This is a genomic window from Alteromonas sp. RW2A1 (genome assembly GCF_001886475.1).
GTDB classification, from domain to species: domain Bacteria; phylum Pseudomonadota; class Gammaproteobacteria; order Enterobacterales; family Alteromonadaceae; genus Alteromonas; species Alteromonas hispanica.
The window spans coordinates 3,637,501-3,695,171 of the sequence record NZ_CP018031.1 but is presented as its reverse complement, the minus strand read 5'-3'; the positions used below and the strand labels follow the sequence as shown (position 1 = coordinate 3,695,171).

Below are 57,671 nucleotides of genomic sequence, written 5' to 3'. Positions count from 1 at the left end.
GGTGAATCTACCTCTCCGCCCGTGAAGCGGCGGCGCCTTGCTTCAGCGTCGGTCTCGGTCACTCTTGTGCCCTCGGCAAATATACGGGCGGTAGTATTGTTAATTACACCGTTAATGCCTTCAATATTGCCAATCATATCGTTGTTCAGTACCGCTTTAATGCGCCAGCCATCTTCTTTGGCTTGGTTGGCCATGATGCGTCCGCCGAACAGCCCTTGCTCTTCGCCTGCTAACGCCGCATACACAATGGTGCCGTTGAACTTGTAATTAGATAGAACACGGGCCGCCTCTAATGTGCCCGCTACGCCAGATGCATTATCATTGGCGCCAGGAGAATCTGAGGTGAAATCCATTACGTCAGATACGCGAGAATCGATATCGCCAGACATAATGACGTAACGGTCTGGGTCGGTAGTACCGCGCTGCACAGCAATTACACTTACTACGTCTACGGGATCAGGAATGCGCTTTTCACCGCTAATGGTTTTCGATTGAAAGTACACCTCTAGACAACCGCCGCATTCTGCCGAAATTTTTTCAAACTCAGACTTTATCCAGCGGCGGGCCGCACCGATACCGCGAGTATCAGACTCTGTTTCAGATAAGGTATGGCGGGTTCCAAAATTTACCAGCGTAGTAATGTCATTTTCAATATTGGTGGCAGAAATGCTATTTGCAATATCGTGAAGCGCCTGCTTTTGTTCGCTTTGCGCTATAGCAGAGATGGGAAAGAGGCTGCTGATCGCTAGTGCCGAGGTAAATACGGTGAGGTTTTTTATTTTACTGGGGTAGTTTTTTATCATTATTTTCTCCAATGTTTATTTCTTAACCATAACGAATACGGTGGTGGGTCACAATTGGAGTAAACCTACTATGCGGTCGCTTATCGCAAAAGTTCACATCTGAGCAATGTTAAAACTAAAACAGTTAAAACTAAAACAGGTTTAAAAGGTGGGTGGGGAAAACAAAAAACGCCAATAAGTAATTATCGGCGCAAATTATTTGCGTTATGTAGATTTGCAAGCTGATTACTGCTTACTGTGACGAAGCGACTCTCAGAATGAATTTTCGGATATTAACCCTAAAGTTCAGATACAACGGCAAAGTTCAGATCCAACGGCATGGTATTCGCCTATCAGGTCAGCCTAAATAAACGCGAATGCATCGCCAAATAAATTCTCTTTCTTTAAACCGCGCTGCGTAAAATCGTCACGAACTACTTTTGCCATTTCGAATCGGCCTGCAACGTAAACTTGAACGCCAGAGAAGTCGGCATGATCAGCCATGGCTGCATGGTGAACCCATCCCGTTCTGCCAGTCCAGTCGTCGTTAGCAAACTCTACCACGGGCACAAACGTAAAATGTTCGTTAGCCGCCGCCAATTCACTCAATTCGTCGGCTAAGTAAAGGTCTTCCGCATGTTTACCACCCCAGTAAAGAGTGAGTGGCGTGGTGTCTCCGCTTTTTAGGTGCTCTTTTAAAATTGAGTAGGTGTACGAGAAACCGGTACCGCCTGCAATAAGTACCATTGGAAGCCCATTGCTTTGTAAGTACGCATCTCCATGGCCAAGGCTGAGCGTAATTTCACCATCGCTTTGCATACGGGCTAATACGTCACCTGCATAGCTATTGCCTGGCTCGGCGCCGATGTGCAACTCTATACGGTTATTGTCGTAAGCGGCATTGGCGATGGAAAACGGTCGCATGTCTTTTTCGCCCATGACAACCATGGCGTACTGGCCTGCTTTAAACGCTACTGCTTCTGGCAACGTGAGTTCAATTTTTTGTACTACATCGGTTAAAGGCGTAATGCTTGCAACCTTGCATTTAATTTGTGGCATGTAATTTTTCTTACCCTTTTTGGTTTAGCGTGTCGCCTCTGAAGCGTTATCTTTAATAACGCTCTATTTGGTTACTTCATAATACCAAGTTCATCCCAAATATCATCAATTCGCTTTTTAACGGCTTCGTCCATAACAATGGGTTCGCCCCATTCACGGTCGGTCTCGCCGGGCATTTTATTGGTCGCATCCATACCCATTTTTGAACCTAGACCAGATACCGGCGAGGCAAAATCCAAGTAATCGATAGGCGTGTTTTCTATCATTACGGTATCGCGGGCAGGGTCCATTCGCGTGGTAATAGCCCATATCACATCATTCCAGTCGCGAGCATTTACATCGTCGTCGCAAACAATAACGAACTTGGTGTACATGAATTGACGTAAAAATGACCATACTCCCATCATAACGCGCTTGGCGTGACCTGGGTATTGCTTCTTCATAGTAACAACTGCCATCCGGTAGGAACACCCTTCAGGCGGCAGATAGAAATCGACAATTTCCGGAAATTGCTTCTGCAAGATAGGTACAAACACTTCGTTAAGTGCTACGCCTAGTATGGCTGGTTCATCGGGTGGGCGACCAGTGTAGGTTGAATGGTAAATAGGATCTTTTCTATGAGTGATATGCGTTACGGTAAATACTGGAAATTCGTCAACTTCGTTATAGTAACCAGTATGATCGCCATAGGGGCCTTCCGGGGCCGTTTCGTCTTGCGCGATATAGCCTTCTAACACTATTTCGGCGCTTGCAGGCACTTGCAAATCGTTACTTATTGAGGAAACGACCTCAGTTTTGTCGCCGCGTAACAAGCCTGCAAAGGCATATTCCGACAATGTATCGGGAACAGGCGTTACTGCGCCTAATATCGTAGCCGGATCTGCGCCTAGCGCCACCGACACTGGATAAGGTTCGCCGGGGTGTGTCTGACACCATTCACGAAAATCCAGTGCTCCGCCGCGATGTGAAAGCCAGCGCATAATAAGCTTGTTTTTAGCAATAACCTGCTGACGGTAAATACCTAGGTTTTGACGCTTTTTGTGTGGTCCACGGGTAACGCTAAGTCCCCAAGTAACTAGCGGTGCTGCATCACCGGGCCAGCATCGCTGTACCGGAATTTTTGACAAGTCTACGTCATCGCCGGTTAACACTACTTCCTGACAGGGAGCCTTTTTGACAACTTTGGCCGGCATGTTCAAAACCTGCTTAAACACCGGTAGCTTTTGCCATAAATCTTTTAAGCCCTTTGGTGGTTCTGGCTCTTTCAAATAGGCTAAAAGCTTACCCACTTCTCTTAATGCTTCTACTGAGTCTTGCCCCATACCCATGGCCACACGCTGAGGCGTGCCAAATAAATTTGCTAACACTGGCATGGAGTGATTTTTAGGGTTCTCGAACAGTAGCGCCGGGCCGCCAGCACGTAATGTGCGATCGGCAATTTCGGTCATTTCAAGGTCGGTATCAATTGGCTGACTAATGCGAACCAATTCACCTTTACTCTCTAGCTGGCGAATAAAGTCGCGTAAATCTTTATACTTCATTAGGGCTGGTGCATCCACGAACTTATGTTATGGCAAGAGTATACTATTTCGAGATAAAGTCCGATCAGTTCACGGCATGAATTCGAAGATTAAAGGTTTAATTTCGAGAAAATGATCTGGACAGCGCAATTAATTGTGTGTGATATAGGAAATAGCGCTATAACTACTAAAGCGATAAAGCGCTATGACTTTCAATCCTTTGCCTAAGGTGGCTTCATGACAACATTCGATCAGGACATGCTCGACGAGTTAAATCTGTTACTTAAATTCCCAGACAATAGCCTGCTACAAGGTCTAAAAATTCACCACGACGCAAGTCAATCTATGGTTAACGCCGCTTCCAGATTATATTCAAAAGGTCTCATTACATTGCCAGACGGCGGGTATCTTACCGATTTAGGCATTGATGTAGCCGATCACGCTCGTCATATTCAGTCGGCCCTGTGTGCGCAGAAGGGCGGTCATTAGTTCTATCTCTAATGCGCAATTAAGGCGCACCTATGCAACTGCTTGTGGGTGTGCTCGTTGAACGACGTATTGCTCTTATCAAGATATTGTTAGTGAGATATTGTTAGTGAGATATTGTTAAGATATTTGGCCCACGGACGATAACGTAAATACGCTTGGTTTTGCATTGTTAGAATCTGTCACTATGAAACAACGTCTTTTTACTGCACTTATTTTCACCCTGTCTCTTCTAGGGTTATCTACTCACGCCTTCGCTTTAGAAGGCGAGACAATTGAGGAAATTCGCGCTGTTCAGCTTTACAGTCAAGATGCGCTGATAGACATGATAAATGCGAATACGCACCTAGATAAAGTTGTAGCCGACCGCTGCCAGCTAGTTCAAGATATCGAAGCTCGTGCTGATGTGCTAAAAGTGCCTGCTTATCAGTTTTTATGGGGTGACATGCTAGCGTGGGGAGTGTGTGTTGACGAGGCGCCTGTACGTGGCATTGGCTACATGGAAGATGCCGCCAATCAAGGCTTACCTGCTGCTTTAGAGCAACTTGGCCGATACTATAAAAATGGCACCCTTGTGCAAGAGGACAAAGAGCGCGCTGTTGTGTATTTGCGCGAAGCGGCAGCCCTTAAAAGTTTAAAAGCTCAAATTCAGCTGGTTGAGTTATTTTTGGCCGGATACGGTAGCCCGTATGACTATGAAGAGGCCTATCATTGGCTGCACAATGCGGTGACTAACGATAAAGCACAGCATCAGAAAATTGCTGCGTACCTCGATGAATTGGAAACATTGATGCATCCTAAAGCCGTGAGAGCGGCGAAACGTCCGTCAGACAGTTAAAGAGCTTTATCGAAGCTCACCGAGAAAACCCCGTGATCAGAACGAAGTGATGTCGCGGGGATGAATCGGTGTCACAACCCCTGCTCTTGAATATATTTTCGTATTGTCTCTGCACTTGCATTTCCTACAGAACACACAAAGTATCCATCAGACCAAAATGTTTTCTCTTTCCAAAACGAAGTTGGATTGTGGATCTGAGAAAAGAGAAGCAGCTTAGCTCAAAGCTAGACTGTAGAAGCCCAGTGATCAGAAGCGATGTCGCTGGGTAGTTCACTGTTTTAAGATTCTCTCGTATCAAGGTTGGTTTTGGTGTCTCTTGTTCACTACTTTATTAGCTATTCTTTTTAGCTACTTTGCGTTTTCCAACGAGCATGGGACGAAGTAATTGAACGCGGCCTTTGTACTGCACAAAAAATACTGCTGCTACATGAATTAGCACACAGGCGTATAACACATCAGCAAATGTGCCGTGGATCCACTCCAACGTACTGTTTCCGAAAAACGCGTCTACTTCCTCCATAGTAAAGCCTGTCACGCCCAACCCTAAAAACAAAATAATGACCGCAAAAATCATTAACCACCCAAAGGGATTATGACCGTGTTGCGCTGGCACATCACGTTGCTTTAAATGCTGAATATGTTGTTTGAATTCACGAATATGAAGGTTAACCGTGCGAAAGCTCGCATAGTTAGTTATTGGGCGAGTGAAGCCCCAAATAAGGCGCAGAAAAATAAACGACACAGCAGTATAACCCGCTATTTCGTGATAAAGGCGACCAGGCTCGACAATAAAGTAGTTGGTTACGAAACAGGCCACTAACATCCAGTGGCATAGCCGTACAATACGATCCCAGATGGTGATATCGTTGCTCTTGGTGTTGGGATGTTCGTTTTGGTCTGTCATGATCTGTTCTTTAAAACGTAAAAAGCGCCGCAATGCATCATTGTGGCGCTTTTGAAGGTGTCGTACAACGTATTTACGTTAGTGACTTTCTTCTTTCACAATGCTGCCATCGACTGGGTTAAAGTAAATTTCTACTTTGCTTTCGTCTTTGTTGAAACCATAAATTTCGTAGCAGTTGCCATCGGTAACTTTAAACTCATTAATTTTATAACCCTGGGCAACCAGCTGTGCTTGAAATGCCTCTTGATTTTGCCATTCAGACTGCGGTGCTGTGGTACACATAGTAGTGCCGTGCTCTGCACTACAAGCACTTAATAGGGTAGCCGCTCCAACGGCGGTAAGTAGCATAATTGCTTTTTTCATTGTCGTCTCCTTGAACATGGGTAAGGGTAAACTTGCTAACTACATATTTTCTATAGGAATGGCTGTTACGGCCAATCATTGAGAATAGTTCTTATTGCCAGACTAGCACGGTTTCTAGCACAGTAAAATAAATGGGGTCAGAACCACATTAAATTGACAGAGGGCACATGCACTCCAATATACTGAGCTCTGCGACTTAAAATGCCTTGCTATACGTTTACTGTACGTTTACTGAGCCATGCCGCTGTCTTCTAACTTGCGTTACAAGCGTAGTTATAATTCGAACGTCTTTTTATACACAGGCTGTATGACCCAAGCGTGTCACTAGTGTGCAATGTTTTTGTGGTAAATACTGTTATACTGTGCACCAAACGACCAAATGGTAAAGCAATTAGGCTAAGCCGTTTAATACAAATAAAAGGTAAATTACAAATACATGAGTGACGACCCGCATTATCAGCGCGAGAAAGAAAAGTACGAAAATCCGGTAGCAAGCCGGGAACATCTGATGAGCATTTTGAAGGAAGAAGACAAACCTATGTCATTCCTTGATATTTGCGCACAGGTAAACGCCGAAAGCGAAGATGCCCGAATTGGAATTCAGCGACGATTGCGCGCTATGGAGCGCGAGGGCCAAGTGCAGTTTACCCGTCAGAAAAAGTACATTCTTCAAAACCGTGATGAAATAATTAAAGGCCGGATTATAGGCCACCGCGACGGTTTTGGATTCTTGCGCCCAGAAGATAAGAGTGGCGACTTGTTCATTAGTGCAGGGCAAATGAATATGTTCTTGCACGACGACGTTGTAGAAGCTCGAATAAGCGGTACCGATCGCCGCGGTCGGAAAGAGGCGTTCATTACCCAAGTGATTGAGCCGAGAAGCGAGCCAATTGTGGGCCGCTATTTTCTTGAGCAAGGCTTTGGCATGGTGGTTCCAGACGATAGTCGTCTGCAACAAGAAATAGTTATACCTCCAGAGAGTACTAACGGCGCTCGAATGGGACAGGTAGTTGTAGTAGAACTATCGCAACGACCACGTCGAAAAATGAGCCCGGTCGGGAAAGTGGTAGAAGTACTTGGCGAGCATATGGCGCCGGGAATGGAAATTGAGATGGCGTTACGCACGTTCGATATTCCTCACCAATGGCCGAAAGGGGTAACTAAACAGGTTTCAAACCTTACCGACCAAGTGCCGGATGAAGCCAAAGCCGGTCGAGTCGATCTGCGACAATTGCCGTTAGTCACTATTGATGGTGAAGACGCTCGAGACTTTGACGATGCTGTATATTGCGAACCATTGGACGACGGTGGATGGCAGCTTTGGGTGGCTATTGCCGATGTTAGTCATTACGTTCGCACGGGCACAGCGCTAGACGATGAAGCCCAGCAGCGCGGAAACTCGGTCTATTTTCCTGACCAAGTTATTCCTATGTTGCCGGAAGTGCTTTCAAACGGACTGTGCTCACTTAACCCTGAGGTAGATCGCTTGTGCATGGTGTGCGAAATGACCATTAGCGCACAGGGCAAACTAGAAGAGTTTCAGTTTTACGAAGCAGTAATGAACTCCCATGCGCGACTGACCTACAATAAAGTGTGGAATATTCTTCAGGGTGATAAAGAGTTACACCAGCGCTACGAAGCTCATGTTCCGCATTTGCGTAATTTGCACGATTTGTACCGCAGCCTGAAAAAGTCTCGCGCCAAGCGCGGTGCCATAGAGTTTGAAACGCAAGAAGTGAAGTTTGTGTTTAACGCTCAGCGAAAAATTGAAGACATTGTTCCACTGGTTCGCAACGATGCACATAAGCTTATTGAAGAATGCATGATAATGGCCAACGTGAGTGCTGCGCTTATGCTTGAAAAGCACGAAGCGCCGGCTTTATTCCGAGTTCACGACAAGCCAGATGCCGACAGGCTTACAGCATTCACAAGTTACCTCAGCGAGATTGGTATTCCACACCGCATTGTTGATGATGCAGAGCCTTCTGCATTTACCGACGTGGTGTTAAAAACCAAAGGCCGCGTAGATGAAGAGTTGATTCAGACCATGCTTCTTCGCTCTATGAAACAAGCGGTGTACGACGGAGAGAATGTCGGTCACTTTGGTTTAGCATTAGAGGCCTACGCGCACTTTACCTCGCCCATACGTCGTTACCCTGATTTGGTTGTTCACAGAGCACTAAAAAGCATTATTGCAAAACAGCAGGGCAAAAAGTCGGTTAGCGGAAGCAAAACCTATACGGTTGACGAAATAGAGCAATTAGGCGAGCAGTGCTCAATGACCGAGCGCAGAGCAGACGATGCAACTCGCGATGTCGCTGATTGGCTGAAATGTGAGTTTATGCTCGACCACGTAGGCGATAAGTTTGAAGGTGTTGTAAGCTCGGTAACCAATTTTGGTTTATTCGTTCGCCTTACTGAATACCATATTGATGGTCTGGTGCATATTACGTCGCTAGATGATGACTACTATCATTTCGACGAAGTGAAAATGGCATTAGTTGGTGAGTCTGGTCACAATCAATTTAGATTGGGCGATACTGTAGAAGTGCAAGTTGCTGCTGTAAATTTAGATGAGAGAAAGATTGATTTATTACTCGATAAGTCTATGCTGCGCAGCCCCGGTGGTAAGAAGGTTAAGGTAAAAACTGCCAAAAAAGCCACTACCAGAGGGAAGCGCGGACCTAAACCTGCAGCCGGTAAAGGCGGCGCTAAACGCGGTGGAAAAGGGCCTGCACAAGCAGCTAAATCAGACAATACTAGTAAAAAAGGAAAGCGTTAAATGGCGCAGCAAGAGTGGTTATACGGCTTACACGCTATGCAATCGGTGTTAGAAAATGAACCCGAACGCGTTGTTGAAGTGATGGTGCTTAAGGGAAGAACCGATGAGCGTCTCGTCAATATTGTGAACCAGGCCCGCCGTTTTGGCATTTCCGTGCAGTTTTGTCAGCGCAAAGCATTAGATGACAAGGTAAACGGCGAGCAACACCAAGGTGTGGTGGCAAGAGCTAAGCCAGCTCGTGTGCTCGACGAGGCTGACCTCGATCGTATTTTAGAACGCGAGTCTCAACCTTTGTTACTTGTGTTAGACGGTATTACCGACCCACATAATCTTGGCGCTTGCTTGCGAACCGCAGACGGCGCAGGCGTTCACGCGGTTATTGTGCCTAAAGATAAATCTGCAAGTTTAAACGGTACTGTGCGCAAAGTAGCGTGCGGTGCAGCCGAGGTTATCCCGCTTATTCAAGTTACCAACCTTGCCAGGAGCTTAAAGCACCTTCAAGACAAAGGACTTTGGATTGTGGGTACAGCCGGCGAAACTGATAAAACCTTGTTTGATGTGAATCTTAAAGGCCCTACCGCTTTAGTGATGGGCGCTGAAGGAAAAGGCATGCGTAGGCTAACTAAAGAGACCTGCGATGAGCTTGTTAAGCTTCCTATGGCTGGCAGCGTTTCAAGTTTAAACGTATCGGTTGCCACTGGTATATGTTTATATGAGATTGTAAGGCAGCGCCTGAGTTAGAGATGTGAAAACTGATGAGGGCTGAACTCTGTGCACCACCAAAAGTGTGCACCACCAAAAGGGCAACTATATTGCCCTTTTTTTGTACCCAAAAAGTAACGACTAATGAGACAGGCATAAAAGAGCATTAAAATTAACCACTAATAACAAATGAGACAGGCATAAAACAATTTTAAAACTGTACTTCAATACACTTTCTTTAGGTGGTGTAGCACTCCAAACTGGTAGCAGCACAATTAAACGTCAGAATAGCTCGATGCCTAAAGCCCGAAAGTCTCAAATTAGCTTATCAGATACACCGTATTATCATTGTGTATCTCGCTGTGTTCGCCGCGCATTCTTATGTGGAACAGAGCACGGAAAAAGCTTCGAACACCGCCGCAAGTGGGTTGAAGACCGCATTCATGTATTAAGTGATGTATTTGCGATAGAAGTTTGTGCTTACGCGGTAATGAGTAACCATACCCATATCGTTCTGCATGTGAATAAAGAGAAAGCGATAGCGCTCTCGACAGAAGAGGTTATTGAGCGCTGGCATTCGCTGTACAGAGGAACCTTGTTAACGCAGCAATACGCCTCGCCCATGACACGAAAAGACCTCAGCGAGGCGCAGATAGATACCGTGGAAAATACGGCAGGCGTGTGGCGAGCACGACTTTATGATATCAGTTGGTTTATGCGCGCACTCAATGAATACATTGCTCGCGCGGCCAATAAAGAAGATGAATGTACAGGACATTTTTGGGAGGGAAGGTTTAAATCCCAGGCGCTATTGGATGAGTCTGCACTAGCTGCCTGTATGGCCTACGTCGATTTAAACCCGGTACGCGCTAATGTGGCGAAAACGCCTGAAACCTCTAACCATACCAGTATTCAATACCGAATTCGTGCTGCAAGGGTGGGTAAAACACCGAAACGACTCATGCCTTTTGCTGGCAACCCACAGCGAGATAGGCCCCATGGCTTACCTTTCACTCTTAGCGATTACCTTCAGCTTGTGGATACAACCAGTCGGTGTATTCATCCAACTAAACACGGCAAAGTAGAGAGCAATATGCCACACATTCTAGTGCGTCTTGGCATCGACGATGAAAAATGGCTGACGTTAACTACCCAGTTTGAACACTGTTTTAAACATGCTGCGGGAAAAGTGGTTCACCTCGAGCAGTACGCCCACAACCAACATCAACAGCGAGTGCATGGACGAAAAAGCGCTATGCGCTTACTTGGATAATTTCACCCCAAATCAATCGATGACATTCTGGCACAGCCAACCTGACTCTACATATCTTTTCCACAACGAAATCTAATTCCTCGACTGCGTCTAATTAACTCAACAATGTTTTGCTGACCTTAACTTTCTGTATCGGTAATCAGGTTAAGAGAAATAGCGACCTGTTTTCTAATATGCCTGTCTTAATAAGTAAACTGCCTGTCTAAATTTAATAAATCTACTCATTCCACCTAACTAACTCACCAAACCAAGTGCTCACTTATCTCCTCAGCTATCTCTAGTTAATGCCAATAATTCTCAAAAAGGTATAGGTCACATTTTGTTACATTTGCATTTGTAAAATAATTGTTAATTATTAAATTCTATTCCTAATATGAATTTGTCCAAAAGCTAGGGTTTACGTGGTTTGTCCTTTTAAATTGCATTTTGATTATTTTTAAAAGGTATGAAAAAAGCTCATCAAGTTTTGAGTAATATACTTAACATGTTGATTCTCTGGCTAATATGGGCTTTGTAGATGAAGTGCAACGCACGCTTATTTACGACAACTGACACGCGGGTAGGTCGTTACAACGCAGTTGCGTTGAAAGTCATGGATAGGCGTTTCGTATGAGGTAATGGTTGAACCTGTATGTCAAAACATAACTAAAGGTTTCAAAAGTACGAGATTAAAAGTGCTGAAACTAAAAAAAGACAGATAAACAGGAAATAAATTTTGAATTTAAAAAATAAGAAACACACATGTATGACGGCGGCTGCCATCGCAGTGTCCTTAGCCTTTGCTGGTCAAAGTGCAGTAGCTGAAGAAAATGCTCCGGTAAAAGTAGAAGCAAAGAAACAGTCTTTCTCATCAAAATTAAACAAGGGCCTAAACAAACGTTTCACAAAAATCGGTTTTGGCTCACTTGAAGAACCTGGCGATCGTTACATCGTAAAATTTAGAGACGAAATGACATCTGACGTCCTGATGGGCACTAACGATGAGTCTTTAAAAGGCAAAGGGGCGTTAAAATTCGGTCAGCAGAAAAAAGCGTTTAACGTTCAAGCTGCAAAAAATGATGTTGTGCGAGCAGGGGGATTAGTTAAAAAGACCTTGAAAAAGCAACGTTTAATGGCAGCGAAGTTAGATCGTAAAGCCTTGAATGAATTACGTAAAAACCCAAATGTTGAAAGCATTGAAATAGATGCAAAACGCAAACTTATGGCGCAAACCACGCCATACGGCTATACCATGGTTCAGGCTAATCAATTCGGCCAAGCCGATACCACTGCACGTAAAGTGTGTGTTATCGACACAGGTTACAACTTAGGCCATCCCGACTTACCGGATACCAATAACGGTGTTACAGGTAATGCGAATAACGTTGCGGTGGGCAATTGGTACAATGACGGAAACGGACATGGAACGCACGTTGCTGGCACTATCGCTGCTTATGATAATAACGAAGGTGTTGTAGGTGTATATCCTGGCGTCGATCTTCATATCGTAAAAATATTCAACGACAACGGCCAATGGACTTACGCATCAGATCTAATCGACGCTATTTCTCAATGTCAGAATGCAGGCTCTAACGTGGTTAACATGAGCCTAGGTGGCGGCAGTGCATCGGCAACAGAGCGCGATGCCATGCAAAGCTTCACTGATGCGGGTATGCTGTTAGTGGCAGCAGCGGGTAACGATGGCAATAGTGGCAAATCTTATCCTGCTTCTTACGATGCGGTAATGTCTGTAGCTGCGGTAGATTCAAATGAAAACCGCGCCAGCTACAGCCAGTACAACGACCAAGTAGAAATTGCGGCTCCTGGTAGCGCTGTACAGTCTACTTATCCAACAAACACCTACGCTGCGTTAAGCGGTACTTCAATGGCGACACCTCACGTAGCTGGTGGTGCAGCATTGATATGGAGTTACTTCCCGCAATGTACAAATAACCAAATTAGAAATGCGCTTAATGTAAGTGCTGAAGATAAAGGCAGTGCAGGTCGCGATAACTTTTACGGTTTCGGTCTCATGCAACTAGCCAATGCTTACAACCAACTAAATACCAACGGTTGTGACGGTAACGGCGGCGGTACAGACAACGGCGGTAGTCCAACGGTTGAGCCGGTATCTGGTCAAGTTCCGGGCCTATCTGCTCCACGTAACGACTGGAATCGCTATACCTGGACTATTCCTGAAGGCGTTAGCCAAATGTCGGTGAGTATTGCTGGTGGTTCGGGTGATGCAGACTTATACATGAAGTTTGGCTCACAACCTGAGACCGGTGATTTCGATTGTCGTCCGTATCGTAACGGTAACAACGAAGTGTGTACGTTTGACGCACCAGCTGCGGGTACTTGGCATATCGGCGTGCGTGCTTACTCCAGATACAGCAACGTTACGCTGTCTTACTCCTACGAGTAATTCTCTTGCGAGTAACTATTAGCGATTATCGTTAAACAAGCCTGAGAGGCAATTATCAATCTAAGCCTGCATTTTTTGCAGGCTTTTTTGTTTGCCCAGCGAAGCTGGCAAACCCGTCAGGTTGAAAGAAACCTGAATCACCCTGACTGAGGGGAAGATAATCCGAATGGCAAGGGCGCTGTTCACTTAGCAAGTGATATGAAGTATGCAGGAGCCGTATACGAGGCCCGTACGTACGGTTCTGTGAGAGGGATGAGGCGCAAGCCTCACCCTACTCGATAGTTATCAGAAGCCGCCTTGAAATAAATCCTCTCAAGAAAAACCTTCTAGGTTATAGCCCAAACAACCCTTCTTGCTATTTTCCCAATTCGTTTAGTTTTACGCCGTTTTCTTCAGTTAAATGTCAGTTTTGTAAAGAAAGAGTAAAGCTATGAACCTACGCCACATTTTTATGCCATAACGGCGTTCGGCGCATGTATTCCCGTCTGTGCTGCTATCTAATTTATCTATTTAAAAACAAATTTAAAGGAAACACCGTTTATGCAATTACTCTCTTCGCTTTATCGTGCCTGTCACTTTAGAAGCGGTGCCTGTCACATTAGTAATAGTGCCTGTCACTTTAGTAAAACTTTAGCGCTAGCCTTGGTTGCGCTGTTCGCCCTTTCGGCATGTGGTGGCTCAGATAGCGGCAGTTCAGATTTTGAATCTGCATATCTTCAGTTCTATAACGCATCACCAAACGGCGCAAACGTAGAAATGAGAGAAGTAGATGAGGACAGTTTTGGTTCAGCGCAATTTGGCGATGCTACGCCTATGTATTCAATGGAAAGCGGCGAGATTGTATTAGAGTTCATCCGTACGGATTCAGACGACCAAGAAATCTATATCGATGAGATAACGGTAAATCTAAGAGAAGGCGACAAAACAATAATCGTCATGAGTGGCGACTTCAATAACCCTACATTCACGGAATATAGTTATGAACGGGAGACGCTAGAAGACCATTTCCGATTATTAGCACTATCGGTGACAATGGAAGGTGATTCCTTCGATTTTTACATGAGTGATGCAGGAGATCCCTTTGAAGCAGCCAACTTTCTGGGAACAGTAACACCAAACGATTTAGGCGAATTAATCTATTGGGACGGTGATGACGACAGCGACGACTTCGATGAGGGCGAATACACAATATATCTAACAACACCCGGAAGCAACGAGGTGATCTTCGAGTCGCAAACTCTTTATTTTGTTTTCGAAACTGAATACGTAATGGCGCTTCGTGATGTAAGTGGCGCTATCCAAGAAGGATTAGTGGTCGATACCATTTTGAATTCATCTACTGTCTCAGCGCTAACCGATGTAGAGGCCGACGCTCAATATCGTATTTACAATTCAACAGACCTGACAACACCGCTTAACATTACCTTTGGTGGCAACACAGACGAAGAAGACATTGAATTTGCATTGTCTGCTGGAGAGCTTTCGGAGTTTTCTGCTATTCGTTACGGTGACTATCGGGTGAGCGTAACCGACTCAACAGATACATTAACGCCCTTAAGCAATAAGCTTGTAACGCTAAACCAAGGTGAAAGTAAGGCAATATTGATTTATCAAACAAACAATACGCTCAAAGCTTCTACCTTTGAAGAGAGCGGGCTGCCGCAGGCGTACGACAAAACTGTTAACTTCATCAATCTCGTTAGCGATTATGACGACGTTGAAGTTTACTTGGTACGCGTTGACGAAACCATAGACACAGCGGAATACAAAATTCGCAATCTGGAGTTTGGTGAAAGCAATAGTACGGTACTGCCGTCAGACTTTTATGAAGTCATCGCAGTCTACGAAGATGACAACGACGAACAAGTGCTACTAGACAGAACAGCACTGTTCGGCTTTACAGAAGAAGAAAACTATATTGTAACCATCGAGCCTGCAAACACACCTACAGGCTACCAAATCAATGTACTGTTTTAATCGTTCACAGAAAAGAGATGTGATAGGAAATACGAAGGTTTTCACTCAACAACTAGCCTAAAATTATTAGACTAAATGATGAGTGAAAAACCTACCATTTTCTGAATTCTCTATTACTTTTAAAGTATGCCCGAATGTCATCTCGTGGTGCTCATGTCGACGTTCAGGTATGGAAATAGTTCCTGCTTGATGACCTCCTCTGTGGTTATCTACCCCCCAGTTAGTCGCTGGGGGTTTTTTATTCGCCCCAGTCTAAAATTAATTCAATTTTCCGCTATCGCTTCGCCAATAATTCTGTTATAGTTTCGCGCCCTTTTTATGGGGGTATGTACATAAAAGCAGCGATATCCAGTTGCTTTTAGCAGCACAATAACGACTCGGGAGAGTCTTAATTTAGAGCGGAGCACTAACATGATCCAAATGCAAACTAACCTGGACGTTGCAGACAACAGCGGCGCTCGCAGGGTTCAGTGTATTAAGGTTCTTGGTGGCTCGCATCGCCGTTATGCAGGTATCGGTGACATCATCAAAGTTACTGTTAAGGAAGCAATTCCTCGCGGTAAAGTTAAAAAAGGTGACGTACTGAATGCAGTGGTGGTGCGTACTAGAAAAGGCGTTCGTCGTTCAGATGGTTCAACCATCCGTTTTGACGGTAACGCGGCTGTTTTGCTTAATGCAAACAAGCAACCAATTGGTACGCGTATCTTTGGCCCGGTAACCCGTGAGTTGAGAAGTTCAAACTTCATGAAAATCATCTCATTGGCCCCAGAGGTACTATAAGGAGTCACGATAATGGCTAATAAAATTCGTCGTGATGATGAAGTAGTCGTATTAGCGGGTAAAGACAAAGGCAAACAAGGCAAAGTCCTTAAAGTGCTTATGGCTGATGACCGTTTAATTGTAGAAGGCGTTAATCTCGTCAAGAAACACACTAAGCCTAACCCACAATTGGGTGTTGCTGGTGGTATTGTTGAGAAAGAAGCTTCTATTCACGTTTCTAATGTTGCGATTGTTAACCCGGCAACGGGCAAAGCAGATCGCGTTGGTTTCCGTTTTGAAGATGAGAAGAAAGTACGTTTCTTCAAGTCTAACGGCGAACTTGTTTAATTATATTGGAGAGTACGATGGCGAAACTGCATGATTTCTATAAAGAAACAGTAGTAGCTGAACTTGCTAAGCAGTTCGGGTACAAAAGCGTCATGCAAGTCCCTCGGATTGAAAAAATCACTCTAAACATGGGTTTAGGTGAAGCAGTTGCTGACAAGAAGGTGCTTGAAAATGCTCAAGCTGACATGACGGCTATCGCCGGTCAGAAGCCTGTTGTTACAGTTGCTAGAAAATCAGTAGCGGGCTTTAAAATCCGTGAAGGTTATCCGATTGGCTGTAAAGTAACCCTACGTGGCGAGCGTATGTGGGAATTCCTAGAGCGTTTGATTTCAATCGCTATCCCGCGTATCCGCGACTTCCGTGGTTTGAATCCTAAATCATTCGACGGACGTGGTAACTACAGCATGGGCGTGCGTGAGCAAATCATTTTCCCTGAAATCGATTTCGATAAAGTGGATAAGGTTCGCGGTATGGATATTACTATCACTACCAGTGCGAATACTAATGACGAAGCACGTGCTCTGCTGGACGCGTTTAACTTCCCATTCAAAAAGTAAGGGGTGTAGGGTTATGGCAAAAGAATCAATGAAAGCACGCGAAGCGAAGCGTACTAAGCTAGTAGCTAAGTATGCTGAAAAGCGCGCGGCACTTAAAGCGATTATCAGCGATGTTAACGCTTCTGAAGAAGAGCGTTGGGACGCTGTTCTGAAGCTACAACAACTACCACGTGACTCTAGTAAATCTCGTCAACGCAACCGTTGTCGTGTAACTGGTCGTCCACATGGTTACCTACGCAAATTCGGTCTTAGCCGTATTAAGCTTCGTGAAGCAGCGATGCGCGGTGAAGTCCCTGGCCTTAAGAAAGCCAGCTGGTAAGGAGTAGCTGATAATGAGTATGCAAGATCCTATCGCGGATATGTTTACCCGCATCCGTAACGGCCAGATGGCACAGAAAGTTTCTGTAACTATGCCGTCTTCTAAGCTTCGCGTTTCTATCTGCGAAGTGTTGAAGTCAGAAGGTTACATCGTAGACTTCGCTGCATCTGGTGACGTTAAGCCTGTTTTAGAAGTTACGCTTAAGTACTTCGAAGGCAAGCAAGTAATTGACACTATCGAGCGCGTAAGTCGCCCCGGTCTGCGCATCTATAAGAAAAAAGATGAGCTTCCAAAGGTTATGGGTGGCTTGGGTATCGCTATCGTGTCGACTTCAAAAGGTGTGATGACTGACCGTGCAGCGCGCAACGCTGGCATGGGCGGTGAGATCATCGGTTATGTAGCATAACGGAGGAGTTGAAATGTCACGTATAGCAAAAGCCCCAGTAGACTTGGTATCAGGCGTAGAAGTTTCTATCTCTGGTCAAGAAGTTACTGTAAAAGGTAGTAAAGGCACATTGAGCCGCGTTTTTAACGACGCTGTTGAAGTTGTACAAGAAGAGAACCAGTTGAAAGCACTTCCTCGTGAAGGTTTTGCAAACAACTGGGCACAGGCTGGTACTGTTCGCTCACTTCTTAACGCAATGGTTCAAGGTGTTTCACAAGGTTTTGAGAAAAAGCTTCAGCTAAATGGTGTTGGTTACCGTGCACAAGCACAAGGTAGCAAGCTTAACCTTACGCTAGGTTTCTCTCATCCTGTAGTATACGAAATGCCTCAAGGCATTACCGTTGAAACTCCTAGCCAAACTGAAATCGTCGTCAAAGGCGCCGATAAGCAGGTGGTAGGACAGGTTGCGGCGAACATTCGTGGTTACCGTCCACCAGAGCCTTACAAAGGCAAAGGTGTTCGTTATGCTGACGAAAACGTACGTCGTAAAGAAGCTAAGAAAAAGTAGGTGGGTGATACGATGGATAAGAAAACAGCTCGCATTCGTCGCGCTACTCGCGCACGAGCAAAAATTCGTGAACTGGCCGCGCATCGCTTGGTAATTAACCGTACACCTCGCCACATATACGCTCAGCTAATCGCTCCTTGCGGTTCTGAAGTATTAGCGGCGGCTTCAACTGTTGAGAAGGATCTTGCGAAAGATCTTAAGTCTACAGGTAACGCTGAAGCAGCGACGGTAGTCGGTAAAGCAATCGCAGAGCGCGCTATTGAGAAAGGCATTAAAGCAGTGGCTTTCGATCGTAGTGGCTTCCAATACCACGGTCGCGTTAAAGCATTAGCTGATGCAGCTCGCGAAGCTGGTCTTCAGTTCTAGGAGTTTATAATGGCTAAACAAGACGTTCAAAATGGTGAATTTCTAGAGAAATTGATTGCCGTAAACCGCGTATCTAAAGTGGTTAAAGGTGGTCGTATCTTTAGTTTCACTGCATTGACAGTAGTGGGTGACGGTAACGGTCGCGTAGGTTTTGGTTACGGTAAGGCACGTGAAGTTCCTGCTGCAATCCAGAAAGCTATGGAAAAGGCACGTCGCAACATGGTTGACGTAGACCTTAACGGCAATACGTTACAGCACCCTATTAAAGGTCGTCACTCTGGCTCTAAAGTTTACATGCAGCCTGCATCAGAAGGTACCGGTATCATCGCCGGCGGTGCAATGCGTGCAGTACTTGAAGTAGCTGGCGTACAAAACGTACTTTCAAAATGTTACGGCTCTACAAACCCAATCAACGTTGTTCGTGCAACAATCAACGCGCTGACAGAGATGAATTCTCCAGCGAAAGTTGCTGCGAAACGTGGATTGTCTGTAGATGAAATTTTGGGGTAATCAGACATGGCAACGATTAAAGTAAAGCAAACTAAAAGTGCTATCGGCAGACTGCCTAAGCACAAAGCTACGCTTAAAGGCTTAGGTCTTCGTAAGATCAACCATGTTCGTGAACTGGAAGATACCCCAGCCGTACGTGGCATGGTCCACCGTGTACATTACATGGTCGAGATAGTGGAGGAGTAAGAACATGCGTTTAAATACTATTGCTCCTGCACCAGGGGCTCATAAATCTGGTAAGCGTACTGGTCGAGGCATCGGCTCAGGTCTTGGTAAAACGAGTGGCGTAGGTCACAAAGGTCAAAAAAGCCGTTCAGGTGGCCGCGTTAAGCCAGGATTCGAAGGTGGTCAGATGCCTTTACAGCGTCGTCTTCCGAAGTTCGGTTTCACTTCACGCAAGAGCTTTGTTACTGATCAAGTAACGCTTGCAGAAATTGCGAAAGTTGACGGTGATACAGTGTCTCTTGAAACACTTAAAGCAGCAGGTCTTGTTAAGAAAGAAATGCAGTTTGTAAAAGTAGTTAAGAGCGGTGAAGTATCACGAGCTGTAACAGTAAGCGGTTTAAAGGTTACTAAAGGCGCTAAAGAAGCGATTGAAGCTGCTGGCGGTAAAGTAGAGGAATAAGCTAGATGGCTAAACCAGGATTGGATTCAGGCGCTAAAAGCGGCTTGAGTGAGCTTAAAGCAAGATTGTTGTTCGTACTAGGTGCGATTGTTGTTTTCAGACTAGGTTCTTATGTTCCTATCCCTGGCATCGATCCAGCTGTACTTGCTGACTTGTTCGAGCAACAGAAAGGCACCATTGTAGAAATGTTTAACATGTTCTCTGGTGGTGCGCTTGAGCGTGCATCCGTTCTGGCTTTGGGCATTATGCCATACATTACTGCATCCATTATTATGCAGTTGCTCTCGGTGGTTCATCCACCGATGGTAGAGCTTAAAAAAGAAGGTGAAGCAGGCCGTCGTAAAATCAGTCAGTACACGCGTTATTTAACGCTTGTACTAGCGATTTTCCAGTCAATTGGTATCTCGACTGGTCTGCCCAACCTAATTAATGGATTGGTATTGAACCCTGGCTTCGGATTCTACTTTACAGCGGTAGTGAGTCTAGTCACGGGAACTATGTTCCTAATGTGGTTAGGTGAGCAAATTACCGAAAGAGGTATCGGTAACGGTATTTCAATCTTGATTTTTGCTGGTATTGTTGCGGGTTTACCTACAGCAATAGGCCAAACGGCAGAGCAAGCAAGACAGGGCGACATTAACCTGTTGTTCCTATTGTTGATTGCTGTGATTGTTATTGCGCTCACATACCTAGTGGTATTTGTTGAGCGCGGACAGCGCAGAATTGTGGTAAACTACGCGAAGCGTCAGCAGGGCCGTCAGGTTTTTGCAGCGCAGAGCACGCATTTACCATTGAAGGTCAATATTGCTGGTGTAATTCCACCAATCTTTGCTTCCAGTATTATTCTGTTTCCAGGAACTATCGCAGGATGGTTCGGTCAGAATGAATCAACAGCTTGGTTGCAGGATGTAGCATTAATGCTATCTCCAGGTCAGCCGCTATATGTAATGCTTTATGCAGCAGCCATTATCTTCTTCTGCTTTTTTTACACGGCGTTGGTCTTCAACCCGCGTGATACAGCAGATAACTTGAAGAAGTCTGGTGCGTTCATTCCTGGTATTCGTCCGGGTGAACAAACATCGCGTTACATAGATAAGGTAATGACTCGCCTCACATTGGCTGGCGCACTGTACATAACCTTTATTTGTTTAGTGCCTGAATTTATGCTAATTGCCTGGAATGTGCCGTTCTACTTCGGTGGTACGTCGCTTCTCATAATTGTGGTGGTTATCATGGACTTTATGGCACAGGTGCAGACGCATTTGATGAGTAGTCAATATGAGTCTGTTCTGAAGAAAGCTAATCTTAAAGGCTACGGCCGTTAAGTTAGCCCCTTAATAGTAAAGATAGGGGAGTGATGTAATGAAAGTTCGTGCATCAGTTAAAAAGATTTGCCGTAACTGTAAAGTTATCAAGCGCAACGGCGTTGTGCGTGTAATTTGTACAGAGCCAAAGCACAAGCAAAGGCAAGGTTAATCTAAGCGGTAAAGAATACTTGCAAGGCTACTAAGCAGAATCCGAATTATACTTATCGGGTTCTGCTAGCTTTGTTTATGGGTATTTTGAACCTAAATTTGCAATTTGGTCGACGGATGAGTATCCTATCGGGCTTTTTAGGTCGTCGACAATTAAACAAGAGGAGTGCTGTTAATGGCCCGTATCGCTGGCATTAACATTCCTGAGCACAAGCATGCTGTTATCGCTATCCAAGCGATCTACGGCGTTGGCCCCACACGTGCGAAAAGCATTTGTGCGGGTGCTGGTGTTGCAGAAAATACAAAAATCAAAGAGCTAGACGAAGCTACTATCGATAAGCTTCGTGACGAAGTGGCGAAATTCACTGTTGAAGGTGATTTACGTCGTGAAGTCTCTATGAGCATCAAACGTTTGATGGACCTGGGTTGCTTCCGTGGTATTCGCCACCGTCGTAGCTTGCCTCTACGTGGTCAGCGCACTAAAACTAATGCGCGTACCCGTAAAGGTCCTCGTAAGCCAATTAAGAAGTAAGCGGGGAGTAAGTTATGGCAAAAGCACCAGCTCGTAGTACGCGTAAGCGCGCTAAACGTCAGGTTGCAGACGGTATGGCTCATATCCATGCGTCTTTCAACAACACAATTGTGACTATTACAGACCGTCAAGGCAATGCACTAGCATGGGCGACATCTGGTGGTTCAGGTTTCCGTGGTTCACGTAAATCTACCCCATTTGCTGCACAGGTTGCTGCTGAGCGTGCAGGTGTAGCTGCACAAGAATACGGTCTTAAGAACCTAGAAGTGTTCGTAAAAGGTCCAGGTCCAGGCCGTGAGTCTGCGATCCGTGCTCTTAACGCTACTGGTTATAAGATCACAAATATTACCGATGTGACACCTATTCCTCACAACGGTTGTCGTCCACCGAAAAAACGTCGCGTTTAATCGACGGACAGTTGGAGAAAGATCATGGCAAGATATTTGGGTCCAAAACTCAAACTTAGCCGTCGCGAAGGAACTGACTTGTTCCTTAAGAGCGGCGTTCGCGCAATCGATTCTAAATGTAAAATCGATACAGCGCCTGGTCAGCATGGTGCCCGTCGTGGCCGTTTGTCTGACTACGGTGTTCAGCTGCGTGAGAAACAAAAAGTTCGTCGTATGTTCGGCGTACTGGAAAAGCAATTCCGCAACTACTATAAAGAAGCTGCGCGTCTAAAAGGCAACACAGGTGAAAACTTGCTACAGCTTTTAGAGCAGCGTCTAGACAACGTGGTTTATCGTATGGGATTTGCTAGTACACGTGCTGAAGCACGTCAGCTAGTAAGCCACAAGGCGATCATGGTAAATGGTCAAGTTGTGAACATTCCATCGTTTAACGTTTCTGCCGAAGACGTGGTTTCTGTTCGTGAAAAAGCGAAAAAGCAAGCGCGTATCGTTGCTGCTTTAGAACTGGCTGACCAACGTGAGAAGCCAACCTGGATTGAAGTAGACAGCACTAAAATGGAAGGCACTTTCAAGCGCGTTCCAGAAAGAACTGATTTGTCTGCTGAAATTAACGAACAGTTGATCGTCGAACTTTACTCTAAGTAAAGCCAACTAAAGAGGAAGCATTGTGGGTTCTGTGACTGAATTCCTAAAACCGAGATTAGTAGAGATCGAAAACGTTTCTCCTACTCGTGCCAAAGTAACTTTGGAACCACTAGAGCGCGGCTTTGGCCATACTCTAGGTAACGCCCTACGTCGTATCTTACTGTCATCTATGCCAGGATGTGCAGTTACCGAGGTAGAAATTGATGGCGTTCTTCACGAGTACAGCACCAAAGAAGGTGTGCAAGAAGACGTGATCGAAATCTTGCTCAATCTTAAAGGTTTAGCGGTTCGCCTTGAAGGTAAAACTGAGGCAACCCTAACTCTAGTGAAATCTGGCGCTGGCCCTGTTGTTGCTGGTGATATTCAGCATGATGGCGACGTAGAAATTGTTAACCCTGACCATGTTATTTGTACTCTAACTGGCGAAGCTGAAATCAGCATGCGCGTTAAAGTAGAAATGGGTCGCGGTTATGTACCAGCTTCTACCCGTCGCTCCTCTGAAGAAGATGATCGTCCAATTGGTCGTTTGTTAGTTGATGCTTCATACAGCCCAGTAGAGCGCATTGCATACACTGTTGAGTCTGCTCGTGTTGAACAACGCACAGACTTAGACAAACTAATCATCGATATGGAAACAAACGGTACTTTAGATCCTGAAGAAGCGATCCGCCGTTCTGCAACCATTCTAGCTGAACAGCTTGATGCATTCGTAGACTTACGCGATGTATCTGAGCCAGAAGCGAAAGAAGAAAAACCGGAGTTCGATCCGATTCTACTTCGCCCAGTTGATGACTTAGAGTTAACAGTACGTTCTGCTAACTGCTTAAAAGCAGAAGCTATCCAGTACATTGGTGACCTGGTACAGCGCACTGAGGTTGAGCTACTTAAAACGCCTAACCTTGGTAAGAAATCGCTAACTGAAATCAAAGATGTTCTAGCATCTCGTGGTTTGTCTCTAGGCATGCGCCTAGAAAACTGGCCGCCAGAGAGCATCGCTGAAAAAGATTAATCAGGTTTTTATCAAACTGATTTGTAGAGAAGGATAAAACTATGCGCCATCGTAAGAGTGGTCGTCAGTTGAATCGCAACAGCAGCCATCGTCAAGCTATGTTCAAAAACATGGCAGGTTCTTTGGTCAAGCACGAAGTGATCAAAACTACGTTACCAAAAGCGAAAGAATTACGTCGCGTAATCGAGCCACTAATCACTATGGCGAAAGAAGACAGCGTTGCAAATCGCCGTCTAGCTTTTGCTCGCACAGGTGATAAAGAGGTCGTAGGTAAACTGTTTAACGAGCTTGGTCCTCGTTACGAAGCACGTCCAGGCGGTTACACTCGCATTCTTAAATGCGGTTTCCGTGCTGGCGACAATGCCCCAATGGCATATGTTGAGCTAGTTGACCGTCCAGTTGTTGAAGCTGAAGAAGAAGTAGTAGAAGCAACTGAAGAGTAATTAATACTCGAAAAGAAAAAGGGGTCAGAGCGAAAGCTCTGACCCCTTTTTTTATCCAAAACAAACGGGGTCAGATCAACATTGCCCTAATAACTGGTATCAAGATATCGCAACGCTGTTTGTCAAAATTTCGTTGTTACCCCCAGTCGCTATTGGCTACAAACACGACCTTTCCCATCCCGCTTCGCTTGATACAGTGCTTCGTCAGCAATACTCACTAACTCATCAATTGGGTTGACTCTATTGCACTGCGTTAGTCCTGCACTAAATGACACCGCGGTATCAACGGTTGACAGATTTTGTACAACGCTTAAAAGTTGGTTGATACACCCTCTGGCTTGAGACACATTCACATTTTTAAGCAGTAAAACAAACTCTTCGCCACCCCAGCGAGCAATAATATCACCTTCGCGAGTATGAGAGCGAAGTGCTTGTGCAAACTCCTTCAACACGGTATCACCTACATTATGGCCATATTTATCATTAATGAGTTTGAAGTCATCTAAATCTAAAATAACCAAACAATGGTTATTGGCATTGTTGCTTGCTAGAAGTGAGTCGACTAAGGAAAGAAATTTGGAACGATTGTAAACGCCGGTTAAATAGTCGGTTTCTGATAATCGCTTCGACTCTCGGTGTTCCGCTTTTAACTGATCAAACGCTTTCTGTCGGGTGCCTTCATAAAATCGAAACAAAAGTAATTGAACAAAGGCCGCCTCTATCACATTGAGCAGAGCGCCTTTTGATAGTGTGATGGGAACGCCACTCTTTACCTGTGCGTAAACTAAATAAATACACACACATAATGTAATTGAGGAAAGCAGTGTACCGCCGAGGCGACCGAGTAAGAAAAAAGTAAAAGGCAAAATAATGGTGGCCCATACTAGTGAGTAAGCACGCCCTTCAACACTTATCAAAAAAAGTAGCATGATAGTGGTAACGGTAAGTGAAATAAGCCATGCAGTTAGCGTAATGTTGCCGGTTTTTCTAAACCCGTAATATACCACGAGCGACAGCACCAACCCTGCACTGTCAATAAGCGCCAGCTGAGTATCATCAAAAGCAAAAACATTAATGAACGCTAAAATAGAGAAAAGCAAACACGCGAGAAGCAATGTGTGCTGAATCAGTCTTACGCGCCAGTAGTCTTCACTAAACTTGGTATAGGGAAACTCCTTATACCACCATGCCAAGCCATACGTCTTATGGTTCATAGTCGCGAGTGTTCACCGGTTAGTTTTAGGCCGAATTTGTGTTAATTCGATAGCTGACAATAGCAACATAACACATCTATGTTAAGCGGAAATAAATGAGGTCAGATCAACATTTCCCTCATAACTGGCAAATACTTTGCAAATCGTACCATTAAAATGACATTCACATAAAAGATTATTCGCTAAATAAGCGCACCGCTTTAAAGTGACAGGCATAATAAACTACCGGCATTACAACCATAGGAATAGGCAATGTTTACAATAAAAGAAGCCACGCTATGCAAGCGAATAATCAGTAAAAAATTAAAAAAATTGCGGAAAAAGCACGACGAAAAAACAGTGCAAATGAGCCGGAAAGCGACTCTGAACTCATGGTTCTAGTATCCATATATAACAAGTTGAACGATCATATTGAAAGTCAAAACGACTCAATTTCTACTCTAGTGGATACCAAGATATTGGTTGTTGAGGATATCCAAGAAATAAGAGACACCGTTACCGACATGCTTGCTAAAATGGGCTTCGAAAAAGTAGATGCTGCTAATAGCGCTGAAAAAGCATGGCGATTGCTTAACGATGCTGCAGATTCTGATAAACCGTATAAGCTAGTGCTCACCGATTCGGAGGTGAGTGGCAAGAGCGGTATAACGTTGTTAAAGGAAATCCGGCAAAGTGAAAAGCTGTCATCAGCCGATGTGTTTATAATGAGTGCAAACAGCGAACACGACGAAATAGTTAATGCTATGGAAGCTGGAGTAACCGGTTATATCCTCAAACCATTAAGCTTTAATACATTGCAAGAAAAGTTAGAGAAATACCTGCCTGGAGAAGAGTAGCATAGTAATAGCTTGGTTCAGCAATGATGAAAATACTACGCTCAAATAAATCATAATCGCACTTGTTATGAGTAGAAAATGTTTTTGATTAAAATATTTCCTTTAATTTAATCATATTGCGCCTTATTATGATTAAAATAGTGAGGTGGTAACTATGGGCATCAAATATAACTGGCAACATCCTAATTGGCCGAAGTTTACTTATCAGTCAGGTGGCTTGGATAAGATCATAAATGAGTACACTAAAATTTCTTCAAACCTTCAAGGCCAAATATCACAGTTAGATCAAAATAATCAGTCAGAAGCCCATATCTATCTAATGGTGGAAGAGGCAATCAATACTAGTGAAATAGAGGGCGAAAATTTAAACCGTGAAGAGGTTCGCTCGTCCGTCGCTCGCTATTTAGATCTCGATTTATCTCAACCGAAAGGCATATTTCATAAAGAAAATGGTATTGCTTCGTTACTCGTCGACGTGAGAAAAAATATTACCAGTAAGCTATCAAAAGAATTGATTTGCCTTTGGCACACATTGTTACTCACAGGTCAGGATGATTATTGTGAAAGGCGAGGTATCAAGATTGGAGAATATCGCTCAGGACCTGTTGATATAATTACAGGCTTTGGTGATTATGAAAAAGTGGTGTTTGAAGGTCCCCCAGGGGAGGCTGTCGAAGCCGAGATGAACTCATTTATTGAGTGGTATAACAGTACATCTCCACTTGTTGACGATAATTGTTTTATTCCCGGGCCCATTCGCTCAGCAATAGCCCACATGTGGTTTACTTCCATTCATCCGTTTGGTGATGGTAATGGACGTGTTGCGCGTGCCATATCTGAGCACGCATTATTTCAAGATTTTGATATACCACCACTATTCAGTATATCCACAGAAATTAATGAAAACAGAGGTGACTATTACGAGATGTTGGCAGAAAGCTCTCGTGTTTCGCCATCTGTTGATCTTACTAATTGGATTAAGTGGTTTGCCGAAACAGTGAGAAATGCGCAACTAGATGCTAAGAGCAAAATCAACTTTGTACTTAAAAAGTCTGTTTTTTGGGACCATCATAAAAATACTGAGCTAAATAAGCGACAGTACAAAACAATCAACAAATTTTTTGAGTTTGGTACAGGCGGCTTGATTAAAAATGGTATTAAATCTGAACTTTATCAATCAATTACAGGCTGCTCCTCTGCTACAGCAACCCGTGATCTAAAAGATATGGTTAAAAAAGGCATTTTAGTACCCTCTGAATCGGGAGGGCGAAGCCTTCGTTACTTTATCAACCTTATTGAAGAGAAAAACGTATTTAACGTAGCCCCCAGAGAGAGTAGCAAAAAACTGGCAGAAGTCCGTATGGATAACTTGCTAAATAGGATCCAGCGAAATATTAAGTTTTATATGGGGCCTAATGCTCAATTGAGTCAGCTAGTTGATGAGTACACAGTACTTGCTGATGGTGAGAAACCTTATTTAGATAAACTAAACGATTTATTATCACAGATAGGTTGTGATGATATTCCACATAGCAATATCACCTCCTAAATGGTTTAATATACAAGGGCGTAATCAACGTGAGAAGCGAGTTATGTAGCATGTCGCGCAGGATAAAAAGTTACGCCGTTAACTTACTCCCACCCGATAAAGGAATAGAGACCCAGCAATGGCCAACCCAATTACCTGTTTTAAAGCGTACGATATTCGTGGCGAACTTAACTCTCAATTAACCGAAGAAGTGGCTTACCGTATTGGTTATGCATTTGCAGAAGAACTCGATGCTAAAACCGTAGTAGTGGGCAGCGATGTACGTTTAACCTCTACGCCGCTAAAACTGGCACTCAGTGCAGGGCTAATTGATGCGGGCGCAAACGTTACCGATATTGGTATGGCAGGCACCGAAGAAATTTATTTTGCCACAAAACACCTTGGCGTAGATGGCGGTATAGAAGTAACAGCTAGTCATAACCCCATCAACTATAACGGCATGAAGTTAGTAAAAGCAGGCTCTATTCCTATTAGTGGCGATACCGGCCTTAATGCAATTAAAGAGCGTGCGGAAGCGTTGAGCGATAAATTTGTAAACGGGCGACTAGCGCATTACTTCAACAATGAAACCGTAGATGCCGATGCCTTTTTCAACGGCAAGGCCCACACGCAAGAAGACAAGCTAACTAGTACCGACCAGTACACAAAAAGCTCTTGCATGAACGACTACGTAAAGCACATGCTTTCTTACGTGAACTTGGATAACTTTACGCCTTTAAAGGTGGTAGTGAATGCGGGTAACGGCTCTGCAGGCCCAGCGTTAGATGCGATTGAAAAGGCCATGCTTGCTAACAGCGTACCTATCGAATTCATCAAAGTGCATCACAATGCAGATGGCACGTTTCCTAACGGTATACCTAACCCGCTGTTACCAGAAAATCGCGCAGACACTGCCGATGCAGTAAAAGCGTCAGGCGCCGATTTTGGTATAGCTTGGGATGGCGACTTCGACCGCTGCTTCTTATTCGATGCAGACGGTGAATTCATAGAAGGCTATTACATAGTAGGGCTACTTGCCGAAGCGTTTATCGAAAAAAACATCGACAGCAAAATCATTTACGACCCGCGCGTATACTGGAACACCGAAGATATTGTGGCCAACGCAGGCGGCACACCTATCAAATCGAAAACCGGTCACGCCTTCATTAAAGAGCGTATGCGCAAAGAAGATGCCGTATACGGCGGTGAAATGAGCGCTCACCATTATTTCCGCGACTTCGCCTACTGCGATTCGGGCATGATCCCCTGGCTTTTAATCTCCGAGCTTGTGTGTGTGAAAAAGCAAACGCTAGCCAGTATGGTAAAAGAGCGCATTAAAGCGTTTCCGTCATCAGGTGAAATTAACAGCAAACTAAAAGATGCCGATGCTGCACTAGAGCGTGTTACAAGCAAATACCAACCGCTGGCCAGCGTTGTAGATACTACCGACGGCCTTGGGCTAGAGTTCGGCACATGGCGCTTTAACTTACGCAAGTCGAACACCGAGCCGGTAATTCGCCTAAACGTAGAAAGTAAAGGCGATATTCCGTTAATGGAAGAAAAAACAAAAGAGGTGCTTGCGCTTATTCGTGCCGAGTAAAAAATGTTTGTGAGTATTAATGAAATTGTGTCACGGACGCTTACTTTCAGCGAGAATTATTAACGATATAAACACAGTTGTAACGGCGAAATGCGATGAGTGGCTACCGCTGTGTTTATACCGAGTTTTTCTCGCTTCATCCGTTTTAAATACCCCTATTCCACTCCACCGCGATAAGCAAGGCAACTGCTAATCTTGTCGACTTCAAAATACTACACTTACAAAACAAACCGCCCCCCAAAACAGATAAAGTGATTAAGCTATTGGACTTCAAAGAAAAAATATTCTGCGTTGACACTAAAAATTATGCAATGACGGTTTAAAAGAAGTACAAAACTGGTATATCATTACATTAACTAGTCGTTACATTGAGCTAAGGCTCGGTTGCTCTCAACCAACCCGGAAAATGTATAGACTAGCGTTTAAAGGGATTTAAAAGTGCGCATGCACTAAGGTCGAGAGCGTCTTTCAACCTTAAATAAGGAAATATCATGTCAAACAAATCAGGGACGATTGGAGTCTCTATTGTATTAAGAAACCTCTTGGTTTCAGCTTCATTACTTGTAGGCTTGACCGCCTGCGGGGGCTCTGACGGAGATGAAGACACCGCACCGTCATCCCAAAACCAACCCCCATCTGCAAACGCAGGTTCTGATCAGTCCGTCGATGAAAATACAGAGGTAACACTTACCGGTTCAGGTACTGATGCCGATGGCAGTATTGCAAGTTACAGCTGGTCTCAAACCAATGGAACATCAGTAACACTGGAAAATGCAGATAGCAGCACCGCCGCTTTCCAAGCGCCAGAAGTTATTACCGATGAGCAATTAGTGTTTGAACTAACGGTTACCGATGACGATGGTGAAACTGCAACTGATTCGGTTCAGATAACAATTTTGAACATAGAAGAAGCTAACCAGTCCCCCTCTGCGAATGCAGCAGCACCGCAAGAGGCGCTGGAGTCTACCGTTGTATCGTTAGACGGTTCTGCAAGTAACGATTCCGACGGTTCAATAAGCGCATACAATTGGGAGCAAATCAATAATGGCGCGCCTGTCGCTATCATAGATGATACTGAAGCGGCTAGCACAAGCGTTGAGCTGCCAGAATTAGCAGGCAATGTAGAATTTGCATTCAGATTAACTGTCACTGATGACAACGGTGGGGCGGGTCAAGACGACGTCGTTATTATTGGTAGGCCGACTCCAGGTATTTCGGTAAGCGACGTGTCTGGTAATACTGCAGCTTTAAACGCCGCAGCGGAATTCGCGGTCCGACTGACAAGTCAGCCATCCGCCAACGTGAGTATTTCAGTCTCATCCAGTGATGAAGCAGAGGGCGTACCAGACCAATCTGAATTAACGTTTACGCCTGAAAACTGGCAGCAAGACCAAATCGTCGTAGCGCGCGGCACAAATGAAAGTGTTCAAAACGGTGAGCAGGATTATCAAATCATACTTGGCTCAGCCATATCGTCTGACGAGTTCTACAGTGGGGTCGATGCCGATGATGTTGATTTGAAAGGGATTGAGTTATCTATATCTCAACCAGAAGCGTTAGCGCCATTTATTGCAGCGTCAGAAGCAACATTGCAGACCAAGGTTACCTATACGGGCAATAGTCAGTTGTCTTACTCGCTACTGGAATCTCCAGAAGGGATGAATATTGATTTAAGCACGGGTGTAATTACATGGATTCCTCAAACGTCTGATGAAGGGCAAAGTTACACCGTTGAAGTTTCGGCTAACGATGGTAATGCGTTTTCGACAACCAGTTTTCAAGTGTCGGTTGCGGCATCTCAAGCTGTTGTCACCGAGGTAGAGGGTGATACGCTTACCGTGGTAGATAGCTCTACAACACTGGATGGAATGACAATTACTCACATTGGGTCCGGCCAGTCTGAAGTAGCGTCAACAGCATCGCCAGGGGTAAACAACACGGCTGATTTATCTCAAGTTAACATCGAAAAACTCAACTTAGCAGATGCGCCAAGCATTCCAGCCAGCATTGCACCAGCGTCCGATGCGTTTGTTATTAAAACGCTCTTTACCGAAAAAGCTATCCTAGAGTTCCCCATAAGTGAGATACCAGCGGGTTACAGCATCAGAGATATCAATCTTTATCGACTTTCCACCTCTGAGGACATCGAGGGACAGTTTTGGTCTCCTGTTTTTCTCAAGTTTTCATTCGGCGGCACACAATCTGATCGTACGATAAAAATCGAGTTAGACGGCCTCAAGGGAGCGTACTTCTTTGGTTTTGATAGTGCGGTATCAGTTAGTCAAAACCAGTCTAACAATGTAACTGTACTGAACAATGCGCCAGACAGCGCTTCTTTCGTTTCTTCCAATAACGCCTCAATCACCTGTACACCCGATGAAGTACTTCCCGAAGATAACCCCGGCGACGAGTATAGGCTTCAGACGTGCGTAGACAGTAATACGCCAGGCTTAGCTGTTACAGTGAAAGACTTTGGTACGTCGGCTAATGCCACGAAATGGGGCGGCGCAGCAATTGAAGATCTTATCTCATGGCTAGTTGAATCACAGACACAGTTTGATTCGTTGGGGTTAAGCTACGATAACGAATTCAATGTCGCGTTTTTTAATACGGCACCTAACTCACGTGGACTTATTACTTTGGGATATGTCACTTCTGGTGACAACCGTAAAACCCTCTTCTTAAACGACTACAATGGTATACGTACTGCAAGTGCGCAGTCGACAGCAGCTCACGAATATTTTCACCACGCTCAATCTCGTTCTTCAATTGAAGGTTCAGCGCTACTTATAGACCAAGGTACAGCAAAGCGTTGGATGATTGAAGGCAGCGCAAGGTGGTTTGAAGACCGTGTTTACGACAACTTAAATACCTACAGAGGGACAGGAAATAGTCGCTTTCTCGAGCAAGGTTTAAATTCAAAAGATGGTGACCTAGAACCTTACCGAAGATTTGCGTTCATTAAGTTGATCGAAAGTAAATGCTCTCAGTTCGACAGCAGTTATATCAATATGATTAACATTGATAGCGCAGGCGATAGCAGTGGTATCGAAAAGTTTGCTAATGAACTTGCAAACGCAAACTGTTCTTTTGGCGAGCATATCGGTTCAGAGAATTCATCCTCACTTGAGGCTGCGCTACTCTACTATTCCTATGCCACCATGTTTAAAGGTGATATCACCCTGCTAGACAGTAATGAGTCCAGTAACTTTAGGTTTGCTCGTCCCGCTCACCAATTCAATCAAACATGGTTAAACACGTTAACACAGTGGCTGAATTTAACAGATGACACTGAGTACAAGTTAAACGGGGTATCAAATATTCCCGCAGTAGGCGCCTACTCATTCAAGGTGCCGGCCATTACCGGTGAGCTACCAGAGGGCAAAGTAGCTGATTTGGTGGTCGAGTCTAATCGAGAGGTACTAGTTTCGTTGACCAGCGAAGACAGCAATTTTGTCGGCACGAATACTATAGGAACAGACCCACATACCTGGTTTTCAACCGCTGATCAAACAAGCTATATCTACGATGCCAACGGTACCGTTCCTGAGTTATTTGTTACCGTGGTTAACCCCAGCTTAGACAACAGTGTAAATGTAGACGTGTATTTCAAGATACGTGATGAATTGAACGTAGAAACCATCATCACTAGCCATGACACTGGCGATGAAGTTTCTTCTCGCGTTGTCAGTATTGCGGGTAATATTCCGGCTGAAGCAAGAGAAGCGACCAGTAAAGTAACCGTAACGGCCAACGGTATCGCAACTGATACTGCGTTAAATTCTGATGGTTCGTTTGTTGCTGATGTTGTTGTTACGTTAGGTGAAAACATCATTAAAGCGCAGGGCTTTAATGGTTCTACACCGGTGACCAATGAAGAAGTCATCAGCATCCAAGGCGTGGAGAATAATTCAACTATGCGTAATGCTCTTATTTCTTCAAAGGTTGTGTTTATCTTGCGATGGGATACAAACTCAACAGATTTGGATATTTACAGCACAGATAAAAACGATGGCACAATTTGGTACTCCAATAGAACAGTAGGCCTTGGTAACCTTGATTACGACGATACTAATGGGTTTGGTCCTGAAGTTGTGTCTTACCGTTCTTCTGAAGATGATATTTATGTAAATGGAACCTTTGATGTAGACGTGCATTACTTTTCTGGTACACCTTCGACAAATTACACATTAGATGTTGTATTTAATGAAACAGACAGCCGCAATCGCCGTTCGTTGAGATTTGAGTCTATTACTCCTCACACGCAATCTACAAGCAGGCAAAATGGCCCAGATGGTGCGGGGGAGTCTAGGTTTAACGATATATTAAGGGTTTCATGCAGCGCTCAGCGTGTTTGTAGCTTGGCAGGCGTTGATACAAGTAAACTTGTTCAGGCTGGCAGTGCATCATCGCAAAGCCAACCTGTGACCGCGGTTAACGAATCAGTGAGCACTCCCAAAGTTAAGGCGGGTGAAATTACACCTATAAACAAAGCACACTCTGCCTATTCACACTGTATGGCAGAGTTTAAATCCTCTGTAAGCAAGACTGGCACTGCCCGTTGGTCATGCAATAACGATGGCACTAAACGCTGGCACTAAGCCCTTATATAAAGGCCATTAAAACGCGTTAATACGCTGCGCAAGGCTCTTGAGTGTACAAGCTCAAGGGCCTTTTTATTATCGCGCGTTTGTTTTCTCCTTCTTGTTTGACAAATTGTTTTACCCCAAACCCATCATTTCCGCTATTTGCCATTTAATAGCAATGTAAACCTTTGTATACTCCTTAAATACGTTCAAATTTCAGGAAGTGGGCATAACACTCACTCATCAAGGATATTACAATGAAACCAGTGGTATTAGCTGGCGGCTCTGGTAGCCGTTTATGGCCAAAGTCGCGTGCCGCACTTCCAAAGCAGTTTTTGTCGCTTACATCAGACAGCACTATGCTGCAAGAGACCATTACTCGCTTAAAGGGCACTAAAGTACAAAGCCCAATTTTCATTTGTAATGATGCACATCGCTTTTTGGTAGCAGAACAGCTGCGCCAAAAAGATATTCATCATGGCGGCATACTGCTAGAGCCTGTAGGCAGAAATACGGCCCCTGCAATTGCCTTAGCCGCGCTACATGCCACAATTAATGGTGAAGACCCTGTTTTGCTAGTGTTAGCGGCAGACCACTTAATTCAGGATAACCAAGCATTTCACGATGCGATTGGAAAGGCAGAGAAATTAGCCGAAGAAGGTAAGCTTGTTACTTTTGGTATTGTTCCAGATCAGCCCCACACCGGTTATGGTTATATTAAGGCAGGCAGCGAATTAGGTGATGGGTTCGAAGTCGCCGAGTTTGTTGAGAAGCCAGCGCTTGAAACAGCCAAAGAGTATGTAGATTCCGGAAGTTATTTTTGGAATAGCGGCATGTTTATGTTCAAGGCCAGCCGATACCTAGAGGAGCTTGCTAAATATAATCCCGAAATGCTAGATGTATGTAAGCGTGCCATCGATACCGAAACGCCAGATTTAGACTTTATCCGCGTAGATCACGATATATTTGCAACCTGCCCAGACGACTCTATCGACTACACCGTTATGGAAAAAACCGATAGTGCAGTTATGGTTCCATTAGACGCAGGTTGGAGCGACGTAGGCAGTTGGACATCCCTATGGGAAACGGCTGAAAAAGACGAAAACGGCAACGCGACAGTCGGCGACACTATTTTAGAAAACACCAAAAATAGCTACGTAAATGCAGAGCAGCGTTTGGTCTCTGTGATCGGGCTAGAAGACGTAATAGTTGTAGAAACGAAAGACGCCGTAATGGTGGCCCATAAAGACGATGCGCAAAGCATTAAAACGGTAGTAAACAAACTAAAAGCCGAAAAGCGCCCAGAGTTTGAATTCCATCGCGAAGTATTCCGCCCGTGGGGAAGCTACGACTCTATAGACAGCGGTTCACGCTTCCAGGTAAAACGCATCACGGTTAAGCCTGGTGAAAAGCTTTCAGTTCAAATGCATCACCACCGCGCCGAGCACTGGATTGTAGTGTCGGGCAGTGCCAATGTGACTATTGATGAAAAGACCACGTTGGTTACTGAAAATCAGTCAGTCTATATTCCGATAGGTGCAGTTCACGCACTTGAAAATCCGGGTAAGATACCACTAGAGCTTATTGAAGTGCAGTCTGGTGCTTACTTGGGTGAAGACGATATTGTCAGGTTTTCTGATAGGTATGGGCGTGTAGCCAAATAGCCATCGAGTAAACTCATTCAAATCTACTGTAAAGGTAAGCATAGTTATAAAGCCTATGCTTACCTTAATTTCTTCTTACAAAGCTTCCTACTCCACAAGTTGATTCGTAATCTAGAAAATTGTGATCCACTTGAATTTTAATTATTAACGGTTGGAAATTTCAGGTTTTAATAGGTAGAATGCGGCCTCCGAAAACATACGGTCGGCATACGGTCGATTTGCTCGGAAAGCTCGTTGTGGTAATTCCGCAAAAGAAAAAGGGATTAAATGTGAAAAAAGTGTGTTTACTCATTGCTTCATTAGTGTCAATGACCATGGCTTCGGCAGTTTCTGCGGCCAACCCCACTCCCGAACAAATCGAAATGTTTAGCAAGTTACCAAGGGCGCAACAAGAAGCGCTGGCTAAGCAATACGGCGTCGATTTATCATCACTTACTCAAGGTTCCGCAGGAAGCACTGTGGCACCGTCACCTACGCTTAACGAACTTGTAGGTGAAAGAGGTACTACTCGCAGGAGCGATGCAGAGTTAGATAACTCTATGATGACAACGCAAACCGACGCAGAAACCGAGAACAGAGACGCTCAGCCCAACGAAACTGAAGAAAGCACAAATAGCGAAAAAGTAACAAACGACTTCTTCAAGCAGCAAAAATCAGATGACCTTAAACCATTTGGCTACCAACTGTTTGCTGGAGAGCCAAGCACATTTGCCCCAGTTTCAGACGTGCCGGTACCCAGCGAATACGTTCTGGGCCCTGGCGATACGCTGCGCATTCAAATATACGGCAAAGAATCACAAGACTATTCACTTACGGTAAATCGCCAAGGCGATATTGAAATACCCAAATTAGGCCCTTACTCGGTAGTTGGCCATACGTTTGCAAACGTTCGTGAAGAGCTAAGCGCTGAAATAAGCAACCGTATTATTGGTGTTCGCAGTAACATAACAATGGGCGAATTGCGCTCTATACGCGTTTTTGTATTGGGTGAAGCTTATAAGCCCGCTTCTTATACAATTAGCTCTTTATCTACCGTTACCCAAGCTATTTTTGCGGCAGGTGGGGTGAACGATATTGGCTCGCTGCGCAATATAGAAGTGAAACGCAACGGCAACGTAGTAGCAAATCTTGACTTGTACGACCTGCTTCTTAAAGGCGATACCAGCGGTGATGTAAGCTTAATCGCAGGCGACGTAGTATTTATTCCTACAAAGGGTAAAAGTGTATCAGTAAAAGGTGCAGTGCCTCGCCCTGCTATTTACGAGTTAGATGGTGAGGAAACGGTACGCGATGTTGTAAAGCTTGCAGGCGGCCTGCTACCTAATGCATACAGCAGCATTGTTAAACTGCAGCGAATAACAGCAAAAGGCTTAAGCCAAGTTATTAACGTTAACCTTAACAATAACAAAGAAAATAAAATACAAAACGGTGATATTGTTGCCGTAAGTTCAACATTAGATGCATTAGAAAATAGCGTAACCCTGTTAGGGCACGTTGCTCGCCCTGGCGTTTACGGTTGGCAAGAGGGCATGCGTTTAAGCTCGTTACTGCGCGATATACACGATTTTAAAACACAGCCCGATTTAAATTACGTTCTTGTTACCCGTGAAGACCCTTTAACGGGTGCTATAACAGCCTACGATGTTAATTATTCACAATACCTCACGCAGCAAGATTCTTCGCAAGACTTAACGCTCAGTGCAAAAGACACTGTGTATGTATTCAGCCGCAAGCCGGAACGAGCTGAGCGCCTGCAGCCAGTTATAAGCCAGTTAAAAGAGCAGACTAGCTTAGCAGAGCCACCAAAAGTAGTTACAGTAAAAGGCGCAGTAAGAAACCCGGGTACTTACCCTTTAAGCGAAAACTCTACGGCAAGTAACGCACTTCGTGCAGCAATGGGTTACACCCAAGATGCAGAATTAAACTTTGTATTAGTGGCTCGACTTAATCAAGAAACGTTTAAAACCGAACTTAAATATATTGATATAAGCACTACTAACAGCGAAAAGCTGCATCCACTAGACCGCTTATATGTATTTGATAAAGATAATCCGCGTGATGAGTTAATTGAAGACCTAGTAGATGAACTTGCACAGCAGTCAGCTAAAGGCTTCACGCAGCAGTTAATTACAATTAGTGGCGATGTTCGCTTTCCTGGTATTTACCCCTTTGTTGAGGGTATGACCCAACAAACCCTCATAGCGCTTGCTGGCGGCCTTAACGATTCAAGTTATATGCTTGATGCAGAGCTAACGCGCTTTGAAACCAACGACACATCTACAGCTGCATTAACCCATCAGCGAGTATCGCTAAGCGATGAGGTTAAACTTCAGCCTTTAGACTCATTATTGATAAAGCGCATTCCAGAATGGAGGGAGCGCCGTACAATCAAACTAGCAGGTGAAGTCAAATTTCCTGGCACTTACGTGCTGCAAGAGGGCGAAACCCTGAGTTCGGTAATACATCGTGCCGGCGGGCTAACCGAACTTGCTTTTGCAGATGGTGCAATTTTTACTCGCGAATCACTTAAGATACGTGAACAAGAACAAATTGAACGTCTATCAAAAGAACTTGAAAACGAAATAGCTTCGCTAAGTGTTGATAAAAGCGATGATGTGCAAAGCCTCTCTGCCACTGAAGCAAATCGCTTAAAGGATAGATTAGCCACAACAGATGCTGTAGGCCGTTTGGTAATCGATCTCCCTGCATTAATAGCAGGCGAAGAATCGCTTGATCTAGCGCTAAATGCTGGCGACGCGCTTTATGTGCCCAAAATATCGCAAAGCGTGACTGTATTAGGTGAGGTACAGTACCCAACCTCTCACATATACGACCCGAATGTTGATATAAGTGACTATCTCTCTCGTTCTGGAGGCTTGAAGGCGCGTGCAGACGACTCTCGAGTTTATGTAGTACGAGCAAACGGTTCAGTATATCAGCCAAGCACTTTCAATTGGTATTCACTAGAAAGTCGATTAGCGCCTGGCGATACCATTGTTGTGCCGCTAGACACAGAGTATCGAGACAGCTTGAGCTTGTGGAGCACAGCTACGGGGATTCTTTATAATACTGCGATTGCTGTTGCAGCGCTTAATGGGATAAACACATTTTAACTTATATTGCCAACTCAGTTATAAAACTAACCATCGTTTAGGTGCGATGTAGGCTTGGTAATTACTTTATGAGACTTTATGGAACATAATAAAAGCAGCACGAATAAAACAAACGATATAGTGCAAACCAACGAGCCACTCCAATCTGTGAATACTACAGAGGATGAAATTGACCTGCGCGAGCTGGTTACCGTTATTTGGGCGGGTAAGCTCGTTATTATGTTAGTAACAGCACTATTTGCATTTGTTGCTGTAATTTACGCAATAAACCAACCTAACGTTTACAGGTCAGAAGCCTTGCTTGCACCTGCTGAACAAGAAGGGGCTGGAGGGCTTGCAAGTTTAGCTGGGCAGTTTGGCGGCTTGGCGAGTTTGGCCGGAGTCAATTTAGGTGGTGGGGTTAGCAACAAGTCCCAGCTGGCGATAGAAGTATTAAAGTCTCGCCAGTTTACCAGCTCGTTTATTCAAAAGCACAATATTCTGCCGAACCTTATGGCTGCGGAATCATGGAGCATGCAGGCAAATAGGGTGGTTTACGACGATGAGTTGTTTAACAGCGAAAATAATGAATGGATACGAGAAGTAAAAGCGCCTTTCAAACCGCAGCCATCCATGCAAGAGGCTTATAAAGCGTTTAGCAAAGCGATGAGCGCAAGTACTGACAAAGAAACAGGGATGGTTACGTTATCAGTGCAGCATGTTTCCCCTTATATTGCCCAGCAGTGGGTAAATTGGTTAGTTGAAGATATAAATCAAACGATGAAAGAAAGGGAAGTAGCAGAGGCAAAAAGGAGCACGGAATTTTTGCAGCAGCAATTACAACAGACGGAAATTGCAGACATACGCGAAGTGCTTTACAAGTTAATTGAAGAGCAAACTAAAACAATTATGTTCGCAAAAGTGCGTGATGAATATGTGTTTAAAACCATTGACGCTGCATTAGTACCGGAAGAAAAGTCTAAGCCTAAGCGGGCACTTATTGTCGTATTAGGCACAATGTTAGGTGGCATATTAAGTGTAGTTCTGGTGTTTATAAGGCATTTTATGCGGAAGCATAAAAATTACGTTTCACTTCTTGTAGAGTAAGCTCGGGTATGACAGCGCCGCTGCTGTTCTTGAGCATGAGCGCTAAATTCAAGGCGTGCTCCTGTTAGAGGCCGCTTACAAAAATCGGTAAGGGAATGAGCTATGACGGATAGCTTAACAAGTTTGGATTTTTAAACCGTTAAAAAATTAACTTGCGTTCAGGGCTGATCATTATTGGTTTTTCACTACTCGGCAAAAGAACAGCGTTTTGGAACATTCACCAAGTTAAAGGCTTTTTGTTTAAGCTTGGGTCAACGGCTCTAGAAATTAATACTGCGTTCTTGGATGTTAATATGCTAGGCGAATAAACAATAACCGGCGTGCAAAAAGTTTTGTTGGGATCAGTACAGCAGTTCGCTTTTTGAACAAAGTAAAAGCAAGAAGCTACCGCAAAGTAATCTTATTTTATAAAAAGTATGCAATAAAGTTACTGGTTCATTTTTTGAAATAAATTATATTCTTGGCTGTGCAAAGCCAGCTAGTCCAAAGATTATCTCCAAAAATATTGAGGCAAAGTTTGTGAAAATATTAGTAACTGGTGGCGCAGGCTTCATTGGAAGCGCTGTTATTCGTCACATACTGTCAAACACCGGGAATAGTGTTATAAATCTTGATGCGTTAACGTATGCGGGAAACTTAGAATCTCTCCCTAATGCTGAAAAGTCCGGCCGTTATTTTTTCGAACACGTTAACATCTGTAATCGGCATGAATTGGACCGCATCTTCGAATTACATGAGCCTAATGCTGTGATGCATTTAGCAGCCGAGAGCCATGTAGACCGCTCCATAACAGGCCCTGATGATTTTATTCAGACAAACATAGTAGGTACATATAACTTACTAGAAGCTTCTCGTGCTTACTGGGATGGTTTAGCTACATCATCAAAGGAATCATTTAGGTTTCACCATATTTCGACTGATGAAGTGTATGGAGATTTACCACATCCAGATGAGCAAGCGAAAAATCTACCTTTGTTTACCGAGCAAACATCTTATGCGCCAAGTAGTCCTTATTCAGCCAGTAAAGCATCTAGTGACCATTTAGTCCGAGCTTGGTCACGGACTTATGGATTACCTACAATTATCACTAATTGCTCAAATAATTATGGCCCTTACCACTTTCCTGAGAAGTTAATACCGCTTGTTATTTTAAATGCTATTGAAGGCAAGAACTTACCTATATATGGAAAAGGCGACCAGATTCGCGATTGGTTATATGTAGAAGATCACGCACGCGCACTTTACAAAGTAGTAACAGAAGGCATAGTAGGTGAGACGTATAATATTGGCGGTCACAATGAAAAGCAAAATATTGAAGTCGTTCGGAGTATTTGTAGTATTTTAGATATTTTAATGCCAAAGGAAACAAAATACGCGGATCAAATTACTTATGTGACAGACCGCCCCGGTCACGACAGACGCTACGCAATTGACTCTTCAAAAATTAAAAAAGAGCTTGGATGGACACCAGAAGAAACTTTCGAGACAGGGCTGCTTAAAACGGTTAAGTGGTATTTAGAGAATCTGAGTTGGTGTAAAAACGTTCAAAATGGTTCATATAAGCGCGAAAGCTTAGGTGATATTAAATCATAATTAAAGGGACATTTTATGAAAGGCATAATATTAGCTGGGGGAACTGGTACTCGGTTATACCCAATTACGATGGGCGTATCTAAGCAATTATTACCAATCTATGATAAGCCGATGGTTTATTATCCACTGTCAATATTGATGTTGGCAGGTATCAAAGAAATTTTAATTATTACAACTCCAGAAGATAGCAGCTCATTTAGACGCCTATTGGGTGATGGCTCACGTTTCGGTATTAAACTTAGTTATTCGGTACAGCAGAATCCTGATGGATTAGCGCAGGCGTTTATTTTAGGTGAAGAGTTTATAGGCGATGATAACGTGTGCCTGGTACTAGGCGATAATATATTTTATGGTCAAGGCTTTACACCTAAGCTAAAGCACGCTGTAGAAAATGCTAAAAAAGGGCACGGAGCTACCGTTTTTGGTTATCAAGTAAAAGACCCTGAACGTTTTGGCGTGGTCGAGTTTAACGAAGATTTAAAGGCGATTTCGATTGAGGAGAAACCTAAAGAGCCAAAGTCACACTTTGCTGTAACGGGTTTATATTTTTACGATAATTCTGTAGTCGAACTTGCAAAGAAAGTAGAGCCATCAAGCCGCGGAGAACTTGAAATTACCTCTCTAAACGAAATGTATCTAGAGCAAGGTAAGCTCAATGTAGAAATACTAGGTCGTGGTTTTGCTTGGCTAGACACCGGTACCCATGAAAGCTTATTAGAGGCCGCGCAGTTTGTCGAAACTATCGAAAAACGTCAGGGCTATAAGATAGCCTGCTTAGAAGAGATCTCATTTAATAATGCATGGTTAAATAAAGAACAAATTACTCATCTAGCAAAACCGTTTTTAAAAAATAGCTATGGTAAGTATTTGATGGATATAATTAAAGACTAAATTATGATAGCACTCAATAAACCGCTCGCTCCGGATCTAAAAAAATTAACCGAATATTTAGCGCAAGTAAACGAGAGTGGCTGGTATACAAACTTTGGTCCGCTACACCAGCTTCTGACGGAGCGTTTAGAGAAATATCTTGGTGTAAAAAATTTATTACTCGTTTCTAACGGGACATTGGCGATTCAAGTAGCATGTAGAACGTTGGACATAGAGTCGGCAATTACGACTCCCTTTAGTTTTGTCGCCACAACAAGCTCTCTTTTATGGCAAGGCGTGGATACCGCTTTTTGTGATATCAGTCCTAATAGTTTTAATATGTGTGTAACTGAACTTGATATGGCATTATCTAGAGATAATAAATACCATGGAATTGTTGCAACACATGTCTATGGGAATCCATGTAATGTTGAAGGTATTGAGAGTATCGCTAAAAAGTATAATAAAAAGATAATATACGATGCTTCGCATGCCTTTGGTGTAGATGTCGGTACCAAGTCAGTACTCAACTTTGGTCATGCGAGTACATTAAGTTTCCATGCTACAAAGGTGTTTCACACTATCGAAGGTGGCGCTATTATATTCAAGAATAAATCTGATTTTGATAAAGCAAAGCAATTGATTAATTTTGGAATTAAAGGGGATGGAACTCTTGGGAAACCAGGTATTAATGCGAAACTCAGCGAATATCAGTGTGCGGTGGGCCTCACGCTTCTTGATGAAATCGATGACATAATTTCACATCGTGCAGCATTATTTAACACTTACATTAAAAACTTGAAGGATATCGTTACACTTCCAAAATGGCATGAAAAGGCAACCTTAAATGGTTCATATATGCCTATATTCATCAGTAGTTTAAAAAAACAAGAGTGCGTCCTACAAGCCCTCAAAACTAACAATATTCAATATCGCCGGTATTTCACTCCATCTTTAGACTTGGCATTTCCAGAACTAAAGAGTTTTGGTTGCTTAAATAGCCAAGAGGTATCTGAAGGGATATTTTGCCTTCCACTCCACTATCACTTAACTCATGAAAATGTTTTAACTGTGTGTAATGTAATAAATAAGGCGATGTCAAAATGAAGCGCATATTAGTCATATCGGACAACTTTGAATTGGTCAAATTTATTAAACAGATGGAAACTACTTCTATAAAAGATAAATTCTTGATTGATTATTGCTATAGTGTAGTCAATAAAAATCCATCTAGTTTACAACGTCTAGATATGGAGCCAATTGATGTAAAAAAAGAGAATACAATTTCAAATATCATCAAATGTTACGATTTAGTGATTTCAGCCCATTGTAAACAAATTTTTCCTCGTTCATTAGTTGAAAACGTTCGTTGTATAAATGTGCACCCTGGTTTAAATCCCTACAATAGAGGATGGTATCCCCAAGTATTTTCAATAATAAATAAGCTACCAGTCGGCTGCACAATTCATGAAATGAATGAAAATATTGATGATGGTAATATAATTTATCAAAAAGAGGTTTTTATTGAAGAATCAGATACGAGTTTAGCTGTGTACAATAAAGTCCAACATGCAGAAAAAGAGTTGTTAGAAGAAAACTTCAGTAATATCGTCTTTAACAATTATCAGTCATTTCCTGCATCAAACAGTGGCAATTACAACGGTGTCAGTGATTTTAAGGAACTTTGTAGACTAAACAGAAATTCTGAGGGTACACTTCGCGAGCACATTGATCTGTTAAGAGCCTTGACACATGGAGAGCATAAAAACGCTTACTATTTAGATGATTTTGGCAAAAAAGTTTATGTCCAAATCATTCTCTCTAAGGATGAATCAGAGTGAAAAATGTTCATATTTTCAATTATACACCCCACCATTTTAGAGCACTAGTCACATTTTTTAAAAACATTGATAAAAATGCTGAATTCTATGTCTTCAAACATAATAGTATTTATTCCTTAAACTCCACTTCACTTCAGGTTGAAAACTTACCTCATAAACTCGATTTAAGTCATGGCGATATACGCTTCATTTTAGTGCATGGTCTGTGGGATGTAAGACTGTGGCTTTACATATTCCAAACGAAAATTTATCGGAATATCGTATGGGTCGCTTGGGGAGCTGATATTTATTTACAATCGAAAACTATTTCTAACAAACTTAAAAATCTGATTTTTAAGTTTTTTAAATTTATTTGTATAAAGCACTTTAGGGCTATAATAGCTTTAAATGCTGGTGATGCAAAAGTCATTTGGAAACTAACAAAACATAATGAAATTAAGGTTATTCCTTATCCACTTGATCCTAATGTAGAGTCATTAGCAGAAAACTCTCAAAGAAGGTCAAGTGGCAAAGACGCTAGCATAAAAATTTTGCTAGGTAATTCAGGTGCCGTTACAAATAACCATATTGGAATATTGAAAAAGTTAGCAAGATTTAATAACCAAAAGATTGAGATAATTTGTCCTCTCAGCTATGGAGGTGATGAGGGCTATGTACATGAAGTTGTGGCTTTAGGTAATAAAATATTCGGCGAAAAATTTAAACCGCTGCTTAAGGTTATGGACCAAAACGATTATTTTTCTTTGCTACAAGACATAGATATATTAATCTTCGACCACTCAAGGCAGCAAGGTTTATTTAATATCTATTATTTTCTTTTATCAAGAAAGAAGATCTATATAAATGAACACTCTTCAACATATACAGAGTTTAAAAGTAAGGGTATTGAATTAGGTAGAACCAGTGAATTAAGCGCCTCCTCCTTGGGGGAGCTAACTAAATACGATGAGGTCCAACTTCTAACTAATTACAACATTTTTAGAGCTAGCTATTCAGAGGCAATTTTAAGCGATTCTTGGAAAGATTTTTTAAATGAACTTGATTAAAAATCTTGGCTGGTCCGCAACAAATAGCCTTTTTACTTCAGTTATAATCCTGTTGCAGTTGTCTGTGACAACTAAATATCTAGATGCTAGTGATTTCGCAGTTTTTGCAGTAGTAACTATTTTTGTGGGATTTTGCCTTCAATTGGCTGAGGGCGGCGTTGGTAATGCAATCATAACTTTTGCTGACATGAGCAAAGATGATTTAAAACAGGTGATGTCGTTGGCTTTGTTAATTGCCATCTTTTTGATGTTTTTCCTAGTTATTGCGTCGTTTCCCATAGCTTCTTTTTATGATAACGATGATTTGGTACCTTTATTAATTGTTGTCTCATTATCAATACCATTTTTTACTATCGCAAGATGTTATAAGTCTATATTACAAACGGCTTTAAATATGAAGTCGGTTGCTCTAGTCGATATTACTGCTAGAAGCGTTTCTTTTATTTTCGTAGTTACGCTCGCGATAAATGGTTATGGTGTGTGGTCTCTTGCTATAGGTACTTTAGTTCTTTCAATCTCACTTTTTATTGGCTATATCAGTATCTCAACACCAGTAGCGTTTGTATTTCCTAACTTCAGTAATAAGAAGTTAAAAAAAATAACAAACTTCTCGTTTGTGCAGTCTATTGACTTACTAATTACTTACTTTACAAGGAACTTAGATGTTTTGATACTTGTTAAGTTAGTAGGCGATGATATAAGTGGTGCTTATTCAGTCATAAAGACATTCTTGATGCAAATTGTAGACACTATCTTTCTTACTCTAAACCGCTTTTACTATCCATATTTGGTTAAGAGTTTAAATGATGTGCAAACCCTCAGACGCAAGTATATACAATTTTATGGGCTATTTAATTTCTTGAATGTTTTTACTTTATTAATTTTTGTTTTTTATTATGAAATAATCATTACTACATTGTTTAGAAAGGATTTTATCGAGCTTGTTCCCATTTTATTAATAACGGTATGGCTGTTGATCAGATATACGTGTGCAAGTTTGAGTACACTATGGCTAATTCGTGCTAAACCGCATATTGGTATAATTTGGAATTTGATGAATATGGCTGGTGTCTTAATAGTATTGTTTTTCTTAGATTCGGAAATAAATGACATTATTGTCGGGTTTATTTTTATCTCAATTTTTATGGCATTAGTTTCCTGTGTGGTTACAGGGTCGCTTTTACTAATTGATGGAATTAAAGGTTATTTTCAGGTTGCCCTGCCTATCATTTTCCAGATATTAGTAATTTATTTTTTTTACATTGCTTTAAAAGCATATTAAGCTTTTCGTTGGCCCTTAATTTAAAGTTTGTAGGTATGAAAATGGATAAGAGTTTTGTAAGTATAGTAATGCCCATCTTTAATCGTGCATCGAGGGTAAAAACTAGTATTGACAGTGTGCTTTCACAGACATTTACAAGTTATGAGCTAATTATCGTTGACGATTTTTCCGACGACTTCGACGAGCTCTCAAATTTAGTTGATAGCTATGAAAGTGAGCATATTAAATTGCTGAGATTACCAAATAAAGGTAATGGCGCAATTGCTCGTAATTATGGGGTCCAACACTCTAAAGGCGATGTAATTTGTTTCATTGACTCAGATGACCAGTGGCTTCCTGATAAGCTCGAAAAACAGATCCAATATCTCGAACAGGATATCGTTATAACTTCATTATCAAAAATACAGACGATAAAAAATGGAAGAAAGCTTCATACTAAAATCATTAACGAAGAGTTACCTATCAGTGGAGAGGTTGAGATAGTTGATGATCCAATACTTGCATTATTTGGCGGCCTAACAAGTAAACTTGTATTTCAGACGTCTACCTTGATGATGAGTAAGGAGTTATTTCAAAAATCTGGAGGTTTTGATCCTGATTTATTACGTCATCAGGATTATCAGCTGTTAGTATGTCTAAAAAGCGCAAAAGCTAAATTCCGCAAAATAAATATATATACAAATATATATGTCAAAGATAGCCAAGATTCCATCAAAAACAAAGGTTGGACCATAGAGCGTTCCAAAACTTTCTTGAGAAAGTACCTTAAAAGCTACAAAAATGATGTACAGGCAAATTTTATAGTTGTTCAGTTATTTGGGCCTTCACTCAAAACACATTCTCTTCTAAAATGGCTCTGTTTAATATTTGAACTTAGGCTTAATCCTATCAAGGTTTGCTGTAAGGCCACGGTTTTTTTATACAAAAGGCTCAGGTAGATGCCGGAAAACGTTCTTTATTTGCTTTTCACTTTATCGGCTGTTTCATTATCTTTTCTTCTTGATAAGTCAGATAATAAGGTCGCTTTTTATGTATCTAGCCCTTTTTTTATTTTCTTGGCTTTTTTCCCTTTACATTTCAACACGGGGTTGGGAAATAATTGGTTTTATTTCGACGAGTTCAAGTTTACCTGGATCAGTTGGACATGGCTGCTAATTATAAGCGCTAGCTATCCCGCTGCTTTTTTAGTAAGTAGCATTGTAAAAAATAATTCATTAGACTTCAGAACTCCCCACATTTCGAGCTTATATGATACAAGAAAAATAAGCAGTTTTTTTTATTTGCTGAGTATGCTGTCACTTGTTGGGCTTTTTATTAATTTTAGTCATGTAGGTTTTTCTGTTTCACTATTGTTCGAGTCTCCTAGAGAGTACGAAAGAAAGTTTGGAATGCAGTGGTATATTAATTATTTATACTTTTTACATGTACCGGCCCTAATACTTTTAGTAATAAAAAAACATATAGGTAGCTTAAAGAGAATAGATATTCTGTTAGGAGTCACAGTTTTTTTCGGTTCTTTTTTACATGGAATTAAATACACAGTGTTTGACGCAATATTTTTTCCTCTTCTTTTTTATGTTTGCTTGGTTGGTTTTGATAAAGTTAGGTTCAAGTTTCTTACACTTTGCGTCTTCTTTATAATCTTTTTTTCTTTCTTTTCTTATTTTGTCAGAGGGGGACATGAAGATTTTGATCCTTTTGTTATCTTCACTTACGTGTTACCTAATTATTACAATTTATTTTATTCACTCGAGTTGCAACCTGTGCCAATTGTTTTTCCGTACAATGCTATATTCGGATTTTTGCCGGAAACCGATTTTGAAAACTTTTTAGTCGGCGGTTTTCTTTTAAATCCAAAATATAATATGAGCACGGGGTTGAAAGAGTTAATAGAGGTTTTTTCATTATATTGCGTGTTAGGTTTCTATGTTCCCTCTCTTATCTACCTGAAAGTATATAAAAGAAATTCACTCCTACATATATTCTTAGCAACCTATATCTTATTTTGTTTTTTAATGATGTTTTATAGCTATTATTTCGGGACAAAATTTAAGTATATTTATTTTCTGATTGTGTTTGTTTTTATTGATCTTTTTTCTAAAAGGAGGCGATGTGGCTGATTACTGTGTCATTCAAAATTCTCTCAAAACAACTTATGTTTTCCGCAGAAATTACTTAGTTGAATTAATTGCAAAAAAAAACAAAGTTACAGTGCTAGCTCCTAATGACTGCGAGGATTCAAAAATAAAACTCAGAGATTTAGGTGTTGTTATTCCTTATGTTCCCAGTAATAATTTCGCGTACACCTATCTGATTATGAATTTACGAATCTTATATTTGAGATTATTTAAAAATAATACATATATATGTCATTTTATCAGCACGTATGCACTTACCTTTATCACATTATTACCATTTAATAAAAAACTAGTCGTGTCTATTGAAGGGTTAGGTTCTTTTTTTACTGAACGACGTCTTGCGCGCAAAGTTATACGTTACTTAATTACAAGGAACAATGTCGTTAGAGTATTTTGTAATAATGATGAACGTCAGTCTTTGGGCAAGCCTAAAGATTTTGTTATGGGCGGTATAGGAGTTGAATTAGCTAGTTTTGAACAATCTGAAGGTCAGTCAAACAATTTAATTTATGTTGGGCGTCTTATAAAAGATAAAGGAATTTACGACGTTATAAGTGTATTTAGAAAACTAAGAGAACGCGGCGTTAAGCTTACCCTTACAGTTGTTGGTGATGTTTATAAAGATAATCCTAGTTCAATTAGTGCTGGTGATATAGAGAGTTTAAAAAGCGAGTTTTCAGATAGTATTTTATTCACGGGTTATGTGCCTGATGTGAGTAATCATTACAGCCACTCCGATTTGCTTCTGCTTCCTTCAAAAAGAGAGGGATTCCCAGTTTGTGTGATGGAGGCAAACGCATCCGGAATTCCAGCACTAGTTTATGATGTCCCTGGTTGTAGTGATGCTGTTCTGAATAATGTAAATGGTTATAGATTTGATAAGAATAATTTTTTGTCAATTGTTAGCAAGATTGAGTTTTTGTACGAAAATCCAATAATTTTAAAAGAGTTGAAGAGAACTAGTCGTGCCTATGCGTTGGAAAATTTCTCCATATCAAATAAGACTTTTTCATTCTTAAATGAAATCGAAACGAGGTTAAAAAAAGTGTGAGTGAATCGACCAGACTTCTCTAGACACTTAATTGCTTTATAATTATGTGTACTAAGGAGAAAAGATGTCTCAGCCATTTACAGAAGAATTTAAAATACAAGCCGTTAAACAAGTTACTGACCAAGGTTATTCGGTGGCGAGCGTGTCTGAGAGGCTGGGAGTTACTAGCAGTTCGCTGTATAACTGGATAAAAGCTTACGGCCCAGATAGTGAAGAACATAGGCAATCTCAAGAACAATCCGACCGAATTAAGCAGCTAGAAAAAGAGCTTAAACGCGTAATAATGGAACGCGACATCCTAAAGGAAGCCACCGTATTTTTCGCGGGCGAGTCAAAGAAAAATACGCGTTCATAAAGGCCAGGTTCAAGAATTTCCCAATAAAACTCATGTGTGAAGCACCCTCTATACAACGAAGTGGTTTTTATGCATGGGTGGATAAACCGAAATCAAAGCGACAGTTAGAAGACGAGTGTCCACTTCCCCTAAACTGAGACAGACTTAATTGGAGTTTTCTGCAATGATTAATGCAGGAGACGACTATGAAAAAATCACGATATACAGAATCTCAGATTATTGGGGTGTTAAAAGAAGTTGATGCAGGTATGAAGGTTGAGGAAGTCTGCCGTCAACACGGTATCAGCAGCGCAACCTATTACAATTGGAAGTCCAAGTACGGCGGCATGGAAGCGTCTGACGTCAAACGATTGAAAGAGCTTGAAGAAGAAAATGCCAAGCTTAAAAAGATGTTTGCAGATGTCAGCTTAGAAAATAATGCCATTAAGGAGCTTGTCGCAAAAAAGGGTTGGTGACAGCAGAGAAACGAGAGTGCGTCAGCATCCTAGTTGATGCGGGACTAAGTATCGTAAAGGCCTGTCTGTTTGTTGGTATTGGCCGTGCGACCTTTTATCTTCCAGAGAGAGACTGGCGCAAAGCGGATGCTGCTGTCATTGATGCCATCAATGCGGTTTTGGAGAAGTCGCCACGAGCGGGCTTCTGGAAGTGTTTTGGCCGAATGCGGTTCAAAGGCTTTCCCTTCAACCACAAGCGCGTCTATCGTGTTTACTGCCAAATGGGATTGAACCTGCGGCGCAGAACTAAACGGGTACTGCCCAAGCGAATAGCCCAGCCACTGGAAGTGCTGGATCAGGCTAATCATCAATGGGCGTTGGACTTTATGCATGACACGTTATATTGCGGCAAACGGTTCAGAACACTGAATGTGGTGGATGAAGGCACGAGGGAATGCCTTGCTATAGAGGTCGATACGTCTTTGCCCGCTGGCCGTGTCGTACGCGTGTTAGAACAACTTAAGGCTGAGCGAGGATTACCAACTCAGCTGCGTATGGATAATGGCCCAGAGCTAATTTCGGCGACGCTAACAGATTGGTGTGAAACCAATAATATTGAACTGGTATATATCCAGCCAGGTAAACCACAGCAAAATGGCTTTGTTGAACGCTTTAACGGTTCATTCCGCAGAGAGTTTCTGGATGCTTACTTGTTTGAAAATCTCAATCAAGTAAGAGAAATGGCCTGGTTCTGGCGACTGGATTATAACGAAGGAAGAACACATGAAAGTCTCGGTAACCTGCCTCCGGCAGCTGTAACCGTTCAGCAGGTAACCGTTCAGCAGGGCCCTATTGACAGCTAAATATATTTATTTTCAGTGATCTCTTGGATCCTATTGATTGATCCCCCCAGTCTGTCAAAGTGACTAAAATGAAAGTCTTCGAGCTATCGAAGTTGGATTGTGGATCTGAGAAAAGAGAAGCAGCTTAGCTCAAAGCTAGACTGTGGAAGCCCAGTGATCAGAAGCGATGTCGCTGGGTAGTTCACCAGCAGGCCGTTGTAGGCAATGTTATCGGCCAACATACAAATTGTGATAGCGCGATACCCAAGTTCAAAGGCTGTTATACGGTGAATAGGATATTATTTGTTTATGATTTAAAAAGCCGGTTTGAAGAGCAGGATAACTTCAATGATAGTAGAACAAATGGTGGAAGGTGGGTGTTTCGAGGCTGTTGAGGCACTTGCTGAGCATGCGTATATTGGGCGTGGGCGTTTCGACTGGGCAAAAGTAAGGGACGAAGCGCACAAATCACTCGATGACCGCTATGGTGAAGCGCAAGTTGAGCTCTGTATTGAAAAGTGCAAAGGCTAAAAGCTAGATTCGGCGGCCTAAAACAGCGTGCTTAAGTAAACCACATTAGCGTGTGAACAGGCCTCTTGCCGTTTCTACAATATGCTCGCTTAGTGTGTACTCTGCTCGGCTTTTGCCTGTTATCGCATAGTAACGCTCGCTCAAACTATCTGCTTTACCAATGCAGTGTACGTTGTATTGCGCTTCTACATGATCGGCTATTGCTGAAGGCGCACAAAATACACCAAAATTTTCACTGCCAAATAGCTTTAATAGTGCACTATCATCGAATTCGGCCACAATTTTTGGATAAAGTTGCTCTGCTTCAAGCCAGCTGGTTAGCGCATGCCTTATACCTGAGGTGTTACCTTGCATTAATAGCGGCATGTGGTTTAAGCATTCTGGGAAACGCTGATCATTACCAAGTGGCTGTTTAGCAAAAAAGCTTAACGAACTTTCTCCAAGGAAATAGCTGTTTGCATTTACCTGTGTTCCCGGCGCTATACCTCTATCCGCCATTATAAAATCTACCGCATTAATCGCTAATTCTTTTAATAATACATCAAAGCTATCTTCTTTTATGACATACTTTACATTCGCAAACTGGCGCATGGTATGGTGTACAAAGTCAAAAAAGAGCACCTTTGGTACGCCATTAGTAATACCTATGACGAACTCTTTCGTATTGACTTCGTCGTTTGTATTGAGAATTTCAGCGAGTTGGTTGCCTTTGTGAAATATTTCACTGGCATACTGATAGCTCAATTTTCCCTTGGCGTTCAGATACAGGCGCTTGTTTATTCTATCGAATAGGGAATAGCCTAACTGGTTTTCGAACGTACTTAGCTGCCCACTTACTGTTTGAGGGGTGACATGGAGAAGTTTTGCTGCTTTCGCAATACTGCCTTCCCGCGCGACTAGATAGAAATAGTAAAGATGATGATAATTTAAATGGTGCATATAAACCGCTTTTTGGGAACGCTAAGCGTTAGTTGTAATAATTAGTTATACAACTAAGGTTTTGTCGATGAAGTTAGAAGAATATAACAGATTTAATCTTATTAAATATTAAATTACACTGTAAAAAATGAGCTTGCGGGTATATTGAAGATACTATTATGGGAAAAGTAATTAATCTGCGTCAAACGCGTAAAACGCTGTTTTCGTTGTTAAAGCCTGAAGCTAGCTTCTTTTCTGTGGCTATTGCCTACGGCATTGCAATTGGTTTGTTAACACTAGCAGTACCTATTGCGGTCCAAACATTAATAAACAGCATCGCAAACATTGGCTCTACGCGAGCCGTGGTTATATTGGCCATAGTATTGTTTCTCACCTTATTTACCTCTGGGGTGTTCAGTGCCTTGCGCACCCGAATAATGGAATACTATGAGCGAAAAGTGTATGCCCGCTTAACCTCAGATTTAGGCCTTCGCACAATAATGGCGCCGCATAGCTATTTCGAAGGCCGTCAAAATATCAGCATTACGCAGCGTTATTTCGACATCATGATTCTGCAGAAAAACATTCCCTCACTCATGGTCGATGGTTTTGCGCTAGTGCTACAAATGCTGGTGGGCTTTACGCTGGTCTCGTTTTATCATCCTACCTTATTAGCGTTTAACGTTATTCTTATCCTTGTCATGTATGCGGTGTGGAAAATTTGGGGGCGCGGAGCAAAGCGCACGGCTATCGAACTTTCTACAGCCAAATATAACTCTGCAAAATGGCTGCACGATATCGCCAGTGCTCACGAGTTTTTCAAGTCGGCAGATCATGTCGAATATGCTGGCAAGAGCACCGAAGCCTTGATCAGCAACTATATTCAAAAGCATAAAAATCACTTTCATTACACCTTTTCTCAAGTGGTGATGTTTTTACTACTTTATGCAGTAGCGAGTGCGTCTTTACTAGGTATTGGCGGCGTGTTGGTTGTGCAAGGGCAGTTGTCCATTGGCCAGCTGGTGGCTGCAGAGTTAGTTATGTCGTCGGTTTTCTTAGGGCTATCTCGTTTCACTCAATATCTGAAGTTGTATTACGAGCTATACGGTGCGGCTGAAAAGCTGGGCAATGCTTTGTCTATTCCCCAAGAGTCGATGCATTCAGATGCGGAACATATTCCAGAGTCTTCGAAGCTGGTGTTTAACAAGCTCCAACTCAAATATGGTAATGATCATTGCAATATAGACGTTACTTTGGAGCCTGGCTCACAATACTTTGTTACTACAGACAAAAGCTGGGTGCAGCGAGAGCTTCTTGGTTTATTAAAGCGCTACGAACCAGTGCGCACGGGTGAGATTACAATAGATAACCTGAGTTTGAATGATTACGATATTCACGAGCTTAGACAGGCCGTCACTATTCTCGATCGCTCGCTTATTATTGAAGTTTCGATTGAGCGTTACTTGAAACTCGCTCAGCCAAAAGCAACTCAAGCTGATATTCGCAAGGCTTTAGAAGAGGTTGAGTTAGTCTCGATAATTGATGCATTGCCAGAGGGCTTACAAACCCAAGTGTCTGTGCTTGGTGCGCCGCTGCAACCACTAGAGTTTTTATTATTAAAGCTAGCTGCCGCTATTATTGCCAAACCTCAAATTCTTATTTTGAACCAGCACTTTGATGCCATTCCGCCAGATTTGAGAATACGTTTGCTCGAAAGACTGAAAAGCCACGATTTTACGGTACTGTATTTTACTAATACGCCTTTGTCTCAGTGCGCAACAGGTTTGCTGCACCTACATGATGATGTAGAGGTAACAATGTACGAGCAGAGCGACCAAGGCGCTGCAGATAGTCAGATGTCGGAAAGTAAAGACAAGGAGGGCAGCTAAATGAACAATACTGAAAGCCGTTTTTTAGACAACATGAAGTCGCTGCCCGCTATGCGTGTACCTAAGCTACACAAAGTGGTGTGCGGTATTATAGGCTTTTTGATCATTGCTTCTTGTTTTATTTTGTACTTTACGCCTTGGATCCAAACGGCGTATGGCACTGGAATGGTAGACTCTCTCGACCCCGAAGATCGCATGCAGCCTATTAATGCCTTGGTTGATGGCCAAGTTAAAAAATGGCACGTGAGAGAAGGGCAGCAGGTAAAAGCTGGCGAGCCTATTGTGACGCTTATCGACATAGACGCTCAGCGCTTAGAAAAATTAGAGTCGCAATTAGCCGCCGCAAACTTGAAAAATCAAGCGAATGAGACTGCGGTTAGAAATGCAGAAAATAACTTAAGACGGCAAATCAGTCTTGAAAAGCAGGGGCTGGTATCTCGAAAAGAGGTAGAGAACGCGCAGATAAAAGTGGAAGAGCTTAGAGCAAAAGCAGCGGCATCGATAACAGAAATCAACGATGTAAGTATGACCTTATCAAGACAGTCAACGCAGACAAAAGTGGCTCCGGTTGATGGTACGGTTGTTAGGCTGTTGTCAGGTGGGGTTTCTACCTTTGTAAAGTCGGGCGACATTTTAGGGCAGTTTATTCCCGCAGATGCCAAGCGAAGTGTGCGTGTCACGGTAAGAGGGCTAGATGCTCCCTTAGTAACGCCCGGGGCTAAAGCGCGTATTCAATTTGATGGCTGGCCGGTCTTTCAGTTTAGTGGCTGGCCGGGTGCAGCTATAGGCACCTTCGGTGGTGAAGTTGTTTACGTAGAGCCAGTAGCGAGCACAACCGGCGATTTTCAGGTATGGATAAAGCCCGATGAGGATGATATTGCTTGGCCTGCCGAAAGCTCAGCCCGCTTGGGGAGTCAGGTAAGAGCATGGATTTTATTAGAAGAAGTGCGATTGGGTTATGAACTGTGGCGTCAGCTCAATAATTTCCCTCCTAAGCCCACAACGCAGCCAAAAACTACCGCAAGTGATAAAGGAAGCGGTCGGTTATGATAAATACGAAAAGGTTTTTTGTGAAAAAGGTGGTTAAAGCTGCCGTTTACGCATTCATGTTTAGCGGTATAGCTAGTACATGCGCAAATGCAATGGAGAATAGCTCGAGTAAAGTGCCCGCGCCCAGCATCAATGACTTCATTGAAAGCATGACCCGCTATCATCCTTATGTACTTGCTATTAATGAAGGGAATTATCAGGCTGCGGCAGAGCTAGAGATTGCGCGCAGCAACTTCGATCCCTTCATTGAGCAAAAAACCAAAAGCAGAGTAAGCGGTTATTACGACGGCACAAATTTAACGCAGCGCTTTACCAATCCGGTTGAAGATTATAACGCCAATGTGTTTACAGAATACCGTATTGCCGGTGGCGACTTTCCGGCCTATGAAGGTGATTACGATACATTGTCTGCCGGCGAAGCTAGTATTGGCGTTGCCATGTCGTTGTTGCAAAACCGCGAAATAGATAAGCGCAGAACAGAGCTTCGCAACGCGGGGTTAGCCACTGCACAGTGGGAAGCTCAAGCTACGAGTATGATCAACAGTTTTATTTATAAAGGCGTGAACGAGTACATATCGTGGTATGAAAGCGCGTTGCAAATAAAAGCGGTACAAAACTTACTTGCTACAGCGCAGCAGCGTGAGAAAGCATTAAGTACGCGGGTGGAAAAGGGCGACTTAGCAGATATTGTATTGGTAGAGTTTCAGGCAAACCTGATGCAGCAGCGATTGCTGCTTGCTGAGCTCACTCAAAAGCGAGACTCTCACGCACAAATGCTGTCTTTTTACTGGCGCTCACCGCAAGGCGACATGCTGTCGTTCAATGCTGATACTCCTCCGAATAACATTGAATGGCCATTTTGGGTAGGCGATGCACAGCTTATTGCATTGCGAAAGGCATTAAAGCAACACCCCGAGCTCGATGTATTACAGTTAGAGCAGCGGGTGGTACAAAATAAAACTGCATTGGCAAATAATGCGTTACTGCCAAAGTTAGATTTGCAGGCGTCTATTGCTCGTGATGTGGGGGCAGGTTCAGAAACGCTAGAGGGAACAGAAACGAAACTTGGCCTTTCTTTTTCCTACCCATTGGGTAACAGAAAGGCTAAGGCGGAACGTTCTCAATTGCTATCAAAACAAAGAGAGCTGGGACACAAGTTTACCTCAATACAGCAGTCGATAACCCAACGCTTTGAGCAAGCCTATGTATTTTGGACACAGGCGAAAGACATTGCAGAGCTGCAAAGTCAAAATGCGTCGCTGGCTAGACGTTTATCACAGGTAGAGAGAACCCGCTTTGATGCCGGAGACAGCGACATGTTTGTATTGAATGCGCGGGTACAAAATGAAATAAAAGCTCAAATTAAAGAGATTAAAGCAAAGGTAGATTTATTGAAGGCAGAGTTAATGCTTTATAAAGAAGCCGCTATGCTTTATGACATGCAATGATTGATGTTGAAGTAATACCTTACGACCTACAACTAAAAAAGCCTAGTAAAAATCTTCTACTAGGCTTTTCGGTTTTCTTGAGCACTAACTTCTCTCACTAATTGAGTTAGTCCACACCATCATCTAATCAGTTAATCATCTTACTACTTAACCGCACTCGCGAAGTCACTCTCGCTTAATCCCGCAGATTGGGCATACTCTTTAAGCTTTATTTTCGAGACACCAGAATTGTTCGCTGTATTTAAAATACGCATAACGTGCTCACGTTGCTGCGAAGACTCGCGAACTGCAGTTTCTACTACTTTTTCTGCTTTATTGGGGAACACCGCTAATAACGCGTCTACTACATATTCGCCAACGAATGGTACAGCATTGAGTGCACTTGTCATTATTTCAACAATTTTGTTTGGGTGCTCTTGAGATAGTGTTTGTACAATACTATCGGCAGAATCTGGTTGGGTTAGCACTGCTACCCGTACTATTTCATCGAGTTCCTCTGGCGTTGCCATTGCAGCAGCGTGTACTACAAAATCCACATACGTGGGTTCTGCGGTAATAGCTAACTTAACAATGTTAGGGCAGCTGCTTACCTCTTTCTCAATCGCCAATTTAACAATCTCTTCTGTGGATGATGGCTGTGCTGAGATAGCGGCAAAGATAATTTCGCGGTATTTTTCAGGGTAGGTGTCTAGTGCAATATCCACTACAGATACTGCGT

General features: G+C 42.9%; 53 protein-coding genes and 1 pseudogene (2 of these 54 only partly in view). 45 read left to right on the top strand and 9 right to left on the bottom strand.

From position 1 onward, the window contains the following. The 3 genes from BM528_RS16305 to ubiD form a co-directional block, all read right to left on the bottom strand. Positions 1 to 803: the 5' portion of a M28 family metallopeptidase gene (locus BM528_RS16305; protein WP_083595322.1), read on the bottom strand. The gene continues 592 nt to the left of window position 1, outside the view; 803 of the gene's 1,395 nt are visible here — the first part of the coding sequence; the start codon lies at positions 801 to 803; its stop codon lies off the left edge, out of view. A gap of 342 nt (positions 804 to 1,145) precedes the next feature. Beyond that, entirely contained in the window at positions 1,146 to 1,841 is a 696-nt protein-coding gene (gene fre, locus BM528_RS16300) for an NAD(P)H-flavin reductase (RefSeq protein ID WP_071980737.1), read from the bottom strand. A gap of 71 nt (positions 1,842 to 1,912) precedes the next feature. Further along, entirely contained in the window at positions 1,913 to 3,382 is a 1,470-nt protein-coding gene (gene ubiD / locus BM528_RS16295) for a 4-hydroxy-3-polyprenylbenzoate decarboxylase (RefSeq protein ID WP_071980736.1), read from the bottom strand. Between the two features lie 216 nt (positions 3,383 to 3,598). On the opposite strand from ubiD, the gene BM528_RS16290 reads away from it, so the two are divergent. Together BM528_RS16290 and BM528_RS16285 are read left to right on the top strand one after the other, a co-directional pair. Then, positions 3,599 to 3,850 carry a TIGR02647 family protein gene (locus BM528_RS16290; RefSeq protein WP_071980735.1) on the top strand — a complete coding sequence of 84 codons (252 nt, stop codon included), beginning with the start codon at positions 3,599 to 3,601 and terminating at the stop codon, positions 3,848 to 3,850. A gap of 184 nt (positions 3,851 to 4,034) precedes the next feature. After that, entirely contained in the window at positions 4,035 to 4,685 is a 651-nt protein-coding gene (locus BM528_RS16285) for a tetratricopeptide repeat protein (RefSeq protein WP_071980734.1), read from the top strand. Positions 4,686 to 4,756: 71 nt separating this feature from the next. Here the strand turns inward: BM528_RS16285 and BM528_RS16280 are convergent. The 3 genes and pseudogenes from BM528_RS16280 to BM528_RS16270 all read right to left on the bottom strand — a co-directional run. Beyond that, positions 4,757 to 4,861: pseudogene (locus BM528_RS16280) on the bottom strand (transposase); the annotation flags it as partial. 155 nt (positions 4,862 to 5,016) lie between these two features. Further along, positions 5,017 to 5,589, bottom strand: a complete 573-nt coding sequence (locus BM528_RS16275) for a cytochrome b/b6 domain-containing protein (RefSeq protein WP_083595321.1) — start codon at positions 5,587 to 5,589, stop codon at positions 5,017 to 5,019. Positions 5,590 to 5,667: 78 nt separating this feature from the next. Next, positions 5,668 to 5,952 (bottom strand): PepSY domain-containing protein, encoded by a 285-nt coding sequence (locus BM528_RS16270; protein ID WP_071980733.1) that lies wholly within the window; start codon positions 5,950 to 5,952, stop codon positions 5,668 to 5,670. A 436-nt stretch (positions 5,953 to 6,388) separates the two neighbouring features. On the opposite strand from BM528_RS16270, the gene rnr reads away from it, so the two are divergent. The 22 genes from rnr to rplQ all read left to right on the top strand — a co-directional run bounded on the left by rnr (position 6,389) and on the right by rplQ (position 24,038). Beyond that, positions 6,389 to 8,734, top strand: a complete 2,346-nt coding sequence (gene rnr / locus BM528_RS16265; protein ID WP_071980732.1) for a ribonuclease R — start codon at positions 6,389 to 6,391, stop codon at positions 8,732 to 8,734. After that, positions 8,735 to 9,475, top strand: a complete 741-nt coding sequence (gene rlmB / locus BM528_RS16260; protein WP_071980731.1) for a 23S rRNA (guanosine(2251)-2'-O)-methyltransferase RlmB — start codon at positions 8,735 to 8,737, stop codon at positions 9,473 to 9,475. Positions 9,476 to 9,731: 256 nt separating this feature from the next. Then, positions 9,732 to 10,709 carry a transposase gene (locus BM528_RS16255; RefSeq protein WP_071980730.1) on the top strand — a complete coding sequence of 326 codons (978 nt, stop codon included), beginning with the start codon at positions 9,732 to 9,734 and terminating at the stop codon, positions 10,707 to 10,709. 715 nt (positions 10,710 to 11,424) lie between these two features. Next, positions 11,425 to 13,113, top strand: a complete 1,689-nt coding sequence (locus tag BM528_RS16250; RefSeq protein ID WP_071980729.1) for a S8 family serine peptidase — start codon at positions 11,425 to 11,427, stop codon at positions 13,111 to 13,113. A gap of 540 nt (positions 13,114 to 13,653) precedes the next feature. Then, positions 13,654 to 15,090, top strand: a complete 1,437-nt coding sequence (locus BM528_RS16245) for a DUF4397 domain-containing protein (RefSeq protein ID WP_232230515.1) — start codon at positions 13,654 to 13,656, stop codon at positions 15,088 to 15,090. 411 nt (positions 15,091 to 15,501) lie between these two features. Then, positions 15,502 to 15,870, top strand: coding sequence for a 50S ribosomal protein L14 (gene rplN / locus BM528_RS16240; protein ID WP_071980728.1), 369 nt, complete (start codon positions 15,502 to 15,504; stop codon positions 15,868 to 15,870). A gap of 12 nt (positions 15,871 to 15,882) precedes the next feature. Beyond that, positions 15,883 to 16,197, top strand: coding sequence for a 50S ribosomal protein L24 (rplX, locus tag BM528_RS16235; protein ID WP_071980727.1), 315 nt, complete (start codon positions 15,883 to 15,885; stop codon positions 16,195 to 16,197). 17 nt (positions 16,198 to 16,214) lie between these two features. Next, complete coding sequence (gene rplE / locus BM528_RS16230) at positions 16,215 to 16,754, top strand: 50S ribosomal protein L5 (RefSeq protein WP_071980726.1); 540 nt, start codon at positions 16,215 to 16,217, stop codon at positions 16,752 to 16,754. 13 nt (positions 16,755 to 16,767) lie between these two features. Further along, complete coding sequence (gene rpsN, locus BM528_RS16225; RefSeq protein ID WP_071980725.1) at positions 16,768 to 17,073, top strand: 30S ribosomal protein S14; 306 nt, start codon at positions 16,768 to 16,770, stop codon at positions 17,071 to 17,073. A gap of 13 nt (positions 17,074 to 17,086) precedes the next feature. After that, positions 17,087 to 17,479, top strand: coding sequence for a 30S ribosomal protein S8 (rpsH, locus tag BM528_RS16220; RefSeq protein ID WP_071980724.1), 393 nt, complete (start codon positions 17,087 to 17,089; stop codon positions 17,477 to 17,479). A gap of 13 nt (positions 17,480 to 17,492) precedes the next feature. Continuing rightward, positions 17,493 to 18,026, top strand: a complete 534-nt coding sequence (rplF, locus tag BM528_RS18405) for a 50S ribosomal protein L6 (RefSeq protein WP_083595320.1) — start codon at positions 17,493 to 17,495, stop codon at positions 18,024 to 18,026. 12 nt (positions 18,027 to 18,038) lie between these two features. Further along, positions 18,039 to 18,392, top strand: a complete 354-nt coding sequence (gene rplR / locus BM528_RS18400; protein ID WP_032094986.1) for a 50S ribosomal protein L18 — start codon at positions 18,039 to 18,041, stop codon at positions 18,390 to 18,392. Positions 18,393 to 18,401: 9 nt separating this feature from the next. After that, positions 18,402 to 18,902 carry a 30S ribosomal protein S5 gene (rpsE, locus tag BM528_RS16210; RefSeq protein WP_071980723.1) on the top strand — a complete coding sequence of 167 codons (501 nt, stop codon included), beginning with the start codon at positions 18,402 to 18,404 and terminating at the stop codon, positions 18,900 to 18,902. A gap of 6 nt (positions 18,903 to 18,908) precedes the next feature. After that, positions 18,909 to 19,088: a 50S ribosomal protein L30 gene (gene rpmD / locus BM528_RS16205; RefSeq protein ID WP_032094888.1), complete on the top strand. Its 180-nt coding sequence runs from the start codon at positions 18,909 to 18,911 to the stop codon at positions 19,086 to 19,088. A 4-nt stretch (positions 19,089 to 19,092) separates the two neighbouring features. Next, a complete protein-coding gene (gene rplO, locus BM528_RS16200; RefSeq protein WP_071980722.1) occupies positions 19,093 to 19,527 on the top strand; it encodes a 50S ribosomal protein L15 in 435 nt (144 codons plus the stop codon). A gap of 5 nt (positions 19,528 to 19,532) precedes the next feature. Beyond that, positions 19,533 to 20,852: a preprotein translocase subunit SecY gene (gene secY / locus BM528_RS16195; RefSeq protein ID WP_032094886.1), complete on the top strand. Its 1,320-nt coding sequence runs from the start codon at positions 19,533 to 19,535 to the stop codon at positions 20,850 to 20,852. A 37-nt stretch (positions 20,853 to 20,889) separates the two neighbouring features. Further along, positions 20,890 to 21,003 (top strand): 50S ribosomal protein L36, encoded by a 114-nt coding sequence (rpmJ, locus tag BM528_RS16190; protein WP_013786217.1) that lies wholly within the window; start codon positions 20,890 to 20,892, stop codon positions 21,001 to 21,003. 174 nt (positions 21,004 to 21,177) lie between these two features. Then, a complete protein-coding gene (gene rpsM / locus BM528_RS16185; protein WP_012519216.1) occupies positions 21,178 to 21,534 on the top strand; it encodes a 30S ribosomal protein S13 in 357 nt (118 codons plus the stop codon). 14 nt (positions 21,535 to 21,548) lie between these two features. Next, the gene (gene rpsK / locus BM528_RS16180) at positions 21,549 to 21,941 is read left to right on the top strand and encodes a 30S ribosomal protein S11 (protein ID WP_013786215.1); all 393 of its coding nucleotides are present in this window, start codon (positions 21,549 to 21,551) and stop codon (positions 21,939 to 21,941) included. Positions 21,942 to 21,965: 24 nt separating this feature from the next. Beyond that, positions 21,966 to 22,586, top strand: a complete 621-nt coding sequence (gene rpsD / locus BM528_RS16175) for a 30S ribosomal protein S4 (protein ID WP_032094884.1) — start codon at positions 21,966 to 21,968, stop codon at positions 22,584 to 22,586. A 19-nt stretch (positions 22,587 to 22,605) separates the two neighbouring features. Further along, positions 22,606 to 23,595, top strand: coding sequence for a DNA-directed RNA polymerase subunit alpha (locus tag BM528_RS16170; RefSeq protein WP_071980721.1), 990 nt, complete (start codon positions 22,606 to 22,608; stop codon positions 23,593 to 23,595). 41 nt (positions 23,596 to 23,636) lie between these two features. Further along, positions 23,637 to 24,038 (top strand): 50S ribosomal protein L17, encoded by a 402-nt coding sequence (gene rplQ / locus BM528_RS16165; protein ID WP_032094882.1) that lies wholly within the window; start codon positions 23,637 to 23,639, stop codon positions 24,036 to 24,038. A 149-nt stretch (positions 24,039 to 24,187) separates the two neighbouring features. Here rplQ and BM528_RS16160 read toward each other — a convergent pair whose 3' ends face one another. Further along, on the bottom strand, positions 24,188 to 25,252 hold the full coding sequence (locus BM528_RS16160; protein ID WP_071980720.1) for a GGDEF domain-containing protein: 1,065 nt from the start codon (positions 25,250 to 25,252) through the stop codon (positions 24,188 to 24,190). Positions 25,253 to 25,623: 371 nt separating this feature from the next. Between BM528_RS16160 and BM528_RS16155 the strand changes: the two genes are divergently transcribed. The 18 genes from BM528_RS16155 (at position 25,624) to BM528_RS16060 (ending at position 51,648) form a co-directional block, all read left to right on the top strand. Continuing rightward, complete coding sequence (locus tag BM528_RS16155; RefSeq protein WP_071980719.1) at positions 25,624 to 26,088, top strand: response regulator; 465 nt, start codon at positions 25,624 to 25,626, stop codon at positions 26,086 to 26,088. 154 nt (positions 26,089 to 26,242) lie between these two features. Continuing rightward, positions 26,243 to 27,637, top strand: a complete 1,395-nt coding sequence (locus tag BM528_RS16150; RefSeq protein ID WP_071980718.1) for a Fic family protein — start codon at positions 26,243 to 26,245, stop codon at positions 27,635 to 27,637. Between the two features lie 118 nt (positions 27,638 to 27,755). After that, positions 27,756 to 29,216 (top strand): phosphomannomutase, encoded by a 1,461-nt coding sequence (locus tag BM528_RS16145; RefSeq protein WP_071980717.1) that lies wholly within the window; start codon positions 27,756 to 27,758, stop codon positions 29,214 to 29,216. 491 nt (positions 29,217 to 29,707) lie between these two features. Beyond that, the gene (locus BM528_RS16140; protein WP_071980716.1) at positions 29,708 to 33,817 is read left to right on the top strand and encodes a PKD domain-containing protein; all 4,110 of its coding nucleotides are present in this window, start codon (positions 29,708 to 29,710) and stop codon (positions 33,815 to 33,817) included. A gap of 242 nt (positions 33,818 to 34,059) precedes the next feature. Then, positions 34,060 to 35,466 (top strand): mannose-1-phosphate guanylyltransferase/mannose-6-phosphate isomerase, encoded by a 1,407-nt coding sequence (locus BM528_RS16135; protein ID WP_071980715.1) that lies wholly within the window; start codon positions 34,060 to 34,062, stop codon positions 35,464 to 35,466. 269 nt (positions 35,467 to 35,735) lie between these two features. After that, a complete protein-coding gene (locus BM528_RS16130; RefSeq protein WP_198033573.1) occupies positions 35,736 to 38,579 on the top strand; it encodes an SLBB domain-containing protein in 2,844 nt (947 codons plus the stop codon). A 78-nt stretch (positions 38,580 to 38,657) separates the two neighbouring features. Then, positions 38,658 to 39,665, top strand: a complete 1,008-nt coding sequence (locus BM528_RS16125) for a Wzz/FepE/Etk N-terminal domain-containing protein (protein ID WP_083595318.1) — start codon at positions 38,658 to 38,660, stop codon at positions 39,663 to 39,665. 519 nt (positions 39,666 to 40,184) lie between these two features. Then, positions 40,185 to 41,258: a dTDP-glucose 4,6-dehydratase gene (gene rfbB, locus BM528_RS16120; protein WP_071980714.1), complete on the top strand. Its 1,074-nt coding sequence runs from the start codon at positions 40,185 to 40,187 to the stop codon at positions 41,256 to 41,258. Between the two features lie 15 nt (positions 41,259 to 41,273). After that, a complete protein-coding gene (rfbA, locus tag BM528_RS16115) occupies positions 41,274 to 42,149 on the top strand; it encodes a glucose-1-phosphate thymidylyltransferase RfbA (RefSeq protein ID WP_071980713.1) in 876 nt (291 codons plus the stop codon). A 3-nt stretch (positions 42,150 to 42,152) separates the two neighbouring features. Further along, on the top strand, positions 42,153 to 43,235 hold the full coding sequence (locus BM528_RS16110) for a DegT/DnrJ/EryC1/StrS family aminotransferase (protein WP_083595317.1): 1,083 nt from the start codon (positions 42,153 to 42,155) through the stop codon (positions 43,233 to 43,235). Beyond that, positions 43,232 to 43,969: a dTDP-4-amino-4,6-dideoxyglucose formyltransferase gene (locus tag BM528_RS16105; RefSeq protein ID WP_071980711.1), complete on the top strand. Its 738-nt coding sequence runs from the start codon at positions 43,232 to 43,234 to the stop codon at positions 43,967 to 43,969. Before BM528_RS16110 ends, BM528_RS16105 begins: the two co-directional genes overlap by 4 nt. Next, a complete protein-coding gene (locus BM528_RS16100; RefSeq protein ID WP_071980710.1) occupies positions 43,966 to 45,015 on the top strand; it encodes a TDP-N-acetylfucosamine:lipid II N-acetylfucosaminyltransferase in 1,050 nt (349 codons plus the stop codon). The genes BM528_RS16105 and BM528_RS16100 overlap by 4 nt, the downstream gene beginning before the upstream one ends. Continuing rightward, the gene (locus BM528_RS16095; protein ID WP_071980709.1) at positions 45,002 to 46,297 is read left to right on the top strand and encodes an oligosaccharide flippase family protein; all 1,296 of its coding nucleotides are present in this window, start codon (positions 45,002 to 45,004) and stop codon (positions 46,295 to 46,297) included. The genes BM528_RS16100 and BM528_RS16095 overlap by 14 nt, the downstream gene beginning before the upstream one ends. A 41-nt stretch (positions 46,298 to 46,338) precedes the next feature. After that, a complete protein-coding gene (locus BM528_RS16090; protein ID WP_198033572.1) occupies positions 46,339 to 47,235 on the top strand; it encodes a glycosyltransferase family 2 protein in 897 nt (298 codons plus the stop codon). Between the two features lie 1,174 nt (positions 47,236 to 48,409). Then, on the top strand, positions 48,410 to 49,486 hold the full coding sequence (locus BM528_RS16080) for a glycosyltransferase (RefSeq protein WP_071980706.1): 1,077 nt from the start codon (positions 48,410 to 48,412) through the stop codon (positions 49,484 to 49,486). A 64-nt stretch (positions 49,487 to 49,550) separates the two neighbouring features. Further along, positions 49,551 to 49,841: an IS3 family transposase gene (locus tag BM528_RS16075; RefSeq protein ID WP_071980705.1), complete on the top strand. Its 291-nt coding sequence runs from the start codon at positions 49,551 to 49,553 to the stop codon at positions 49,839 to 49,841. A gap of 185 nt (positions 49,842 to 50,026) precedes the next feature. Continuing rightward, a protein-coding gene (locus BM528_RS16065; protein ID WP_442855890.1) for an IS3 family transposase occupies positions 50,027 to 51,138 on the top strand; the annotation gives its coding sequence in 2 pieces (ribosomal slippage) (positions 50,027 to 50,288 and positions 50,288 to 51,138; 1,113 coding nt in all). A gap of 327 nt (positions 51,139 to 51,465) precedes the next feature. Continuing rightward, positions 51,466 to 51,648: a hypothetical protein gene (locus BM528_RS16060; RefSeq protein WP_071980703.1), complete on the top strand. Its 183-nt coding sequence runs from the start codon at positions 51,466 to 51,468 to the stop codon at positions 51,646 to 51,648. Between the two features lie 45 nt (positions 51,649 to 51,693). Here the strand turns inward: BM528_RS16060 and BM528_RS16055 are convergent, their stop codons facing one another. Then, on the bottom strand, positions 51,694 to 52,587 hold the full coding sequence (locus BM528_RS16055; protein ID WP_071980702.1) for a LysR family transcriptional regulator: 894 nt from the start codon (positions 52,585 to 52,587) through the stop codon (positions 51,694 to 51,696). Between the two features lie 158 nt (positions 52,588 to 52,745). On the opposite strand from BM528_RS16055, the gene BM528_RS16050 reads away from it, so the two are divergent. From BM528_RS16050 to BM528_RS16040, 3 genes are all read left to right on the top strand, one after another. Next, positions 52,746 to 54,455, top strand: coding sequence for an ABC transporter transmembrane domain-containing protein (locus tag BM528_RS16050; protein ID WP_071980701.1), 1,710 nt, complete (start codon positions 52,746 to 52,748; stop codon positions 54,453 to 54,455). Next, on the top strand, positions 54,456 to 55,505 hold the full coding sequence (locus BM528_RS16045) for an HlyD family secretion protein (protein ID WP_071980700.1): 1,050 nt from the start codon (positions 54,456 to 54,458) through the stop codon (positions 55,503 to 55,505). A gap of 92 nt (positions 55,506 to 55,597) precedes the next feature. Continuing rightward, the gene (locus BM528_RS16040; RefSeq protein WP_442855915.1) at positions 55,598 to 56,953 is read left to right on the top strand and encodes a TolC family protein; all 1,356 of its coding nucleotides are present in this window, start codon (positions 55,598 to 55,600) and stop codon (positions 56,951 to 56,953) included. Between the two features lie 143 nt (positions 56,954 to 57,096). On the opposite strand, the gene BM528_RS16035 is transcribed toward BM528_RS16040, so the two are convergent. Next, positions 57,097 to 57,671: the 3' portion of a hypothetical protein gene (locus BM528_RS16035; protein ID WP_442855889.1), read on the bottom strand. The gene runs 268 nt beyond the window's last position; the window shows 575 of its 843 coding nt (coding positions 269–843); its start codon lies off the right edge, out of view; it ends in the stop codon at positions 57,097 to 57,099.

Coding starts and splice junctions, on each gene's coding strand:
- BM528_RS16055 (WP_071980702.1), bottom strand. CDS start 52,587: ATGCACCATTTAAATTATCATCATCTTTACTATTTCTATCTAGTCGCG.
- BM528_RS16270 (WP_071980733.1), bottom strand. CDS start 5,952: ATGAAAAAAGCAATTATGCTACTTACCGCCGTTGGAGCGGCTACCCTA.
- BM528_RS16095 (WP_071980709.1), top strand. CDS start 45,002: ATGAACTTGATTAAAAATCTTGGCTGGTCCGCAACAAATAGCCTTTTT.
- BM528_RS16075 (WP_071980705.1), top strand. CDS start 49,551: ATGTCTCAGCCATTTACAGAAGAATTTAAAATACAAGCCGTTAAACAA.
- rpsN (WP_071980725.1), top strand. CDS start 16,768: ATGGCAAAAGAATCAATGAAAGCACGCGAAGCGAAGCGTACTAAGCTA.
- rplE (WP_071980726.1), top strand. CDS start 16,215: ATGGCGAAACTGCATGATTTCTATAAAGAAACAGTAGTAGCTGAACTT.
- rplX (WP_071980727.1), top strand. CDS start 15,883: ATGGCTAATAAAATTCGTCGTGATGATGAAGTAGTCGTATTAGCGGGT.
- BM528_RS16150 (WP_071980718.1), top strand. CDS start 26,243: ATGGGCATCAAATATAACTGGCAACATCCTAATTGGCCGAAGTTTACT.
- rplR (WP_032094986.1), top strand. CDS start 18,039: ATGGATAAGAAAACAGCTCGCATTCGTCGCGCTACTCGCGCACGAGCA.
- BM528_RS16125 (WP_083595318.1), top strand. CDS start 38,658: ATGGAACATAATAAAAGCAGCACGAATAAAACAAACGATATAGTGCAA.
- BM528_RS16105 (WP_071980711.1), top strand. CDS start 43,232: ATGAAGCGCATATTAGTCATATCGGACAACTTTGAATTGGTCAAATTT.
- BM528_RS16060 (WP_071980703.1), top strand. CDS start 51,466: ATGATAGTAGAACAAATGGTGGAAGGTGGGTGTTTCGAGGCTGTTGAG.
- BM528_RS16255 (WP_071980730.1), top strand. CDS start 9,732: ATGCCTAAAGCCCGAAAGTCTCAAATTAGCTTATCAGATACACCGTAT.
- fre (WP_071980737.1), bottom strand. CDS start 1,841: ATGCCACAAATTAAATGCAAGGTTGCAAGCATTACGCCTTTAACCGAT.
- rplO (WP_071980722.1), top strand. CDS start 19,093: ATGCGTTTAAATACTATTGCTCCTGCACCAGGGGCTCATAAATCTGGT.
- rplQ (WP_032094882.1), top strand. CDS start 23,637: ATGCGCCATCGTAAGAGTGGTCGTCAGTTGAATCGCAACAGCAGCCAT.
- rnr (WP_071980732.1), top strand. CDS start 6,389: ATGAGTGACGACCCGCATTATCAGCGCGAGAAAGAAAAGTACGAAAAT.
- rplF (WP_083595320.1), top strand. CDS start 17,493: ATGTCACGTATAGCAAAAGCCCCAGTAGACTTGGTATCAGGCGTAGAA.
- BM528_RS16275 (WP_083595321.1), bottom strand. CDS start 5,589: ATGACAGACCAAAACGAACATCCCAACACCAAGAGCAACGATATCACC.
- BM528_RS16050 (WP_071980701.1), top strand. CDS start 52,746: ATGGGAAAAGTAATTAATCTGCGTCAAACGCGTAAAACGCTGTTTTCG.
- secY (WP_032094886.1), top strand. CDS start 19,533: ATGGCTAAACCAGGATTGGATTCAGGCGCTAAAAGCGGCTTGAGTGAG.
- BM528_RS16285 (WP_071980734.1), top strand. CDS start 4,035: ATGAAACAACGTCTTTTTACTGCACTTATTTTCACCCTGTCTCTTCTA.
- ubiD (WP_071980736.1), bottom strand. CDS start 3,382: ATGAAGTATAAAGATTTACGCGACTTTATTCGCCAGCTAGAGAGTAAA.
- BM528_RS16145 (WP_071980717.1), top strand. CDS start 27,756: ATGGCCAACCCAATTACCTGTTTTAAAGCGTACGATATTCGTGGCGAA.
- rpsD (WP_032094884.1), top strand. CDS start 21,966: ATGGCAAGATATTTGGGTCCAAAACTCAAACTTAGCCGTCGCGAAGGA.
- BM528_RS16155 (WP_071980719.1), top strand. CDS start 25,624: ATGGTTCTAGTATCCATATATAACAAGTTGAACGATCATATTGAAAGT.
- BM528_RS16160 (WP_071980720.1), bottom strand. CDS start 25,252: ATGAACCATAAGACGTATGGCTTGGCATGGTGGTATAAGGAGTTTCCC.
- rlmB (WP_071980731.1), top strand. CDS start 8,735: ATGGCGCAGCAAGAGTGGTTATACGGCTTACACGCTATGCAATCGGTG.
- BM528_RS16110 (WP_083595317.1), top strand. CDS start 42,153: ATGATAGCACTCAATAAACCGCTCGCTCCGGATCTAAAAAAATTAACC.
- rpmJ (WP_013786217.1), top strand. CDS start 20,890: ATGAAAGTTCGTGCATCAGTTAAAAAGATTTGCCGTAACTGTAAAGTT.
- rpsK (WP_013786215.1), top strand. CDS start 21,549: ATGGCAAAAGCACCAGCTCGTAGTACGCGTAAGCGCGCTAAACGTCAG.
- BM528_RS16045 (WP_071980700.1), top strand. CDS start 54,456: ATGAACAATACTGAAAGCCGTTTTTTAGACAACATGAAGTCGCTGCCC.
- rpsH (WP_071980724.1), top strand. CDS start 17,087: ATGAGTATGCAAGATCCTATCGCGGATATGTTTACCCGCATCCGTAAC.
- BM528_RS16135 (WP_071980715.1), top strand. CDS start 34,060: ATGAAACCAGTGGTATTAGCTGGCGGCTCTGGTAGCCGTTTATGGCCA.
- BM528_RS16090 (WP_198033572.1), top strand. CDS start 46,339: ATGGATAAGAGTTTTGTAAGTATAGTAATGCCCATCTTTAATCGTGCA.
- rpsE (WP_071980723.1), top strand. CDS start 18,402: ATGGCTAAACAAGACGTTCAAAATGGTGAATTTCTAGAGAAATTGATT.
- BM528_RS16290 (WP_071980735.1), top strand. CDS start 3,599: ATGACAACATTCGATCAGGACATGCTCGACGAGTTAAATCTGTTACTT.
- rplN (WP_071980728.1), top strand. CDS start 15,502: ATGATCCAAATGCAAACTAACCTGGACGTTGCAGACAACAGCGGCGCT.
- BM528_RS16245 (WP_232230515.1), top strand. CDS start 13,654: ATGCAATTACTCTCTTCGCTTTATCGTGCCTGTCACTTTAGAAGCGGT.
- rpsM (WP_012519216.1), top strand. CDS start 21,178: ATGGCCCGTATCGCTGGCATTAACATTCCTGAGCACAAGCATGCTGTT.
- BM528_RS16140 (WP_071980716.1), top strand. CDS start 29,708: ATGTCAAACAAATCAGGGACGATTGGAGTCTCTATTGTATTAAGAAAC.
- rpmD (WP_032094888.1), top strand. CDS start 18,909: ATGGCAACGATTAAAGTAAAGCAAACTAAAAGTGCTATCGGCAGACTG.
- rfbA (WP_071980713.1), top strand. CDS start 41,274: ATGAAAGGCATAATATTAGCTGGGGGAACTGGTACTCGGTTATACCCA.
- BM528_RS16040 (WP_442855915.1), top strand. CDS start 55,598: ATGGAGAATAGCTCGAGTAAAGTGCCCGCGCCCAGCATCAATGACTTC.